This window comes from Acinetobacter sp. YH12064 (assembly GCF_013419735.1).
GTDB lineage: Bacteria > Pseudomonadota > Gammaproteobacteria > Pseudomonadales > Moraxellaceae > Acinetobacter > Acinetobacter amyesii.
The window spans coordinates 1-57671 of the sequence record NZ_VOZP01000017.1 but is presented as its reverse complement, the minus strand read 5'-3'; the positions used below and the strand labels follow the sequence as shown (position 1 = coordinate 57671).

50 protein-coding genes, 1 other RNA gene and 2 pseudogenes (1 of these 53 running past the window's edge) are annotated in these 57671 nt (G+C 40.8%); 19 read left to right on the top strand and 34 right to left on the bottom strand.

The genetic code is table 11. The annotated features are described in order from the left end of the window. Positions 1–375 carry the 3' portion of an ATP-binding protein gene (locus FTU13_RS15100; protein WP_180126735.1) on the top strand. 987 nt of this gene lie to the left of the window's left edge, so 375 of the gene's 1362 nt are visible here — the last part of the coding sequence; its start codon lies beyond the left edge, outside the window; the stop codon is at positions 373–375. Positions 376–419: 44 nt separating this feature from the next. Here FTU13_RS15100 and FTU13_RS17555 read toward each other — a convergent pair. The 13 genes and pseudogenes from FTU13_RS17555 to ssrA all read right to left on the bottom strand — a co-directional run. Beyond that, positions 420–701 (bottom strand): annotated as a pseudogene (locus FTU13_RS17555) (Arm DNA-binding domain-containing protein); the annotation flags it as partial. Between the two features lie 380 nt (positions 702–1081). Then, on the bottom strand, positions 1082–1465 hold the full coding sequence (locus FTU13_RS15090) for a hypothetical protein (protein ID WP_180126737.1): 384 nt from the start codon (positions 1463–1465) through the stop codon (positions 1082–1084). 39 nt (positions 1466–1504) lie between these two features. Next, on the bottom strand, positions 1505–3343 hold the full coding sequence (locus tag FTU13_RS15085; RefSeq protein WP_168526696.1) for a DUF262 domain-containing protein: 1839 nt from the start codon (positions 3341–3343) through the stop codon (positions 1505–1507). Between the two features lie 55 nt (positions 3344–3398). After that, a complete protein-coding gene (locus FTU13_RS15080) occupies positions 3399–8297 on the bottom strand; it encodes a type ISP restriction/modification enzyme (RefSeq protein WP_180126738.1) in 4899 nt (1632 codons plus the stop codon). A 689-nt stretch (positions 8298–8986) separates the two neighbouring features. Next, positions 8987–10198 carry a hypothetical protein gene (locus FTU13_RS15075; RefSeq protein ID WP_180126740.1) on the bottom strand — a complete coding sequence of 404 codons (1212 nt, stop codon included), beginning with the start codon at positions 10196–10198 and terminating at the stop codon, positions 8987–8989. Between the two features lie 140 nt (positions 10199–10338). Next, positions 10339–10608, bottom strand: coding sequence for a hypothetical protein (locus tag FTU13_RS15070; protein ID WP_180126742.1), 270 nt, complete (start codon positions 10606–10608; stop codon positions 10339–10341). Continuing rightward, on the bottom strand, positions 10592–10828 hold the full coding sequence (locus tag FTU13_RS15065; RefSeq protein WP_180126779.1) for a hypothetical protein: 237 nt from the start codon (positions 10826–10828) through the stop codon (positions 10592–10594). Before FTU13_RS15065 ends, FTU13_RS15070 begins: the two co-directional genes overlap by 17 nt. Positions 10829–10847: 19 nt before the next feature. Beyond that, a complete protein-coding gene (locus tag FTU13_RS15060; protein ID WP_180126744.1) occupies positions 10848–11021 on the bottom strand; it encodes a hypothetical protein in 174 nt (57 codons plus the stop codon). A 13-nt stretch (positions 11022–11034) separates the two neighbouring features. After that, positions 11035–11235: an AlpA family transcriptional regulator gene (locus FTU13_RS15055; RefSeq protein ID WP_180126746.1), complete on the bottom strand. Its 201-nt coding sequence runs from the start codon at positions 11233–11235 to the stop codon at positions 11035–11037. 146 nt (positions 11236–11381) lie between these two features. Beyond that, positions 11382–12191 (bottom strand): hypothetical protein, encoded by an 810-nt coding sequence (locus FTU13_RS15050; RefSeq protein ID WP_180126748.1) that lies wholly within the window; start codon positions 12189–12191, stop codon positions 11382–11384. Beyond that, positions 12188–12916: a site-specific integrase gene (locus FTU13_RS17550; protein ID WP_257226698.1), complete on the bottom strand. Its 729-nt coding sequence runs from the start codon at positions 12914–12916 to the stop codon at positions 12188–12190. Before FTU13_RS17550 ends, FTU13_RS15050 begins: the two co-directional genes overlap by 4 nt. 8 nt (positions 12917–12924) lie before the next feature. Further along, positions 12925–13575, bottom strand: coding sequence for an integrase arm-type DNA-binding domain-containing protein (locus FTU13_RS17545; protein WP_373423846.1), 651 nt, complete (start codon positions 13573–13575; stop codon positions 12925–12927). A 185-nt stretch (positions 13576–13760) separates the two neighbouring features. After that, positions 13761–14120: a transfer-messenger RNA gene (ssrA, locus tag FTU13_RS15040) on the bottom strand. Positions 14121–14248: 128 nt separating this feature from the next. Here ssrA and glpK point away from each other — a divergent pair. Then, the gene (gene glpK, locus FTU13_RS15035) at positions 14249–15733 is read left to right on the top strand and encodes a glycerol kinase GlpK (protein ID WP_180126750.1); all 1485 of its coding nucleotides are present in this window, start codon (positions 14249–14251) and stop codon (positions 15731–15733) included. 70 nt (positions 15734–15803) lie between these two features. Here glpK and FTU13_RS15030 read toward each other — a convergent pair whose 3' ends face one another. From FTU13_RS15030 to FTU13_RS15020, 3 genes are all read right to left on the bottom strand, one after another. Then, the gene (locus FTU13_RS15030) at positions 15804–17330 is read right to left on the bottom strand and encodes a DHA2 family efflux MFS transporter permease subunit (RefSeq protein WP_180126752.1); all 1527 of its coding nucleotides are present in this window, start codon (positions 17328–17330) and stop codon (positions 15804–15806) included. 6 nt (positions 17331–17336) lie between these two features. Next, complete coding sequence (locus FTU13_RS15025) at positions 17337–18488, bottom strand: efflux RND transporter periplasmic adaptor subunit (protein ID WP_180126754.1); 1152 nt, start codon at positions 18486–18488, stop codon at positions 17337–17339. Between the two features lie 262 nt (positions 18489–18750). Then, positions 18751–19248 (bottom strand): thioesterase family protein, encoded by a 498-nt coding sequence (locus FTU13_RS15020; RefSeq protein ID WP_180126756.1) that lies wholly within the window; start codon positions 19246–19248, stop codon positions 18751–18753. 107 nt (positions 19249–19355) lie between these two features. On the opposite strand from FTU13_RS15020, the gene hemB reads away from it, so the two are divergent. Together hemB and thiO are read left to right on the top strand one after the other, a co-directional pair. Then, on the top strand, positions 19356–20369 hold the full coding sequence (gene hemB / locus FTU13_RS15015; protein ID WP_180010032.1) for a porphobilinogen synthase: 1014 nt from the start codon (positions 19356–19358) through the stop codon (positions 20367–20369). Positions 20370–20506: 137 nt separating this feature from the next. Then, positions 20507–21631: a glycine oxidase ThiO gene (thiO, locus tag FTU13_RS15010; RefSeq protein ID WP_180126758.1), complete on the top strand. Its 1125-nt coding sequence runs from the start codon at positions 20507–20509 to the stop codon at positions 21629–21631. A gap of 21 nt (positions 21632–21652) precedes the next feature. On the opposite strand, the gene FTU13_RS15005 is transcribed toward thiO, so the two are convergent. The 3 genes from FTU13_RS15005 to FTU13_RS14995 form a co-directional block, all read right to left on the bottom strand. Next, positions 21653–22588: a TIGR01777 family oxidoreductase gene (locus FTU13_RS15005; RefSeq protein WP_180126760.1), complete on the bottom strand. Its 936-nt coding sequence runs from the start codon at positions 22586–22588 to the stop codon at positions 21653–21655. 70 nt (positions 22589–22658) lie between these two features. Continuing rightward, entirely contained in the window at positions 22659–23108 is a 450-nt protein-coding gene (locus FTU13_RS15000) for an ABZJ_00895 family protein (RefSeq protein ID WP_078193094.1), read from the bottom strand. 401 nt (positions 23109–23509) lie between these two features. After that, positions 23510–24454, bottom strand: coding sequence for a GGDEF domain-containing protein (locus FTU13_RS14995; protein ID WP_078193095.1), 945 nt, complete (start codon positions 24452–24454; stop codon positions 23510–23512). 683 nt (positions 24455–25137) lie between these two features. On the opposite strand from FTU13_RS14995, the gene FTU13_RS14990 reads away from it, so the two are divergent. Beyond that, positions 25138–26388: an exonuclease SbcCD subunit D gene (locus FTU13_RS14990; RefSeq protein WP_180126762.1), complete on the top strand. Its 1251-nt coding sequence runs from the start codon at positions 25138–25140 to the stop codon at positions 26386–26388. Between the two features lie 9 nt (positions 26389–26397). After that, positions 26398–29994 (top strand): AAA family ATPase, encoded by a 3597-nt coding sequence (locus FTU13_RS14985; RefSeq protein WP_180126763.1) that lies wholly within the window; start codon positions 26398–26400, stop codon positions 29992–29994. A gap of 48 nt (positions 29995–30042) precedes the next feature. On the opposite strand, the gene FTU13_RS14980 is transcribed toward FTU13_RS14985, so the two are convergent. Further along, positions 30043–30843, bottom strand: a complete 801-nt coding sequence (locus FTU13_RS14980) for a thioesterase family protein (protein WP_078193098.1) — start codon at positions 30841–30843, stop codon at positions 30043–30045. A gap of 193 nt (positions 30844–31036) precedes the next feature. After that, positions 31037–31723, bottom strand: a complete 687-nt coding sequence (locus FTU13_RS14975; protein ID WP_180126765.1) for a YggS family pyridoxal phosphate-dependent enzyme — start codon at positions 31721–31723, stop codon at positions 31037–31039. A 125-nt stretch (positions 31724–31848) separates the two neighbouring features. On the opposite strand from FTU13_RS14975, the gene FTU13_RS14970 reads away from it, so the two are divergent. Both FTU13_RS14970 and FTU13_RS14965 read left to right on the top strand, forming a co-directional pair. Then, positions 31849–32886, top strand: a complete 1038-nt coding sequence (locus FTU13_RS14970; protein ID WP_078190026.1) for a type IV pilus twitching motility protein PilT — start codon at positions 31849–31851, stop codon at positions 32884–32886. 27 nt (positions 32887–32913) lie between these two features. Beyond that, positions 32914–34035 carry a PilT/PilU family type 4a pilus ATPase gene (locus FTU13_RS14965; protein ID WP_180077385.1) on the top strand — a complete coding sequence of 374 codons (1122 nt, stop codon included), beginning with the start codon at positions 32914–32916 and terminating at the stop codon, positions 34033–34035. Between the two features lie 79 nt (positions 34036–34114). Here FTU13_RS14965 and fur read toward each other — a convergent pair whose 3' ends face one another. Next, the gene (gene fur / locus FTU13_RS14960) at positions 34115–34552 is read right to left on the bottom strand and encodes a ferric iron uptake transcriptional regulator (RefSeq protein WP_078193101.1); all 438 of its coding nucleotides are present in this window, start codon (positions 34550–34552) and stop codon (positions 34115–34117) included. A 112-nt stretch (positions 34553–34664) separates the two neighbouring features. Here fur and FTU13_RS14955 point away from each other — a divergent pair, with 112 nt between their 5' ends. Next, a complete protein-coding gene (locus FTU13_RS14955; RefSeq protein ID WP_078193102.1) occupies positions 34665–35063 on the top strand; it encodes an outer membrane protein assembly factor BamE in 399 nt (132 codons plus the stop codon). Positions 35064–35106: 43 nt separating this feature from the next. On the opposite strand, the gene FTU13_RS14950 is transcribed toward FTU13_RS14955, so the two are convergent. The 9 genes from FTU13_RS14950 to FTU13_RS14910 form a co-directional block, all read right to left on the bottom strand. Next, positions 35107–35433: an RnfH family protein gene (locus FTU13_RS14950; protein WP_111885267.1), complete on the bottom strand. Its 327-nt coding sequence runs from the start codon at positions 35431–35433 to the stop codon at positions 35107–35109. Next, the gene (locus FTU13_RS14945; protein ID WP_180126767.1) at positions 35433–36515 is read right to left on the bottom strand and encodes a hypothetical protein; all 1083 of its coding nucleotides are present in this window, start codon (positions 36513–36515) and stop codon (positions 35433–35435) included. Before FTU13_RS14945 ends, FTU13_RS14950 begins: the two co-directional genes overlap by 1 nt. Positions 36516–36657: 142 nt before the next feature. Then, positions 36658–37113 carry a bacteriohemerythrin gene (locus tag FTU13_RS14940; RefSeq protein WP_078190032.1) on the bottom strand — a complete coding sequence of 152 codons (456 nt, stop codon included), beginning with the start codon at positions 37111–37113 and terminating at the stop codon, positions 36658–36660. A gap of 263 nt (positions 37114–37376) precedes the next feature. Further along, positions 37377–38225 (bottom strand): class II glutamine amidotransferase, encoded by an 849-nt coding sequence (locus FTU13_RS14935; RefSeq protein WP_180126769.1) that lies wholly within the window; start codon positions 38223–38225, stop codon positions 37377–37379. A 209-nt stretch (positions 38226–38434) separates the two neighbouring features. Next, positions 38435–39343, bottom strand: a complete 909-nt coding sequence (gene argB / locus FTU13_RS14930; RefSeq protein ID WP_078190033.1) for an acetylglutamate kinase — start codon at positions 39341–39343, stop codon at positions 38435–38437. Between the two features lie 10 nt (positions 39344–39353). Continuing rightward, complete coding sequence (locus FTU13_RS14925; protein ID WP_180126771.1) at positions 39354–40778, bottom strand: phosphomannomutase/phosphoglucomutase; 1425 nt, start codon at positions 40776–40778, stop codon at positions 39354–39356. Between the two features lie 561 nt (positions 40779–41339). Then, entirely contained in the window at positions 41340–41792 is a 453-nt protein-coding gene (gene dut / locus FTU13_RS14920) for a dUTP diphosphatase (protein ID WP_078193106.1), read from the bottom strand. A 65-nt stretch (positions 41793–41857) separates the two neighbouring features. Continuing rightward, positions 41858–43897 carry a UvrD-helicase domain-containing protein gene (locus FTU13_RS14915; protein WP_078193107.1) on the bottom strand — a complete coding sequence of 680 codons (2040 nt, stop codon included), beginning with the start codon at positions 43895–43897 and terminating at the stop codon, positions 41858–41860. A 137-nt stretch (positions 43898–44034) separates the two neighbouring features. After that, positions 44035–44667, bottom strand: a complete 633-nt coding sequence (locus FTU13_RS14910; protein ID WP_078193108.1) for an OmpA family protein — start codon at positions 44665–44667, stop codon at positions 44035–44037. A gap of 247 nt (positions 44668–44914) precedes the next feature. Between FTU13_RS14910 and FTU13_RS14905 the strand changes: the two genes are divergently transcribed. From FTU13_RS14905 to FTU13_RS14880, 6 genes are all read left to right on the top strand, one after another. After that, positions 44915–45838 carry an acyltransferase gene (locus tag FTU13_RS14905; protein ID WP_180126773.1) on the top strand — a complete coding sequence of 308 codons (924 nt, stop codon included), beginning with the start codon at positions 44915–44917 and terminating at the stop codon, positions 45836–45838. A gap of 15 nt (positions 45839–45853) precedes the next feature. Further along, positions 45854–46918, top strand: coding sequence for a preprotein translocase subunit SecA (locus FTU13_RS14900; protein ID WP_372491125.1), 1065 nt, complete (start codon positions 45854–45856; stop codon positions 46916–46918). Positions 46919–47043: 125 nt separating this feature from the next. Further along, positions 47044–47763, top strand: a complete 720-nt coding sequence (minC, locus tag FTU13_RS14895) for a septum site-determining protein MinC (RefSeq protein ID WP_078193110.1) — start codon at positions 47044–47046, stop codon at positions 47761–47763. A gap of 65 nt (positions 47764–47828) precedes the next feature. Next, a complete protein-coding gene (gene minD / locus FTU13_RS14890; RefSeq protein WP_067670152.1) occupies positions 47829–48641 on the top strand; it encodes a septum site-determining protein MinD in 813 nt (270 codons plus the stop codon). A gap of 2 nt (positions 48642–48643) precedes the next feature. After that, complete coding sequence (gene minE / locus FTU13_RS14885) at positions 48644–48916, top strand: cell division topological specificity factor MinE (protein ID WP_078190039.1); 273 nt, start codon at positions 48644–48646, stop codon at positions 48914–48916. A gap of 289 nt (positions 48917–49205) precedes the next feature. Beyond that, positions 49206–49493 carry a PA4642 family protein gene (locus FTU13_RS14880; RefSeq protein ID WP_067766167.1) on the top strand — a complete coding sequence of 96 codons (288 nt, stop codon included), beginning with the start codon at positions 49206–49208 and terminating at the stop codon, positions 49491–49493. 84 nt (positions 49494–49577) lie between these two features. Here FTU13_RS14880 and FTU13_RS14875 read toward each other — a convergent pair whose 3' ends face one another. Next, on the bottom strand, positions 49578–50480 hold the full coding sequence (locus tag FTU13_RS14875; protein ID WP_180126775.1) for an AEC family transporter: 903 nt from the start codon (positions 50478–50480) through the stop codon (positions 49578–49580). A gap of 104 nt (positions 50481–50584) precedes the next feature. Here FTU13_RS14875 and FTU13_RS14870 point away from each other — a divergent pair, with 104 nt between their 5' ends. Beyond that, on the top strand, positions 50585–51481 hold the full coding sequence (locus FTU13_RS14870) for a LysR family transcriptional regulator (RefSeq protein ID WP_180126782.1): 897 nt from the start codon (positions 50585–50587) through the stop codon (positions 51479–51481). A 41-nt stretch (positions 51482–51522) separates the two neighbouring features. Here FTU13_RS14870 and FTU13_RS14865 read toward each other — a convergent pair whose 3' ends face one another. Then, positions 51523–54636 (bottom strand): DNA translocase FtsK, encoded by a 3114-nt coding sequence (locus FTU13_RS14865; RefSeq protein WP_180092450.1) that lies wholly within the window; start codon positions 54634–54636, stop codon positions 51523–51525. A gap of 252 nt (positions 54637–54888) precedes the next feature. Between FTU13_RS14865 and trxB the strand changes: the two genes are divergently transcribed. The 3 genes from trxB to FTU13_RS14850 all read left to right on the top strand — a co-directional run bounded on the left by trxB (position 54889) and on the right by FTU13_RS14850 (position 57522). Then, a complete protein-coding gene (gene trxB, locus FTU13_RS14860) occupies positions 54889–55842 on the top strand; it encodes a thioredoxin-disulfide reductase (RefSeq protein ID WP_111885274.1) in 954 nt (317 codons plus the stop codon). Between the two features lie 111 nt (positions 55843–55953). After that, the gene (aat, locus tag FTU13_RS14855; protein WP_180089343.1) at positions 55954–56685 is read left to right on the top strand and encodes a leucyl/phenylalanyl-tRNA--protein transferase; all 732 of its coding nucleotides are present in this window, start codon (positions 55954–55956) and stop codon (positions 56683–56685) included. 21 nt (positions 56686–56706) lie between these two features. After that, entirely contained in the window at positions 56707–57522 is an 816-nt protein-coding gene (locus tag FTU13_RS14850) for an arginyltransferase (RefSeq protein ID WP_111885276.1), read from the top strand. A gap of 42 nt (positions 57523–57564) precedes the next feature. On the opposite strand, the pseudogene FTU13_RS14845 reads toward FTU13_RS14850, so the two are convergent. Then, positions 57565–57671, bottom strand: a pseudogene (locus FTU13_RS14845) (IS5/IS1182 family transposase); the annotation flags it as partial.

Below are 57671 nucleotides of genomic sequence, written 5' to 3'. Positions count from 1 at the left end.
CTGATTTATCCTGAAGCAACAGCTAAAATTCAGGTCGATTGGCACAGTCTTGGTGATTTGATATTACCTGAATTTGTCTTGTATTCTGTTCTTAAAAATCTGCTTGAAAATGCACTATTACATGCAAATGCTGATGTGATTAACGTGAGTATGCAGAAAAACACTTTACACATTCAAGATAACGGTCCACATTTAAATGCCGAAGATATTCGTTACTTAGGGCAACGTTTTTGGCGTAAATCGTCTCAGCAGAAAGGTCATGGACTGGGCTTATCTTTGGTCAAAATAATGCTGCAACAATATGCTTATGCCATCCAATTTGAACCGAATTTTCCTAAGGGATTAAAGATTACACTGTTATCTCAAGAGTGTTGAATAAAGCAGATTATCATTTTTAGATCATGACCATTTATTCTTTGATTCTCAACGACCACTTTAAAAAAAAGCTTGATATATTTGTAATAGACTGACTTGTAATACCTTTATTTCAGTTCAAGGGCAAGCTCTCTTGCTTTCTTTAAACTCATGTCTGGATATAGACCAAGTGATTCTGACTTACGCTCACCATGAACGTTATAACGTACATTCCAGTATTTTTGCCCTGCTGGCGTCACAAGAAGTGAAAGACCATTCTCATCTGACAGACGGTAACGCTTATCTTGTGGCTGTGCTTTTCTGCATTCTGTATCTGTGAGTTTCATGTGTATTTACCCGTTATCAATCCTAAAATTATTGGGTAAATTTTCCCAAAAATTACCCACTCAAGGCAAAAATTGGGTCACACAGCTTAGGACAAGGTCGGACAATACAGCCAATAAAAAAGCCTTTAAACATTGAGTTTAAAGGCTTTTTTAGGAATTTGGTGGGATGGCGTCTACCGAATTAAAAACTTAATATGTTGATTTATATACATTTTAAAGTTTTGTAAAAATCAACCATACATAACACCATACAAGATGCCAATTACTTAATATATCATTAACTTAAAAGCCTATTTATCGAGTTCAATTCTAACAATTGAAATTGAACTCGTCTAGGTTATGTATATCGTGTGGAAGCTATTGAGCAATAATTCGAGAGTCTAACGATTCCAGTCTCCAAATGTATTTCCTTCATCATCCATATAGATTCCATCTCCAAGATAAATAGCGCCATGCTCATCAGGGGCACAATCGCCAAAAATTTCTAACAGTTCAGCATTGACCGAATTCATTACAATATTCCGTGAGAACTCCTTTTCATCCGAGTTAAAACGGTGATAATCGGCTACCGAATACCCTAGTCCCTCTAATTCATCATCGGTCATTACACCTAATTTACTCTTCAAGCGACCTATTGAATGAATCCATTTTCTATCATCTTTAACAAAAACTTCCCCACCGTATGCTTCAGGGTCTTCAAAAGGCTCATAGCCATTTTCAACTGCTCGTTGCTTGCTCACCTCAAGCCATTCAGGAATATTCATAACCATTCCAACATTAAAACCTCTTTAAATTCTTATATCTTAAGCCCAAATATGAGTGGCCATTTTAAATAAAATTTTCTGTCTGGTTTCCAAAGCATCACGGTCAAATACATTGATACCTTCCAACTCATTTAGATCAAATTTCGCTCTAAATGCTTTAAAGTCTAGATTTGATTTATAAAAATCTTCTCGTAAAGTTTCATTCCATAAAAGCGTACCTGAGTATGTCTTCAACTTCTCTTCATAAGTTTCATTATTGCTCGAGATATTATCCTTACCTTTTAACAATAAGATACCACCTAGACGATTTCGCTCATTCACGAATAAGTCTTCTTGGTTATCAAATAACGCTAGGCTTTCTGCATTCCTTGAAAGTATATGTTCTATATGAAAACCGTTAACTGAGCCCGTGTTTGAAACTAAAGGTTGGTATGAATGTCTCATCTCCACATTCAGATTCTTTGCTAAAAAACCTTCAACCCTAGCAAAAAAATATCTCTTGAATCTAGCATTTAAATTATCACCAGTATTTTTAAACAACGAATAATCAAAAGGATTCTCAGGTTGAACCTGTCTCTTTTTCTCTATTTGAGACTTGAGTTCGTTATCAAATACAGAACGTATGATAGACAAATCCTGCTCACGTATTTCACTTGAAATGCGGTAAAGAGATTCTTGAAAAGCATTACTTTCATAGCAATTCTGAAGTTGTAAAAGAGCAAAGAACCGATCTATCTCTTTAGCTATACTGTTTAACTTCTCATCTTCATTCGGATCATCAATGCTACAAACTGACAATCCTAACAAAAGGCTACCATCTAAATCATTTAAAGAGTTAAAAGTAAAATAAGAATTTGAATCATTTGATAATTTATTTAAAAGATTGGCATAAACTTTGGAATAGTAAGTAAAGTCTGCATCTAAAAAATCCACAACCCCCTTAGGATTGTGATCTAAGCATAATTTACTTTGAAAACTCGATGAGAAAATGATTCTATGGTAGTCACCATCAAACTTTTGCCCCTCGGCTCTCGTGTCAGCAAATTTAGACTTCAAATAGAATCTGAAGAATCTATCCGCCTCATCCTCGCTAAACTTGTTAATTTTTTTGAGGCTAGTTTCCCAAAGCTCATTATAATTTTTACTTTCTAAGAGTAATTTATCAATCTGACCTAATAATTTCCCTTTAAGAATCTCATAAGGCTTAAGTTTTACCCCCCTATCATTGATAACCTCAAAAACCATAGGAACATCTGTCTGCTCCACTGAAAGATTGATTAGCACTAATCGTCTTAAAAAGTAAAATACAAAAGTTTCCAACTTATGGTGGTTATCACCAATATATGTGTCAAACCATTCAGATATAACTTTGTAGTTTTTTACCATATTGACTGCAGTAAGACCCGAGTCTATTGGTGCTGTATCTGCATCACCCGAGTAAAGTGCATCTAGAGTCTTTAGATGCCCCTTATGATTCATCCAAAAGGTATTTTCAAAACCAACTTGTCCACAAATTTTTGCATCCACCCATTTACTTAATTTACTTTTGTTATCCACCAATCTACGGTACATATTAATAATAATTAAAGTAATGGTTGTAAGCCGTTGCTGACCATCGACAACATACACTTCACCATCAATAGTGTTGGTGACATAAGTATTAAGGTAGTACCAAGGATATTTAGTATCTATCACCTTTGGTTCGGGTGGTAAATCCGAATTAGCCGAATAAACTTCGTTAAATTTATAAAATACATCATCCAGTAGTCTATTTACTGGCTCAGCACTCCATTTATAATCTCTTTGATAAAAATCAATGTTGTACTGCGTATTTGAAAATAAAGTGTCAATATTTTGTTTGTCTGGAGAAACATCCATTAATTAAATACCCTCAAAAAATAAAAATGGCAGATAGATATCTGCCATATAAAAATCAAATATCCAACTTCGGCAACGACTTCACAATTTTCATCGTCTCAAGGCTGACCGTAATCACTCGTAAGAACAGCTCAAGCGGGTATGCAGCATTGTTCATCGTTTCAATTGCCCAATCGTTTGCATCGTTGACAATGCCGCTGTCTTTGTGCGTAGAAACGCCCTGACGTTCCATCACCCACTCAAGTGCTGGCTTACCATTCACTACGTAATCATACGCCTCTACAGGGATGTCCTTGATGGTGATGCGCTTGTTGTAAACAACCGTACCCTTCTCACCTTTCTTCGCAAACTTCATCTTTTCGACATAGAAGTCTTCTACGGTCAATTGGCTGTACGCCGTGCTACCCGTATCCAATGTTGCTTTGTACGGTTCAACAGTTTCATAGTTCAAGTGCCAATGTGCAAGCTCACGACCTGCTTTAGAGAATGCCCAAAAGTCTTCTGCTTTCTTCACGCAAGGAATACGTGGTAGCTCCTTGGTGAGATTGTCCGCATAGCGGGTGCGGTATTCTTCGCTATGGAGCAAACCGTAGGTGTAATAGAAGATGTCTTCTTTCGTAATTTGTTCGCTAGGATAAGCTGTTTGGAAGTGCTGTAAGCCTTCGTCACTGATGCCATCTTTACGCTCGTACTTGGTTTCAGTCACGGTTAAATCGAGTGATTCATCAAACAAGTCACCTGAATCCACACTTTTGGTTTGGGTACTTTCTTCATAAACGTAGAGTGGGAAACCTTGACCTTTCTCTATAGTATCTAAGCAAAAAACTTTATCCATTATCAAGACAGAAAACCCTTTACTTGCACCAACACCGCTAACACTAATAACGAGATTAGAACTATTAGGAGTAGGGAAGAAATATGGCATTTTTAATTGCATTTCATTCAAATGTTTGTCGAAATACAAATAATTTTGAAAAAATGGACGATAAACGCTTGCTCTAGTTTTATTTGAATCAAAAGTCAAACTTATACCTTTAGCATAGGTTTGTTTTAAGCCCCTAGTCCAACTAATTGAACTCAAATTAGACTCCAATTCTTCTACTTTTAAATTGCTTTCAAGTTGAAAATTATAATAATTAATTGTTTTTTCAATATTATTATTTAACTTTTCAGAAGATGCATTGAAACACCATGCATCTCTATTAGTGGCAACCCCTAAAGAATAATCATTGAAAATATCCTTATTGATTTTATCCTTTTTATTTCCCATAGAAATGTATAAATCAAAGCTATCGTCACGTTGATTTAACCAATCTCCATGTTCATCAGGCTTAATTTCTACCCAACCATTAGCATTACTAATACCTTGCAAACTCTTAAAGTTGGCAATTTTCTCCAGCTTTTCCTCACGACTTAAATAATCACCAATATCATGGAAATAAATCTGACCCTGTTTGTCAGAGTTGGGGTTTTTCACAAGGATTGAAATAGCAATCGGTGCACGACTACCACTTCCGAATATTTTACCACCCTCTTGACGAGATCTTTCACCCGATGTTCGTTGGTTTCCGCGTAAATGAAAGATATAGAGACTGCTAAACTCTTCAACCAAGCATTTACGTAAACCATCCGTAGTATTGGCATCTATGAATCCAGCATTTGTTACAAAACCAATAATACCTTGTGTTGATACACGATCACTTGCCCAACGTATGGCGCGAATATAAGAGTCGTAAAGCCCTTTAGCTAAAACTGCATTTGATTTTTCAGCATAAGTTTTCGTAATTCTATTATCCAGACTTGGGTATGCTGTATTTTGATTATCATCATCAGCCGATTTCGCTCCAATTGAATAAGGTGGATTCCCAATAATTACCTGAATATCAAGCGACTTCTGACGTTTACGGCGTGCACTATTATCCACCAGTACTTGATCAACCAAATCTTCTTTCTCGTACATTTGGAAAGTATCAGTTAAACAAATACCCTCAAAAGGCGTGTATTCATCAATAATCTCGTGATGGTAAACCGCTTCAATGTTGATTGCCGCAATGTAATAAGCGAGCAATACAAGCTCATTAGCATGAATTTCATTCTTGTATTTATAGGTCAATTTCTTCGGTGGAATTAAACCACTTTGTAGTAAACGAGAAATGAACGTCCCTGTCCCAGTGAATGGGTCAAGTACGTGCACACCCTCGTCGGCAAAGCTCTTGCCGAATTCTTGTTGAAGAACATCATTAACGCTGTGAATGATGAAGTCCACCACTTCAACAGGCGTGTAGACGATACCAAGGCGTTCGGTCATGCGAGGGAAAGCATTACGGAAGAACTTGTCATAAAGCTCAACGATGATCTTCTGTTTGCCTTCTGCGCTCTCAATGCCCGACGCTCGCATTTTTACGCTGTCATAGAAGCGTTGTAATGCTTCGGTTTCACTGTCGAGTTGATGCTGATCTAAAACATCTAAAACCTTCTGCATGGCAACTGCCATTGGGTTATGCGCCGCAAAGCTATACTCGTCAAACAAGGCATCAAAGACAGGTTTGGTGATCAAATGCTGTGCCAACATTTCAATGATTTCAGCATCCGATACCGCGTTGTTCAGGTCGTCGCGAATCTCATGTGCAAATTCTTCAAAGACGGCGCGCTCTTTGTCGCATTCAGGACGCTCTAGAATGTCTGTAATAAGCTTAATATGGGTTTGTGCAATCTTGGCAATATCATTTGCCCAATCTTCCCAGTGATGACGATTACCAACCTTCTGAACGACTTTAGCAACGATAGCACGCTCAATCTCGCCCGATTCAAAACTGAAGGACTGTTGAACATCTTCAGCTTCATCTTTTTTCTTCTTGGTCGGTGTACCGATGGTTGCGCCACCTTTGCCTGCACCTTTCTTTTTCGCTTTTGCTGATACCTTATCCGTAATCGCAATGACTTCCATCTTAGAACGATCAATGCCTGTTAAGTCCATCTTGTTGATCATGGCATCAAAGCGGTCATCGTGCGAACGTAGTGCATTCAGCACTTGCCAAACGACTTTATAAGTTTGGTTATCATCAAGGGCTTTATTGGCATCTACATTCGGAGGAATAACGACAGGTAAAATTACATAACCGCGTTTTTTTCCTTCAGCAAGGCGCATCACACGCCCAACAGATTGCACCACGTCGACTTGTGAATTACGTGGTGTCAGGAATAACACCGCATCAAGTGCAGGCACATCTACACCTTCAGACAAGCAACGTACGTTACTTAAAACACGACAAATTGGACGTTCTACGCCGTTTTCATCGACTTGTGGTTCAGGTGTTGCTTTTAGCCAATTCAGCTTTTGCTCTTTAAGGTCTGCACCCATACCGCCGTCGACATGCTGTGCTTCGCAAATTAAGCGGTGTGAAATTTCGTTACCTTCTTTGGCTTCGGCTTCTTGATAGGCTTCAACTACAGTTTGAAAGATATTAGCAATACGTGTTGAACTGACCTGATGCTTACGCGCTTTCTCGGTTTGGTCGATGACCTGACAGAAAGCAAGGGCGCGTTGCATCGGGGTGATGTCTTCTTCAACATCCGCATGAATGCCTTGTTTAGACAAAGCTTTCCAACAGCCGACAATGCGTGCCGCATCATCGACAACGATTTCACTGTTCTCAGTAATAGTGCTTCCGATTTTTTTGATAATCGTGTCCGAATCCACTGTCAGTACAATGACCTTGTAATCAACCAAGAGACCACGCTTCACCGCTTCTGAAAAGTTGATGGTATAGAGCGTTTCGCCAAACAGCTTTTCATCATCCATTGAAAACAATGTGAAATCGGTTGCATTGTTTTTAACATCATCTGAGAAAATACGTGGTGTTGCTGTCATGTAAAGACGTTTTTTACCCAGAATAAAGCCAGCATCGTGAATTTTTACGAAGTTTGAATCATCTTCGCTGTCGTGTGTAGAACCTGTTGTGCGGTGTGCTTCATCACAAATGATGAGGTCAAACTCGTGCATTTGATGCTCGTTTTGAGCATCACTCACAGTATTAATCGAATGGTAAGTTGAGAACACAACAGTCATGTGCTCGTCGTCATGATGCTTCTCTACATTTTCTGCTAATTTCTTCGCATCTGTTGTCGCTGGATATTGCAGTTCATGTTCAAGAGTTGTGACTGCATCAATGACAGATGCTTTTTTCTTTTTGCCGACTTCTGTATCTGAACATACAGCATAGCTATGCAACGGCGTTGTTGATTCTTGTGTCCATTCAGTCAATGTTTGGGACAACAAGGATAAACTTGGTACAAGGAACAATACGCGCTTGCCTTTGCCCGCACATTCTTCAGCAATTTTAAGACTTGTAAAGGTTTTACCTGTACCACATGCCATAATGAGCTTACCGCGCTCTAACTTTTGGTCATATAAACCTGCTTTCACATTAACAAGTGCAGCTTTTTGATGGTCACGAAGCTCTTTTTTCGGCTTGAATATAACTTCTTTCTTTTCCGCGAATTGCGACCAATCAATCGCGCTCTGTGCCAGAGTCTCAAGGTCAATCTTAGTGACAGATGGGTCTTGGTTTTCTAGGGTCGCCAGTGCATTGTCAGACCAAGCATGCGTCGTACTGACAATGATACGGCGTGCAAAGTAGGTTTTAGATGCCGCCGATAGGAAACTGTCGATTTCTTTTTTAGAAACTGTACGGTCTGCATCATACAGCTTGCATTGAATAGCGTGGAACTCGCCGTCTTTGGTCGTTGCGACAAGGTCAATGCCTGTATCTTTGCCCGACAATCCTTGTTCTTTTGCCCATTCGGTATAGGTTTGTACCGCCGCGAATAGATCGGCATAGAAGGGTTCATGCTCGAAATACTTAATACAAAGCAATTCGAAGTAAGTTCCTTTTTCTCGTTCTGTTTTCGCTGTTGTTCTATAAGTGTTAATTAAGTCAAAAAAAGCCGACATGACAAAGTCCAAGAGTGCCTCGATATATACCGCTATATTAGGCAAAAAAATCACAAAACTAAAACTTTAATTTAGGTCTCTCAGATGCGCTTTATTATGTGAAGTTTGCATCAAAATTTATTAATGATGAATCGGCTAGCTAAAACCAAAATCGAGCTTACAGTACCAATGAGTGCATTCTACGGCAGATAATTATAAGTAAGTGTAGTTAATGCTAAAATTAGGTTAAGCTAGGTAGAAGTAAATATTAAGCTTTCACTTAAATGAAATATAAGAACTTTTCAAAAAAATTGCCGATTGATGAATGGTAGGCATACCGCATTTCGCTTATTTTCTAGGACATCACTCCATTTAATCACTGGCATGATTGAAGTTTTGCATAGCTGTAGCAGTGCAAAGTCGAAAGGTGCTGTGTAATCTTGATTGTGGGTGAGCATGGGCGAAAATTGGTGGAGCGGTAGCGTAGGCAATTTGAGCCATGGGCGGTTTGTTTGTTGGTCTGATTATTCTTTTTCGTTCAGATTCGCTATCGCTCATCCTCTCGTTAATAATCATTACTCAGTATATTAATAGACATATATGTTATTACTGTTATTAGGCCAACTTGTGTTCCAAAAATCTCTCTAAGTCATACAACATATGACTTAGAGTAAAATTGATCTTTAAAAAAACACCCCGAAATTTGCGAATTAAAACTTTCTCGCAAGGTCTTTCACGGCGTTTCGTTTCGCTTCATTCAGCCACGCGTAACTCTCGATCGCATCGGGTAAATTTCGCTTATGTCTGCTGATACTCAGCTTGTCCTCTTGCTCTTTTCCGAATGGTTTCACTTGGGTGTAATACTGGTCTTTTTCGGTGAGCATTGCTCGTTTGCTCAATTTAGTGAATTGCATTTTCTTGAATCCGCAAGTAATGATTTTGCGCAAGTTGCTTATGTGAAGGTCAATGGTATTATCCGTAAAAGCTAACTTTGTCAGCGTTACTTCAATTCGCGCTCTGTGCTGGTCTTTCGATAAAGATTGACCGCCCTTGTCGGTTCGTTTGAAGTATGCTCTCACGCAGAATACATCACTCCGATGATCGCCCATGCCGATGTTGTAGCCATTTTCTACAAGCTCATAAAGCGCATGTGGGGCGGTCGGTATATCTCGCCGTGTCCATTTTGTTTTATAGGTTCGTAATAACCTAGCGTCTACTGGGTACTGCATGGCTTTGTGCAACTTGATGACTATAGCCGAACCATCATCTCCGTAAAAATCAAGAGATAATTCGATCGCATCAATAGTCATTGTTTCACATTTTGCACCGTACTCTTTGACCAGTAAATCAGTAATTTTCTTTAGATCGCTTTTATTCCGAATGTCATGCAGTCGAATTGTGAATGATGCATCATGCTGGGTGATGTCGTTGTCCTTATGTGCAATGTAGTGACGTATACCTGTACGCTTTGTGATTAACTCTTTAATGCGGCTACGTGCATTATGTTCTTTGTAGAACTTGCACATAGTCGGGTCTACTGTAAACCTCAAGTCTAGCCAATCAATCACAGCTTTAATCTTTCGCACTGATGAAAACAGTTCAACATTGATAGGATAGTAAAGTTCAGCATCTTTTATGTTGTCAGCTAGGCGCTCCTGTAATGAGTCTAACAATGCATGAACTTCCGCTATGGGCGTTTCCATTGTGACCGCTGTTGATTCGATTACCTTTGACTTTTTGGTTCGCTTCGTCTTTGACCATTTTGGTACACTGTCCTCGTACTCACTGAGCAAAATATCCTTATCAAAGATAACTAGCTTTTTTTCATCCTTAAATAGTTCAAGCATGAAGCTATTTAACTCCGCTGTAGCTTTATCAGTCTCACGGTACTCGCGTGGGCTTAAATATTGTGTAATTTCCATATCTTGTCTAACTGCTGTGAATAGCAATAACTGCTACAATGAACACTAGTTCGTTGGTTACTTGCTCAGTTTTGCCGATTGTGTAAATGTGGAAAAGGAGATGTTTCAGCATCTCCTTTTTTTACTGCATCACCGTTTTGTTATTTGCGTCTCTTTAATTGACTACAAATCTCATCAACAATGAACGCAATATCAATTTTTACCTCCGTTGCAGCTTCAATATGATAAAAAATCAATTCTGCTGCTCCTTGAATACCTGATGGGGTACTGAGATCTACCGTGACATCCCCTGTATCGGCATGCTCGATAACATTCGCCACCTCACATTTAATAAATTCCTTCATTGCATCAGTACCCGTGACAGTTGTGTTATCACGTAAAATTACTTCGAGTTCATTTAAAGCGTCCATGCACTTCTCCTTTAGTTTCCTGCTTATGAGCATTAATGAAGGCTTTTAAACCTGCCTCTGTGTAGAACAGCTCACCATCAATCAAGTGATAATTGATGAGAAAACCGTCCTGTTCTTGCCACTTTCGTGGATTATATTTCAAATAAGACCACCACTGTTTTGTAGTTCGCTTATTTAATTCCGCTGTTAACAACAGCGCCGCATTCCAAATGCTATACATTTCTTGCACTGCACTTTTCCTAACTAGTACTTTGAATTAAGTAACTTTCAAACGCCGTATTAATCAGAATCACTTTTTCACCATGATGTACCGCCGTAAACACAATTGAAGTATTGGATGTAAGTTCACTTGTAATTTCACATTCTGTATAGACTTCAAAGTACTCATTTAAAGTAAGGACCGTCACTTTCATTTAACTCTCCAACTTACACGATCAACTTTTGAGATTCATGCCACTTCAGAATCTCGCAATAATCAAAATAAGATTTTGATTGCATTGAACTTCCAAACTTATAGGCTCTTGGAAAGGTTGAATCTCTTTTCATTAACTTATCCAAGCCATCAGTACTTAAACCTAAAGCTTTAGCAGTATCTTTTTTGGTGAGTCGAATTGGTTGGATGTTCATAGTTACCTCAATTACAGCGTATTGCCGATGAGGCTAGTATGAGATAAAGATATATGGATGTTCCAAGATTACGGCAGATCAAGCCTCCCGTAATCTTGAATACTTTTTATTCAAAAAATATTTTTATAGTTTTCTTTGATTATTTTTTATTCTTTAGAGGAAGGTAATGGTAAATTTTCCTCCTTACACCAATCAATAATAGTCTGAAAATCGCGCTCCTGATTAAAACATCTCAACGTGCAATTTACTAAATTCACCAAGTCTTCTTGATTATTAGCCATCTTGAAAGGTAAAACATTTTTAATAAACTGAATTCCCAGTCTCCTTCCTAAATCCATTCTTTTATTACGGATGTCGATATTAGTTACCTTCGGATTCAACTGAATAATTGGCTTATTCTGTAATTTTTTAATTTGTGCAAGACTGAATTTAATATCATTAAAAGAAAAAACTATATTTTCAACTAATCCCAATACAGCGACTACAGTTGAAAGTTCAACTGGAGAAGCATCGTCTTTATATAGCTCCTCAACACCTTCTGATAAGTTAATTCTTTTGATAATTACATTTTTATCTTCAGGATGTGAATAATTTGAAATGAAATGAGCTTTTTGAAAATGATAATTTTCCTTCAACAATACGCAACCTAGATTCTTAGACTCGTGTTTAAATTGAGTAATAGATAAGCTAGACGAGCTACTGATACAATTAAATAAGTCGATATTAGTTATATCCGAAATATCTAAACGCACATAACCAACATATTGTTTTTTGATCAAGTAAGCTAAATCTTCTGCTATCGAACACTCACATAAATCAAATCCTGTATTTAATTTAACGTATAAATCCAACAAACCATTCTTAACATAGTGTAAGAGGGTAAATTCATTACATTGCTGTTTAGTCATTTTTGATATTTCATCTAAAGCGACGGCGTAATCTACATAAGACATCATGCAGCCTCCTCTTCAGACATATCATCATCTTGAACCATAGCTTCAATAAAAGATTGAAGCACTCTTAGTTGTTTTGCATTGAATTTATTTTTTTCTAAACCGATATCGTTCCATGAATATTCCGTCAATTTATCAATTTTAAAACTATCAAACTCAAATGATTTGCCATTTGCTAAAGCATCTAAATAGTCAGACCAGATTTGCATCATCTTTCTACGTTGCTCTAGATATAAAGCTTTGTTGTAGACACCTTCCACACCACCCAATTTATGCGCTAAAGCTGATTCAACCCACTCACGTCGAAAACCACGCTCACGTAATGCTGTACTCATAATATGTCGAAAACCATGTGGTGTTTGCTTACCGTTATAGCCCATTTTTTTTAAAGCATTTCCGAGCGTTGCATTTGAAATAGGTTCTTTACTAGAATTTCTCCCTCTAAATAAGTAAGGACTTGAACCACTGTATGCTTTTAACTCTTTTAACAACTCTATAACTTGTGATGAAAGTGGAATCGTATGTTCAACACGCTTCTTCATTTTATGTGCAGGAATTACCCATAGTTTTTCTTCAAAATCAAATTCAGACCATTCAGCACGGCGAATTTCATTTGGTCGAGTACCTAACATTAAGGCTAGCTGTAAACCAATTGCAGTTTGTCGTGTCGGATAATTTACGACTTTAACTAAGAGATCAGGCAATTCTTTTTCAGCAACATGAGGCATGTTTACACTTACATGCTTTTCAAGATGCTTATGAATATTAGCACTGGGTTCTGATCTACCCGACCAGTCACTTCAGCTAAATCATAAATATCACGGCATAAAGCACAAACACGTTGCCCCATCTCAACAATCGGTTTCTTTGTTTTGGGATGCAGTTTTTTTTGAACTGTCTTAAATAAATCAAGCCATTCAACTTTTTTAATTGTCCGATAATCACGACTACCCATGAGAGGATAAACATGATTTCTTAGCGCCCCCTCATTTCGCATACGAGTATCATTTGTCCAAGTTTTATTTACACAATATTCTTCAGCAAGTTTTTGAAACAAAAACTCCCCACTACTTTGTTGGATCTGATCTTGTTTTTGTTGATCTTTAGCATCCTTCGGGTCAATACCATCAGAAAGTTGGTTTCGAGCCTCCATAGCTTTTTGTCTTGCTAATTTTCCGCTAACTTGAGGGTATGATCCTAGCCCTATAAATGTCCACTTACCCGTAGCTGGTTTTTTATACCTAAACTCCCAACGCTTTTTACCATCTCTCTTAATAACAAAATATAAATTATCGCCGTCGTTAATACGTTCTTCAGCTTTATTTGTTTCTAAAGCTTTTAGAACTGTATCAGCCATTGGAAATTTTGAAATATCTTCTTTAAACACAATAAACCTTTTCCGTGTATGGTCACACATCATTAAACTCAAACATACAAAACACCATACAAATGAGCCAATGCTATGTTTACGAATAATGCAGAATGTAAAGGCATAAAAAAAGCCCTAACTGTTGATAGTTAAGGCTTTTAGTTTGATATGTCATCATGTGAACGAATGACAATTAAGAATTTTGGTGGAGATGGCGGGAGTTGAACCCGCGTCCGCCAGCACTACGCTCGAGAATACTACATGCTTAGATATCGTCTATTGATTTAGCTCTTTGTGACCCGACGAACAGGGTACAAATCGCGATCCTTTAAGATTTAGTATAAGACCCCAAGGCTTGATCTTATACGGACTTGTGTGCGTTCGCTTCAGTCGGGACCCCTAACCACAAGTATTCAGGGATGCGGACAAGCTGCCCTTAGGCAGCTAGAGCGTAAGTTTCGTCGTTTGCGACTAAAATATGCAAATTTGATTTACGAGAGAAAATGCGCTCTCGACATGCATCTATGAGTTTCATCACCAGCGTCGAAGCCAGAAACATCCCCAAAGTAGCGTCATCATAGCATAACTTCAAAAAATTGCGATGCAATTTCGAAACAATTACACATTGATCTGCGCTTAATTACATAATTGCGTTAATATTTTATTTTTCAAGACCGCAAAAGAAAAATATATGAGCTTTTTATTGGCACTCGATCAAGGAACGACTTCAAGTCGTGCGATCATTTTTAACGAACATGGACAAGTTCAAGCTACAGCTCAACGGGAAACCCATATTCAAACCCCGCATTCGGGTTGGGTGGAGCAAGATGCTCAAGAAATTTGGAGTACACAAATTGCCGTCGTGCAACAAGCACTCGCTTCTGCTCGTATCCTCGCAAAAGATATTAAAGCCATTGGACTGACCAATCAGCGTGAAACCACTGTGGTTTGGGATAAACGCACAGGTCAACCGCTTGCTCCTGCAATTGTCTGGCAAGACCGCCGTGCAACCGAGTGGTGTGGACAACTGACCCAACAAAATCTCAATGACCTCATTCACAAAAAGACCGGTTTACGTATCGATCCCTATTTTAGTGCTGGCAAATTGGTTTGGTTATTAGAGCACACTCAAGGTCTACGTGAACTCGCAGAGCAAGGTCATGTGGCTTTTGGCACGATTGACAGTTGGTTGGTGTGGAACCTGACGCAAGGTGCAGAGCATGTGATTGAAGCCAGCAATGCCTCACGAACCATGCTAATGAACTTACAGCAACAAGCTTGGGATGAAGAACTCTTAGAATTATTCGATATTCCCCTGTCGGTCCTTCCTAAAATCATCAGTTCAGATGAATATATTGCAGATACCGCTACAGGTTTACTTGGCGCAAACATTCCCATTACTGGCATCTTAGGTGACCAGCAATCTGCGCTATTTGGACAGTCATGCTTTGACGCAGGAACAGCAAAAAATACCTATGGTACCGGCTGTTTCATGCTCTTTAACACCGGCACCGAAGTTCAATATAGCCATAATAAATTACTCTCGACCCTTGCATGGCAAGCTCAAGGTCAAACCCATTATGCACTTGAAGGCAGTGTATTTATGGCTGGCGCAATCGTGCAATGGCTAAGAGACGGTTTAGGGATTATTCAAAAAAGCAGTGATGTTGAAAAACTCGCGTGCCAAGTGGAGCATACCGATGGCGTGGTTTTGGTTCCTGCCTTTACTGGGCTAGGCGCTCCGCATTGGGATAGTGATGCCCGTGCCCTCCTCTGTGGAATGTCACGTGGTACAAATAAATCCCACATAACTCGTGCCGCCTTAGAGGCCATTGCCTTTCAAGTGTCGGATGTATTGACCGCCATGCAGTCAGACCTGTCTAGTCCACTTAAAGAACTCAGGGTCGATGGCGGTGCCAGTAGCAATGATATGCTGATGCAATTTCAGGCCGATATTTTAAATGTGCCTGTACTGCGTCCTAAACTTTTAGAATCAACAGCATGGGGCGCTGCCGCAATGGCCGGACTCAAAGCGGGTGTGTTTTCAAATCTTGATGAAATTGCAGCATCATGGCAATTAGAACGTGCTTTTGAACCCAAAATGAATGCTGATCAATGTGAATTTCATTTGGCCCAGTGGCAATCTGCACTCAAACGGGCGCGCTCGGACCTTTAATTTTTTTCAATCTACACCGTATGCAATAAAAAACCACTCATTCGAGCGGTTTTTTTATACTTGATAATATTTAATGTGCATGAGCACCACCCACACCTGCTTTAGGTCGTGGACAGAGCCAAATGATGAGTGCAGCGAATATAAAGACACCCGTCAAGACTAAAAACACATGATTGGCTGAAAGCGTTAAGGCTTCTTTATTCACCAAACTGGAGATGTAACCCAATGCGGCTTCTGAACTCATTCCATGATTCACCAAGGTATTTTGTACCTCGGTAACTTGTAAATTACTGACCATTTCACTGCGTGCGACTTTGGTGTGATCATCCCAAATGGTAACAGCAATCGATGCGCCAATAGCCCCTGCCATGGTTCTTAAGAAGTTCATTAAACCCGCTGCTGATGCCATGTCTTGTGGCAGTACAGATGCTAAAGCCATATTGGACAAGGGAATAAAGAAAAATGGTACGGCAAAACCTTGTAATATTTGCGGTAAAGCCAAAGCCATCAAGTCTGCATCCGTGGTCCAAAAGGCGCGCATAAGGGTGACTCCGCCCAAGATACTTAAACCAAAACTCGCCAAAGCACGTTGATCGTATTTGGTTGCAAGCTTTGCAACAATTGGCGACATGGTCAAACTACCGACGCCCATCGTTGCAGTAAGATAACCGGCCCACGTTGCGGTATAGCCCAAGTTAATTTGTAACCACTGCGGAATCAGGACAATACTGCCAAAGAAGGCACCAAAACCAAACGCCAAAGCCAAGACCGAAATGGTAAAACTTCGGTACTTAAACAGCAGTATATTCACCACTGGATGCCGCTCAGTCAGCTCCCAAATCGTAAAAACGATCAACCCGACAAATGCCGTCAGTGCCAGCACCACGATAAATGGATTATTAAACCAATCTCGCTCATGGCCCAAGTCCAACATCAATTGCAAGGCACCGATCCACAACACCAACAGCAGTAAACCACCGCGGTCAATTTTCAATTTCTGTGTAGGTGTTTCAGCCGTTTTCAGTAAGCGCATCGCTGCGATAGCACAACCGATTCCGACAGGAATATTGATAAAGAAAATCCAATGCCAAGATAAATTATCACTGATCGTACCACCCAAAATTGGACCTAAAATGGGGCCAACCACAGTGGTCATTGCCCACATCCCCATGGCTTGCGATTGCTTTTCAGGAGGGAAAATGCGCATTAACAACGTTTGGCTCAGTGGCATAATTGGACCACCAAACAAACCTTGCCCAATTCGGCAAAACACCAACATTTCTAAACTGGTCGACAAACCACACAGTATCGAAAATACCGTAAAGCCAAACAGGCTGATCACAAAAACCCGTACAGAACCAAAGCGCCCAGCGAGCCAACCGGTTAATGGCACGCAAATCGCTTCTGCCACAGCATAGGAGGTAATGACCCATGTCCCTTGGGATGCCGATACTGCAAGGCTACCGGTGATATGCGGCACTGAAACATTGGCAATGGTCATGTCGAGCACAACCATAAAGTTCGCCAGTGCCAAAACCAAGGCAGCGAGAATCAGACGACCACCTTTTAGGTCAGTCATTTGCATTTGCTGATTCATAGGCAATTACTTCGATTTCAGGTCAATCGTCGCTTCCATAGACAGCCCCACACGTAGTGGGTGTTCTGCCAACTCTTTTGGATCTAAACGAATCCTCACAGGTAAACGCTGAACCACTTTAATCCAGTTTCCTGTGGCATTTTGTGCCGGAATCAAGGCAAATGCTGAGCCTGTGCCACCAGAAAAACCGGTCACTGTGCCATTAAATTTAACTTTGTCACCATACAGATCAGACGTCAGTTCAACTTTTTGACCCGCTTGCACCCCTGCCAATTGGCTTTCTTTAAAGTTGGCATCGACATATAACTGAGAGACTGGCACCACCATCATTAATGACGTTCCCGGTGCAATGCGTTGCCCAACTTGAATATTACGACGTGTCACCACACCATCAAAAGGTGCTTTGATTTGTGTACGTTCTAAGTCCAACTGAGCTTGTTGTAGACGTGCTTGTGCAACTAAAACATCTGGGGTTGAGTTTTCATTACTGTCTTGAATTAATGCATCATTCGCCGCTTTATTACTTTGTGCCGCTTTTTGACTAGATTTGGCTTGAGCGAGCCCTGCTTGGGCCACATCAAAACTGGCTTTAGCGGTATTCACAGCACTCTGCGCTGTGCTTAATTCTTCTTTAGAAATCGCACCTGAAGCAGCCAATTGTTGACGACGTTGTAATTCATCTTGTGCTTTATTCAGATCGGCTTGTGCCTTGGCGACTTGTGCGCTTGCACTATGAATTGCATCATCACTGACAAAGATTTGTGAGTTTAAAGAACTACTATTCGCCGCAGTTTGTTTGTATTGGCGTTTTGCTTTAAGTAATTCAGCCTGTGCCTGAGCTAAGGCAATTTCAGCATCACGAGCATCAATGCGAACAAGCACATCGCCTTTTTTCACTTGCTGCGTATCACTCACCAAAACCTCTGCCACTTGCCCCGTGACCATCGAGGTAATCGACGCTGTTTCTGCACCGACATAGGCATTATCGGTACTGACGGAATGATTTAGAAATATTGACCAAATCAAATACATCACCAAAGCAATCACGATCAATGCAGCCACTATACCAAGGCCTTTTTTTCTGCGTGCTTTTAATTCCTGATCGGTGGGCTGCTCTGTAGATGGGGTTTCTGGCAGGTTACTAACGGTATCTGTCATAGATTTGTCCTAAATCTAGCAGACTTGGTCATGGCATCATGAGCTTTGCAAAGCATGTCAACTTTGCTGTCAGATAATGGTGTCGTGAGAAAGTCTATCTTCTTCAATTTTCCGGCATTTTAAAGCTAAAAAATCATATCCTGAGAATAGAAAATGTAACTCGTCAGTCTTTTTTTCGTCGGCAACAGGATAAAATCATGCCCTGCTGCCAATGCTGGACTTTATTTTTTCATCATTTTGAATGTGTTAACTTAAAAATGGCTTAATAAGCATACGATGCAATCGCCGTTGCAATCGCTTTACCTTCATCATTGACCATGGTCATACGCATGGTGCAGCCCTTACGACCTAAACGTAAGGTTTCAGCTCGTGCAAGGAAATACTGTCCACGTCCTGGCGCTAAATAATCCACACGCATATCGACGGTCGCTAAGCGAGATACCTTTTTACTAGTTTCTACTATATCTTCAGCTGTGGCCTTTTTATACAATTCTGCCATCGCAGAGATACCACCGATACTGTCGAGTAGGGTTGCCGCGACGCCACCATGTAAAATTTGGAATGCGACATTTCCAATTAGATTACTGGCCATGTCGACACGTGCTTCGATCTGACCATCAATCACCGTCATTTTCATGGCATTGTGTACAAAAAATGGGGAGCTGTTAAATGCTTGAGCAATGTTATTTAATAAAGTATCGATTTCATTCTTCGAGTTTAGGTCAATATTACCGGTCCAACTCTTATTTACATCTGTCATAGCCTACTCGAATCGCTGTCATTGAATAAAAAAATAATACGGGGTGCGCCAAACCCTCATTATGCGTCTACAATAGTCAAAGTTTAATACTGATCAATGAGATTGTTATGACCTATACGTTCAATCGTCCAGCTTTTCCTGCCACTCGCATGCGTCGCATTCGTAAAAATGACCAGCTTCGCGCTATGGTGCGTGAAACTCAACTGACGACTGATCATCTCATTTATCCAGTATTTGTGTTGCCAGGCCAGCAACAAACTCAAGATATTCCAAGCATGCCAAACGTACAGCGTCTATCTGCTGACTTGTTACTAAAAAAGGCAGAACGTTTACTCGAATTGGGTGTTTCAAAATTAGCTTTGTTCCCAGTTACACCACAGGAAGATAAAAGTTTAACGGCTGAAGCAGCTTGGCATGAAGATGGCTTAGTCCAAAGCACCATCCGCTTATTAAAAAAAGAACTACCAGAAATGGTTCTCATCACTGATGGTGCGCTCGACCCATACACCACACATGGTCAAGACGGTATTATTGATGATACCGGCTATGTACTGAATGATGAAACCGTTGAATGCTTAATTAAACAAGCACTCAGCCATGCTGAAGCGGGTGCAGATGTGGTTGCACCAAGTGACATGATGGATGGTCGTATCGGTGCAATTCGCCAAGCCCTTGAAGCCAATGGCCATATCTATACCAACATCATGGCTTATTCTGCAAAATATGCGTCTAGCTTTTACGGGCCATTCCGTGATGCGGTAGGTTCTTCAAGCAACCTCAAAGGTGGCAATAAATACAATTACCAAATGGACATCGGTAACCGTGCTGAAGCTTTACATGAAATCGCACTCGATATTCAAGAAGGCGCCGACATGGTGATTGTAAAACCGGGTATGCCGTATTTAGATATCGTCCGTGAAGTCAAAGATAATTTCGGTGTTCCAACATTTGTCTATCAAGTGAGTGGCGAATACGCCATGTTGGCAGGTGCCATTCAAAATGGTTGGCTGTCTGAAAACGTGATTATCGAATCGCTTATGAGCTGCCGTCGTGCAGGTGCAGATGGGATCTGGACTTACTTTGCTGAAGATGCAGCACTCATGTTGAAAGACATGAAATAACCTGCAAAGCCTTCCTGAAATGGTAACGTTCAGGAAGGCTTTTTTATATCTGTAAAATTTAAAAAACAGTCTTGGAAGAAAAACTTCGGCGTTGCTGAAGTTAAGATCAAACTCATACATTCATCGGTTAAAAGAACATGAATATTGCCATTATTGGGGCGGGTATTAGTGGTTTACTCAGCGCATTGGAACTCGTTGAACGCGGTTGTACGGTGACGATTTTCGACCAACAACGCACAGGTTCTGCCGCATCTTGGGCTGGTGGTGGCATCCTCTCCCCGATGTATCCTTGGCGATATCCCAATGAAGTCAATGCGCTCGCACGTTATGGCAAGCAGAGCTACCAAAAATGGAATGAAAAATTAAAACCTATGACTGGGATTGATTTTGAAATTCATGAAACTGGCATGTTGATTTTTGATGAAGATGATTTTGAAATTGGCTTAGATTATGCCCGTTTGCACCAAGACCCAATGCAACAGGCGGAATATTTACAATCCGAGCAAATTGAGCAGATTAATCCTCACATTTCAGCACGCTTTGCACATGGCATTTATTTTTCGCAATTAGCCAACATCCGTAATCCGCGACTTTTGCAGTCATTAACGGCTTATTTACAGCAGCATCCCAAAGTGATCATTCATGAACATTGCCCTATCCACCAATTAAACCGTTCGGACAATCGTATCCAGTCCATCACCACCGCAGATGGCAAACAACATACAGCTGATCAATTCGTTATTGCCACGGGCGCTTGGTCAGCCGCATGGAGTGAACAACTAGACATTGAGATACCCGTACAACCCGTGCAGGGACAAATGCTTCTCTTTAAAACTCCGCAGAACTGGTTGCCGACCATGTGCATGAATAAAGTCATGTACTTGATTCCACGCCAAGACGGTCATGTGGTTTGCGGCTCAAGTATGCGCCAATGTGGCTTTGATACTCAGACAACAAATACAACCTTGCAGCATATTCAAAAATCCTGCTTTGACATGGTACCAGAGCTTGCCAACTTTCCGATTGTGAAATCTTGGGCTGGCCTGCGCCCATCTTCCCCTGAAGGGATTCCGTATATTGGGCAGATGCCAAATTTCGACAATCTATGGGCAAACTTTGGGCATTTTAGAAATGGTTTATGCATGGGACCTGCTTCAGCTCAGTTATTGGCTGAACTGATGACTGGGGAAACACCTTCATTCAATGCAGACCACTATAGTCCGACTCGCCTGTTTCAAGATGCATTATTAAGTGTCGAATAATGGTCAATCCGTCAAATTCAACTAAGCCAATAAATCCTGCAAGGCTTCTTTTAACGTCGGAAATTTAAACTCAAAGCCTTGCTGTAATAATGCGGCTGGCTGAACCAATTGACCATTTAAAATTAATTGCGATTGCTCACCCAATAAAATTTTAAAGACAGTTGCAGGCACATTGAGCCACGGCTTTTTGGCTAATTGACGTGCTGCAATCTGCGCAAATTGAGCCTGCGTCGTTTTTTCCGGCGCAACCAAATTGAAAATATGCGGATCAATTGGCGTAGATTCAAGCAACCCATATTTTTTCTCTGCTTGTTTCATTAAAAACAGCATACTTCGGATCACATCTTGTATATGTATCCACACAAAAGGCTGCCGACCGGAACCTATTTTGTTGACCAAATTGAGCTGAATCGGTCGCAGCATTTGCGGTAAGATTCCGCCACCTTCAGCCAAGACCACACCTAGTCGTGTGATAATGGTATTTTGTTCAGGAAATTGGCGTGTGACTTGCTCCCAACTTTGGCATAGCTCTGACATAAAAATGGCTTGTGGTGCAGTATTTTCATCGCACACTTTTGTCCATTGTTCTTCAATATCAATACCATAATAGCCAACAGCTGAACCTGAAATAATGCATTTCGGAAAAATTTTACGTTTTCTTAAATATTGATACAGCGCTTCTGTGGTTTTGACTCGACTTTCTAATAATTGCTGTTTACGCGTTTCTGTCCAGCGACCTTTGCCGATACTTTCACCTGCAAGATTAATCACATAATCAATTCTGTCATGAGGAATTTGATCGAGCTGCTGTACCCAAGTTAAATGAGGTGATTTAGAAATACGCCCAGCCTTACGACTAAGCCCAATCACTTTATAATCCGCAGCTAAAAGTGCCTTGATGAGATGTGTGCCAATAAAACCGCTGCCACCTGTCATCAGTACTGTGGGCTGATGCATAATTTGTTCTTATCTATCTATATGAAATAATACTATTATCTATAGAACAAGATCACCAAACGATCAAGCTTTATGCACCAAACTTTTGAGCAGCCATCCGCTGTGCTTGCGGACCATAAAACCAATAGGTGATTAAATACAAAGGGATAGCCATCAGTAACAACATGATCACCATTAAACTCATAAACTGAGGATGTTGAACATAGAGCATTAAATTTTGCCAAATTTCAGGATCTTTTCTTGAAAAAATTGCGATACCCAAAAGTACAAAAGCTAAATTATATAACCAAAAAATCAGGCTAAAACCTAAGGTAAATTTTTTACGCTCTGCCTGTGTCGGTGCTCTCTGATTTTTATTTAAAAACCGAAATAACACCACGATCATGGCAATCAGGTAGGGTACGACCGTTAAAATACCACCTACACCCTGTGGCAATAATGCAGCGATCACACCGCAAATACAGGTCATGATTAAACAAATGAAAAAAAACAATAAAAAATAACGTGTTAAAGACACCATGACCCTAACCCAAGAAGAAGTTGACACCTAGTATAAAAAAAAATGCATTTTTTTTCATTTTCATGTCAACCAATCTGTAAACGGCTACGTTATATAGGGTACAAGGTCTGTAGCAACCGATGATTTGGACGGCATCCACAATGTTTCGGTGACCTTTTTAAAAGCAATAAGCTTCATTTTGAATTTAAGTATGAACAGCAGCCATGACTTAAATTTGAAATCGATTTTTTGACCGACGATTTCATCATCACTCGAATCGTCGGTCTTTTATTTTGTGCCTCATGCATTTAGCATCGAATTTTATTCTTATATTCTACACCCAAAAAAAAATCAGCCGATAAAATATCGACTGACTGAAAATTTTATGCAAGTTTAAAATAAGTCACAACTGCAAATCTATGTTATGCAGCACAGTAGCGATTACGCCCCTGTCTTTTGGCTACATAAAGGTTTTTATCAACTTGATCCAGAAATTGCATTGGATTATCCAGATCTGAAGGAATAATGGTTTTTACCCCCATGCTGAGTGTGACGAGTTCCGACACTGCAGAGGCTTTATGCGGTAATCGTGCAGCACGCACGGCATCCATAATTCTATCGGCCATCACTGCTGCTGCGGCTTCATTGGTCTCTGGTAAAATCCAAGCAAATTCCTCGCCACCAAAACGCGCAACTAAATCACGAGGTCGTGTACAACAAGATTCCAAACTTTTAGCAATTTGACGCAGACAGGTATCCCCAATCACATGACCATTCAAGTCATTGTATTGTTTAAAATAATCTAAATCGATCAAAATTAAACTCAGCGGCTTTTGCGTGCGGATTGCGTTTAACCATTCACGCTGGTAAAAGTCATCAAACAAACGTCGATTTGCAATACCTGTTAAGCCATCTTTATATGAATATTCTTCGAGCTGACGTTGCAATTTTTGTAGTTGTTCCTCTTGTTTTTTCCGCTCGGAAATATCAAACATAAAGCCGACAAGACAATCTACATCACCATTTGGTTTACGCACGACATGAACAACATCACGTATCCAAAGATATGAACCATCTTCTTTAAGTGCACGATAATCTGCTTCATGATCTATACCAGCCATCGACTGTGAAACACAATAATTCAGTACATAATTACGGTCTTCCTCGTGCATACGTGATGCCCAATCATCTACCGTTTTCCAACTACTTTGTTTCCAACCGAGTAACTTTTCAATTTGCGGTCCAATATAACTAAATGTTTTACTGTCCCAATCAATACACCAAGGAATGGCTAATGTAGACTCTAATAAAGTCTTATACACCATACTATTTGCAAGTTTTTCTTCGTCAAAAGGATTATTTGGCATGTTGCATCTCCTGCTACCCCAAATGCAGGTAATACACCTGCTGTACAATAATTCACCTATATACAGGATTAGAACAACATTTTATATTCCTAGTTCTTGGTATTTTTTAACCTAATTTCAGATCTCTACTATTTGAAACGTGTAATCCATCAAAGAAAATACAACAACAATGAACCAGTTCTACTATTTTGAAATTCAAAGTTCTGATACCAAGCTTTAAGTTATCTATTATTCTGCCGTTTTTGGTTGGTCGTTTACACGAGTTAAGTATTCCCTAATCAGTAACCCCAGACTTCATGGTGACCTCTTAGAATGCTCTGTACAGACTCCACCGATGCATTGCATTACCAATACATTTACTCGTAGTTTTGAAGTTAAAGATTTCAACCAAATCACTAAGAAAATTCTGGTACAAGATGGCCAAATTGCTATAGAAAAATTTGTGATATTTGGATAATACTGGTAAGGCTATTTCATAAATCCAGCCCATAATACTTTTTGCCTCCTGCAAGTAGATGCACATGCACATGCACATTAATGCAGTTATGGCATAGTTTAGATTGGATACTTTGTAACTGTCGATAACGACTTAGTTGGACTGATGAATGATTAATCTCCCTCGTAAACATAACCATCTGTGATACTTTATAGCCCAATCAATTTTTTGATTTTTTGGTGCTTGCATGACTGTTCGTTTTTTTCATACTTCAGATTGGCATTTAGGACAATTTTTTCATAATCATGAGCGTGACTACGAGCACACCCAATTTTTAAATTGGTTACTTGAGCAAATCCAAGAAAAACAACCGAATGCATTACTGATTGCAGGCGATATTTTTGATGTGGTGAATCCAGCATCCAGTGCACAAAAACAACTGTATCAATTTTTAACCGATGCCCATGCTATTGCCCCACATATGCAAACCTTGATGATTGCAGGTAACCACGATTCGGGTTATCGCATTGAACAGGTTGAGCCTTTTTTAGCGAAGTTTAATGCCAAAGCAGTGGGGATTATTTCAAAACAAAACCAGCAATTTGACCTCGATCGTTTACTTGTCCCGATTTATGATGCTAATAAAAACATCATTGCATGGTGTTTAACTTTACCTTATTTACGCAGTGCTGAAATCACAGGTTTAAATGAGCAAACCACCAACAGTCAAAATGCCATTGCTTATTTACATCAGCAGTTGATTGCGGCAGCAAAAGCTCGTAAACAGCCTGATCAGGCTTTGATTCTGATGTCACATGCACATATGCAAGGCGGTGAAACGTCTGATTCGGAACGCCCGATTGTGGTCGGTAATGAAGAAGCTTTATCAACAGCGTTGTTTGATGATGTGATTGATTATGTGGCACTTGGACACTTGCATAAACCGCAAAAAGTGGGACAAACGCATATTCGTTATAGCGGCTCACCGATTCCCCTGTCATTTAGTGAAATCAATTATAAGCATCAAGTGCTTGATATCAGTATTGACCCGACTCAAAGCGATGAATCACGCTTTCAAATAGAGTCCTTAGCGATTCCGCGCAGCGTGCAATTGCATCGCATCAAAGGCACAATTCCAGAAGTTTTGGCACAATTATCCGCTTTGTCGAGCGGTGAAATTGAAGATATTGATCAGCGTGAATATGTCGAAATTGAATATCATACCGACACTCCGCCTGCACCGAATTTACGACAGCAATTTGAAGAAGCGCTAGCGCCAAACCGTTATCGTTTGGTGCGCATTAGCCGCCGTTATTTAAATTCAGATCAAAATAATCCGCAGCAAGCCGCAATCAACCTTGATCCGCCTACGCCTGAAAAATTATTCCAAAACCTTTGGGAAAAACAGGGCTACGGTGCTGATGACACCGTAATGAAAGATTTTTTAAGTTTGGTCGATGAAGCACAAAAATCACTTGAAGATGATGCGAACACTTAAGGAATTGCCATGAAAATTTTATCTATACGCATTAAAAACTTGGCATCTTTAGCGGGTGAGCATTTTATTGATTTTGAATCTGAACCCTTAGCAAGTGCAGGCTTAGTGGCAATTATTGGTAAAACAGGTGCTGGTAAATCGACTATTTTAGATGCCATGTGTTTGGCGCTGTTTAACCGTGTGCCGCGCTTAAAAGACAGCGATGGCAAACTCATCGATGTAGATGGTTCAGAGCTGCCGACCAACTCACCGCAAACAGTCTTGCGCCGTGGTACAGGCCAAGGCTTTGCCGAGCTCAGTTTTATTGCTCAAGACCAAAAAGTCTATTCAGCTCGCTGGGAAATTAAACGTGCCCGTGAAAACCCAAATGGTAAATTGCAAAGCGTACAGCGCTCACTGAAATGCTTAACAGATGGCACTGTTGTTGCGGATAAAACCAAAGCGGTTGAGAGCCAAATTTTACGCATTACTCAACTCAGTTTTGAACAGTTCACCCGTGCCGTTTTACTGGCTCAGTCAGAAGTGACCACTTTTTTAAAAGCGCGTGATAATGAACGTGGCGAGCTATTGGAGTATCTAACCAATTCCAGTATTTTCGGGAAAATTGGTCAATTGGCCTTTGAAAAAACCAAGCAAATTGCCAATCAGCGTAAGGCTTTGGAAGTTCGACTCGGTGATATTGAAATTTTATCGGATGAAGATCTTGCCTTATACACGGCGAATTTTCAAAGTCATACAGAGTCTTACCAAAAATTCGAAAGTGAAAAGCAGCAATTGCTCAAACAGCAGCAATGGTTTCAACACAAAGATAAACTGATTGCGGATATTCAGCAACGTGAGCAATATTTGGCTGTTCAACAGCAGCAACTCGATGCACTGCAGCCGCAGAAGCAGCAATTGCAGCAACTGGAAAAATTCGCCTCAATCCGTCCAAGCATCATTCAACGCAAGAATTTAAGTACTGAAATAGCAACGCTGCAGCCTCAATTGGCTCAAGCACAGCAGCAGTTCAGCGCAATTGAAATTAAGTTTAATCATGAAAAAACTCAATTTAAACAACTTGATCTACAGCAAAAACAGCAGCACCAATTTGAAGTTGATCATCAAGATCAAATTGATTTAGTACGTGCGCGAATTGCCGACCGCCGAGTGCTAGGCGATCAGCTAATTGCTGTAAAAGATGAACTCAAAAAACTGCAAGATCAGCATGCCCCGCTGCTTCAAGCCGAACAGCAATTGTTACAAGTACAGCAGCAGTTAGAACAAAATATAGCGCAGCAAAATACCCTACTCTCGCAAACAGCACATTTTCAAATTTTGGATGAAGCACTGTCTGCACATCTCAGCCCTTTACAGCGTTTTATTCAAAGTTATGTGCAATTTGAGCAGCAATATGGTGATGTCGCTCAAGCCACGCAACAAGTGGCACAAAAACAACAGCAACTTGACCAGCTCATTCAGCAATTTGGGCAAGACCAAGCACTTAACTCGAAAATTACGGGCTTGCGTACAGCGCGTGAAGACTTATTAAATCGCATCAATCAATTAGATATCACCAAGAGTCATTGGCAGCATTACCACGCCATTCATGTTGAACATCAGCAAAAATTGCAAGACCAGCACCAACTGCAAAGTGATCTCACACAGAATCAGCAGAAATGCAGCATGGCTGAAACCGAATTTCATGCACAAAAAGCAGCTCGAGAGAATTTGCAAACTGTACTGCAGCAGCAGCGATTACTGCATGCAGAAAATATTGAACAGCTCAGAGCAAATCTGGTTGCAGGTGAAGCATGTTTGGTCTGCGGCAGCACCGAGCACCCTTATACATATAACCAAGATGTGCTTTCCCATGAACTATTGAAACTGCAAGTACAGCAGGAACAGCAAGCACTAGCGCAGGAAAAAATAACGTTTGATCTGTGGCAGCAACTGCAAAAAAAATGCACACAGCAGTCCACTGCCTTTGAAGCCAATGCACAGCAACTCACCGCAATCAGCACGCAACAGAGCAATGCCCAAACCCAGCTTGAGCAATCACTTAATGCACTGAATATTCCATACGATTTGCACTCAGATTTGAGCTTGCTTGAAACGGCTATAACGCATCATATTGCACAAACACAGCAATCTTTGCAGCAAACAGAAGCTGATTTAAAAACCCATGAACAGGCGCAGCAAAACAGCCATACTTTGACTCAATACATTCAGCACACGACAAAGCAGCTGACAGAAATACAGCATGCGGAACAAAATATTCAACCTATTTTGTCTTTATTGGATGACACTGAAAAATACGCATGGCAGCAGTCAACCCGCACCGCTGCTGAAGAAATTTATATTCAATTACAGCAACGTCTTAACACCTTAAAACAACGTAATGAACTAAATGCTCAGCTGAATCAAATAACACAGCAGCTGGAACAGGCAAAACAGCGCAGTAAATTCAGTCTAGAGAATATTGCTGCAACTGAAAAACGCATTTCGACACTGTTAGAAGAAGGTAAACAAAATAGCGATCTTGCAATCCAAGCTATTTTTACCATGACTCAAGTAACTGTTGAAAAACCGCATGAATGGTTATTACAGTTTGAGCAAAACCGACAACAGCTGCAGACTCAGTTTAATACGGTACGTCAACAATTTGAGCAGCGACGCCAAGCCTTTGATACGGCACAAGCAACACTGCAAAAATATCAGGCACAGCAACTACAGTTGCAAACTCAACAAAATGCAGCCGCGTTGAGTATTCAACAGTGGTTAGCGCTGCATATTGATTTTAATGACGCCTTGTTACAGCAGCTCAGTGAAATTACACATGAGCAAGAGCTGCAACTGAAACAGCAAATTAGCTCGGCTGAACGTGCATATAGCGATGCTCAGTCTGCTAAGAAAACATTGGATGAGCAACTACAGCAGCACTTAATGCTGCAGCCTGAAATCGAATTTGAAGCACTACTCTCACAATTACAAAGTTTGGTTGAACAAATAACCCAAGTGATGGAACAGCGTGATGAAGTGAAACTCAAACTCGAAGTACATCAACGCAATGTAGCAAAACAGCAGCAATTTACCGATCAGATTCAACAGATCCAATCTGAGGAACATCGTTGGAATAAGATTTCGAGCTTAATGGGCGATGCAACGGGCAAGAAATTCCGTGATTTGGCACAGCAATATAACCTCGATATTTTAATTGAATATGCCAATCAGCAATTGGCGATGCTTTCACAGCGCTATACCTTAAAGCGCCTTGAAAACTCATTAAGCCTAGCCATTGTCGATCATGATATGGATGGTGAAACCCGCTCGGTCTCTTCGCTTTCAGGCGGTGAGTCTTTCTTAACCGCGCTCGCTTTATCCTTAGCCATTGCGAGCATGGCATCAGGTACAACAAAAATTGAAAGCCTATTTATTGACGAAGGATTTGGTACGCTAGACGCTTCAAGTCTGCACATGGTGATGAATGCTCTGGATCAGCTACAAAACCAAGGGCGTAAAGTCGTGCTAATTTCTCACATTCAAGAAATGCACGAACGAATCCCTGTGCAAATTCAAGTCAATCCTGTCGGAGCAGGTGCAAGCACCATCCAAATCGTATCTTAAAAAAAGCCTGCTTAAAGCAGGCTTTATAATTTTTGATTCTCTAGATCATTACGTCCCGAGTGGACGTAGCGTTAAAATCTGTTCACTACGCCCAAATGGGCCATGGACATCATGCAATACAGAACTACTCAAACCAACACCATCCGCTCCATACTGCTGCACGGTTTCCAGACCTAACCACTGTCCCTGTGGTAAACGGTGCAAATGGATTTGTAGATCCAGATTTGGAAAGCCCCAGCCAAATGGCCAATCCTGACGCGGAACAATACCATTGGCGGTATCAACCATGCCCATTAAACGGACAAAATCAGCAGTCGGCTCACCTTCAACCATGTCATGCTGTGTTCTCAGCCACACAATGCCTTGACCTGCACGGCGCCCATGGCTTCTTGCTTCAATCGACTGAATATATCCCCCCGGCCACTGACGGATACCGTCCCAAATCGGCGCAGTTTCTGGCCCAGTCACATCAGCATCCTCCAAACCTTTCACGGACTGGCTATTTTGCGTCATCATGCGCCAAGTGCGTGCCACAATGCAGGTTTTGCCCTGAGCCCGCATTTCAGATTCAATCAGTTCAATGGTTTTTCCCGGACGAATCACTTGCGTGATTATTTCAAACTCGCCAGCAGGAATTAAGCCCAAAATATCGAGGCTAATGCGCCCGATACGCATATCATGACGTGGTGAAAAACGGTCTAATTCAGCACAAATAATGCCTGTAGCTGGTGCCATGTGTTGCTCATGTGCATTCCATGCACCTTGTGCTAAATTGGTCGAATGGTAATGTGCCGTGACACAGCCTTGCGCATCTACGTCGCGTTGAATCAACTGATAATATGCCGTCATGAACTTCCCTATTTGTCCAAGTGTGAATTACTTCAATATCAAAAACATCCTGATTATTTTGTACTCAACTTTAATGGAAAGTTCAAATTAAAAGGCTCACTTTGAACCCATAGGTTTCATCTATTGTGAAAATTTATCTGCTGTGCTTACACTTTATAAGCCTAGTTTTTGAAAGCAGGCTGAATCTTCTGTCCTATTTTGAATAATCACGTGCGCCAAACAATGCTGTCCCCACGCGAACCATCGTTGAACCCGCAGCAATCGCATCAGTCATATCGCCTGACATCCCCATACTTAATGTATCCCAATCTTCAGGTTTCGTATGCTGTGCTTTGACATGCTCAAAGAGCACTTTGGCATCAACAAAAGCTTGTGGATTGTTTGGAGCAGGAATTACCATCAGTCCACGTAAGCGTAAATTCGGTAGCGTAGAAATCTGTGCGACCAAATCTGCTACTTCATTCGGCTGACAGCCATCCTTCGTATCTTGCGCGTCAATATTGACTTGTAGGCAAATATTCAAAGGCGCTTGAGTCGCTTCTCGCTGGCTTGATAAACGCTCCGCAATAATCAAACGGTCTACCCCATGCACCCAAGCAAAGTTTGAAGCCAAATGTTTGGTTTTATTGCGCTGTACATGACCAATGAAATGCCAATCAATCTCTAAATCTGCCAAAGCCTCTATTTTTTCAAGCGCTTCTTGCAGATAATTTTCACCAAATGAGCGTTGCCCCGTTGTATACATTTCTCTTAGCATTTCAGCAGGATGCGTCTTAGATACAGCCAACAATTCAACCGACTGCTGTGGTCGACCCGCAAGTTGGCAAGCCTGCTCAATTTGCTGCAAGACTTGATTTCGTGCTTCTTGAAGTTTATTCATTGACGGGGTTCTCATTTCGTTCATCTTTTTTTGCATTGCCCTGCAACTAAGTGTTGGTTAAGCTGTGGGAAAGCCTTATTATTCTATCAAAATAATTAAGATTTAATTTTTATCTCGGGGATTTTATGGACATTACAGAACTATTGGCCTTTGCTGCCAAAAATAACGCTTCGGATTTACATTTATCTTCTGGTATGCCACCAATGATTCGTGTGGATGGTGAAGTTCGTCGTATCAACCTTCCTGCTCTTGAACACAAAGAAGTGCACAAATTGGTTTACGACATCATGAACGATAAACAGCGTCGTGATTACGAAGAAAAATTAGAAACCGACTTTTCATTTGAAGTACCTGGTGTGGCTCGTTTCCGTGTGAACGCATTTAACCAAAACCGTGGTGCTGGTGCCGTTTTCCGTACCATTCCTTCAAAAGTACTAACCATTGAAGATCTTGGTATGGGCCAAATCTTCAAAGATATTTGTGAATATCCACGTGGCATCGTATTGGTGACTGGTCCAACGGGTTCGGGTAAATCTACCACGCTTGCTGCGATGGTTGATTACATTAACGACAACCGTTATGACCATATTTTAACGGTCGAAGACCCGATCGAATTTGTACACGAATCAAAAAAATGCTTGGTCAACCAACGTGAAGTACACCGTGATACGCACGGCTTTAACGAAGCACTTCGTTCCGCACTGCGTGAAGACCCGGATATTATCTTAGTCGGTGAGATGCGTGACCTTGAAACCATTCGTTTGGCGCTGACAGCTGCTGAAACCGGTCACTTGGTCTTCGGTACACTACATACAACCTCTGCCGCAAAAACCATTGACCGTGTGATTGACGTATTCCCTGCTGAAGAAAAAGATATGGTTCGTGCCATGTTATCCGAATCACTTCAAGCCGTAATTTCACAAACCCTACTCAAGAAAAATGGTGGCGGTCGTGTGGCTGCGCATGAAATCATGATCGGTATTCCTGCGATCCGTAACTTGATTCGTGAAAACAAAGTCGCGCAAATGTATTCTGCGATTCAAACCGGTGCCAACTACGGTATGACCACACTCGATCAAAGCTTAAAAAACCTTGTCGCAAAAGGCATTATTAGTACGCAAACTGCACGGACTGCAGCGAAACAACCCGAATCTTTCTTGTAATTTTTTTATTTTTCTGGGGCGATCGTTATGGATTTTAACGGCTTACTTGATTATATGGTGGAGAAAAAAGCATCGGATTTGTTTATTACAGCCGATGTTGAACCCTCGATTAAGATCAATGGGCAAATTTTGCCAATTGGCTCGACTAAGCTACCGGGCCCGACTGTCGGTCAAATCTTACATTCTATTATGTCTGACAAACAGCGTAAGGAATTTGCCGAAACGCGCGAATGTAACTTTGCCATTAGTAATACCAGTAAATCTGCTCGTTTTCGTGTCAGCGCCTTTCAACAACGTGACCAGCCAGGTATGGTGCTGCGTCGTATCGAAACCGTTATTCCAACGATGGATGAGTTGAAATTACCGCCGATTTTAAAAGAATTAGCGATGACCAAGCGTGGCATTATCATTTTCGTAGGTGCAACGGGTACAGGTAAATCAACCTCTTTGGCATCTTTGATTGGCTATCGTAATGAAAATAGCAAAGGTCATATCATTACAATTGAAGACCCGATTGAATTTGTACACCAACACCGAGGCTGTATCATTACCCAACGTGAAGTGGGTATTGATACCGACTCTTTCGAAGTTGCCTTAAAGAATACGCTACGTCAGGCACCTGACGTGATTCTGATTGGTGAGATTCGTTCACGTGAAACCATGGACTATGCGATTGCCTTTGCTGAAACCGGTCACTTGGTTTTTGCTACTCTGCATGCCAACAACGCCAACCAGGCCATCGACCGTATCATTCACTTCTTTGAAGCGGATCGTCATAGTCAACTGTTCATGGACTTGTCTTTGAACTTAAAAGCAATGGTTGCGCAGCAATTGATTCCAACCATTGATGGTAATTCACGTCGTGCTGCCATTGAGATTTTGATCAACTCACCTTTAATTTCAGACTTAATCCGTAAGGGTGAAGTGCATGAAATTAAAGACCTGATGAAGCGTTCTCGTGAACTAGGTATGCAAACCTTTGACCAAGCCTTATATGACCTTTATAAAGCCAAGCAAATTAGCTATAAAGATGCGCTCAAACATGCCGATTCACCGAATGACCTGCGTCTACAAATTAAATTGTCTGAAGAAGGCGGCGAGCATTTACTGCGTGCAAATTCAAATATTACCTTTGATGGTCAACATTAATTTTGCTTAAACGCTTTCGGAAATAAAAAACAGACTTCACATGAAGTCTGTTTTTTTATTCATTCTCATCCGTATCGGATTATTTTTTACGATATGCTTCTTGGCATTCAGGCGCATCACAATAGCCATAAAGATTTAATGAGTGACCTGTAAGTTGGAAACCAAATTTTTCTGCCACTTGATGTTGCTCATGCTCAATCACATCATTAGTAAATTCCACCACTTTATTGCAGTTTTGACACACAATATGGTCATGGTGATCTTCTTGCATAATCTCAAAAACAGAATGATTGTTTTCGAAATGATGGCGTTGAATAATACCTGCAGCTTCAAACTGTGTTAACACGCGATACACAGTTGCTAAACCCACATCTTCACCCTGTTCAAGTAAAGTCTTATAAATATCTTCTGCGCTTAAGTGATGTTGTCTTGAATTTTCAAGCAATTCCAATATTTTAATTCGTGGAAGTGTAACTTTAAGTCCAGCTTTACGTAAATCTTGATTTGAAATAGGCATGAAAAAAGGTCTCTCAACAAAATTAAAGTTGGAATATGCAACAAAGTGTAGATGCAGTATGATCTATCCTTGGATCAAATGCATCATAATTAATTTGGGATAGTTTAGCAAAATGCAAAAAATCATGCTGACGTTATTCGTCACTTCATTGCTCGTAGGCTGTTCAACCTTGGGCGTTTATAAAGTTGATATTCCACAAGGTACACCTTTAACTCAAGCACAAGCGGCTAAAATTCAAGTGGGAATGAGCCACCAACAAGTTCGCTTTTTGCTAGGTAGTCCAACTGTTGCCGATCCAATGAATCCGTTACGTTGGGACTACATTTATAAGTATACCCCAGGAACATATGCTAAAAAAGCCAAGATTCCTGCTGCACATGGTCAACACTTAAAAATCTTCTTTGACCAAAACGGTATCGTTCAAAAAATTGAAGGCTTAGAAACCATTCCAGAGTCTCAACCGGGCTTACCAGGTTCTAAAGAAGCGATTTTAACTGCGCCACCACTATAGTCGCTTTAAGATAAAAATAAACCCCTAAATTTAGGGGTTTTTTTTATAAGTACAATTGCTTGAAACGATTGCCTCGACAATAACGGCCGACGGGATTTTTCTTGGCGCGATTACGACGAATATCTTTCGGATTAATGGTTAATGCACGATAGATTTCGACACGATCACCTGCTTCAAGTAACTGAGATGAATCGCTTACACGCGCCCCGAAGATTCCTAGTGTTAATTCTTCGGGTAAATCCACTTGTTTTCGAATGCCACTTTGCACAATAGCATCTTCAACCGTCATACCGGGATTAAAGCTCAGCGGAATTAATATCTGCTGTTCCACGCTCGCATAAGCGACCCATACTTGTAACTGAGCTGTCATTAGAATAACTGCCCAATCACAGCCACCAATGCCAATATTATTGACAAGGGCACTACGATACGTACGGCAATACGCCAAATATTATAAAAGGTTTCATGACTGAAGTTCATTGACTTACGTAGATGACTAATCTTCATAATCCAACCTGCGAAAATCGCATAAATCAGACAAATAATTAAGCCCCAAATCAACAAGGCAATATTAAATACTGGAACAACAGTGCTCAGTGCCCATACAAAAACCGCAACCAATAAAATCGCCCATTGCAACACTACAGCCAATTGGCGTTGTTGTAATTGTTCACGTGCCATTTGAATCAGTAATGCAGAAGCTGCAACTAAACCCACAACCAGTGCTAAAGCAGGTACTTGTGTTTTTGCTGTGAAAAAGGCAAAAGCAACCACTGCCAAAAGTTGAGCGATCCAAATTGGAAATACCGTTTTGCTTGCAATCTCTTGTTGCTTCACGGCTGGTAAACTTGACTGCCAGTACAAGCCCATCCCCAAACCACTTGCTACGAGCGCCAAGACGGTTGCATTGCCCCACTCACTAAATTCGAGTGTAGTCATTTTCCATTCTGGCAATGCCGTTCCCATAACATTCGCTAAGACTACTGCAGCAATCACACCAATGGCGGTCAAAATCACTAAAAATTGGCGTGGTACAAACGACAATGCAAATGCAATGACCGCAAGGACAGCCAAAATAATGCTATAGGCAAAGCCATTAGCTGTAAAAATTGCCACATATTGCGACGCGGCTGAAAGCATGGCACCTGCTAAAAATGGAATAAATACTACGGCAAGCCAACCGACTATACGCCATTTGGGTGAAGCATCCGCATCACGTGTTAGCGAAGACAGTGCTTGAACTGCTGTAATTTTTGAACGTTTTGCTAAAGCAATTTCCAAATAACATAGCGGTAAAGCTAAAATAAGCATTGTACCTAGCCACAACAGCCAGAAATCTAGCTGACGTTCAATTTGAATACCTGTTACCGGTGCTAAAGTTGCAATAATGATAAAAGATAAACAGAACGCCATCAGTGGCGATAACCATTTCGACATCGCATTGTCCTGCATGACAAATTCCTTTGAAAATTCTAGCGCTATTTTGCCTTGCTGTGCCTTGAAAATCAAAAACAAAAAGCAAATCACCTTAAAGGTGATTTGCTGCGCAAATGATATTATTAGAATTTAATTGTTTTTATTTCATTTTTTGAGGTTATGAAAAGAAACGTGCAAACCAATTTTTGCCTTTTTTCTTTTCTTTTTCTTTGATGATACCCATCATATTTTCTTTAACAGCACCGACATAATCAGCATCATCGTGCTGAATATGGTTAATCAGCCATTTTGAAAGCACTTCATGTAATTCATTTTCAATCGCATGCCCCATTTCAAAACGGTCACGGTAAGATTCAATTTTTTTAATAAATAAATCATGTACGCGTTTATGTGGCACACGATATTTATAACCCGCTTCTTCTTGTAAAGATTCTTCGAAGGTAAAATGTGATTGCGTGTAATCAATAATGTTTTCCAGAATTTGTTTTACACGATCACGATCTGTATTTGCGTCAATGCCATCAATTTCATTGATGTAGTCAAGAATCCGTTTGTGTTGATCGTCAATCACATCGATACCAGTATTGTATTCTGGAACCCATTTCATTTTCATTACGACCACCTATAAATATGAAGGACTTATCACGTAAATTTCATCATATAATTAAAGAACTTAAATAAAAATGAAGTAAAAAGGTTGGTTTTAATTGAAATACTGCCATTTATATTGTAATCAATTGTTTTTATTATGTTAATTTATTTAATCCCGAGTATAAAGCTAAGATATTTTTTAATCAATTCAATATCTTAGAAAACACCCTTAATTCAATAAAGTGTAAGATATTCATTTTTATAATGAATATCTTTCATTCAAAATTAATACTGATCTGCACGTGTGACGCGTTTTAAAGATGGGTCCAGCCGCTCACGTTCTAAACGTTCAACAACCGTCTTTGCAGCACGTATCGGACGGCCATGTTGAAATAAAATCATTTCACCCGGCTCAAATGCTGTCCAAACTTCGTTTTGCGTTAGGGGTTCAGTGGTAATCACGGCAACACGGTCTTCAGGCGTGGTGACTTCACTAAAATCGACTTCAACATCAATATCAATCAACTGTGCAGGTTGAAATGGGAACTCTCGAACCAGCCAATGCAGCTTGGTAATCGCATAACTAAATAGCGCCTGCCCATTCGACAAACAAAAATTAAAGGTGCCATGTTCTGCAATTTTCGGAGAAATTTCTAATAACAGATCAAACACCTGATCGAGTGTTGGTTCGGTATAACCAAAACGTTTCACCATTTGCTCGAGCAAATAGCAAAAGGCCAATTCACTGTCGGTATTGCCGACGGGAGTGAAGCGCCCCGTGAGCCCGGGCTGAAAGCCATGCAGGTCGCCATTATGCGCAAAAATCCACTGTCTGCCCCACAATTCACGACTAAATGGATGTGAGTTTTCAAGATTAATTTTGCCTTGTGTCGCTTTACGAATGTGTGCAATCACATTGCGAGATTTAATCGGGTAGTTTCGGATCAGCTCAGCAATCGGAGACTCTACAGCAGATTGATTGTCGACAAATAAACGACATGCTTTATCTTCAAAAAAAGCGATACCAAAGCCATCACAATGATCTGAGGTAATTCCTGCTCGCTGCGAAAATCCCCGAAACGAAAAAGTAATATCGGTAGGAGTCGCACAATTCATTCCGAGCAGCTGGCACATATCGATCATTTCTGCAGTAAATCTATGATTTCTCTATTGTGCATGACAGTTTTAGTTGTTGTAAATCTAAAATCGGCGCCATTATAAGAGTTTTTATAATCCAACAAGGCAAATACATTATTTGATCTTTACAAATCTCACTTACCCAACTGATAAATAAGAAAAAAGCCTCAAAAGAGGCTTTTTTATATCAAAAAATGCTAAGTATCTTAAGCTTTTTTCACATTGGTTCGATTGGTGATTAATGTACCCACACCATGATCTGTAAAGATTTCAAGTAATGTTGCATGAGGTACACGACCATCAACAATATGCGCGCTGATTACGCCGCCTTTGACTGCATCTAATGCACAGCCAACTTTCGGAATCATGCCGCCATAGATCACGCCAGTTTCAATCAAACGATCGACTTCTTGGGTGGTTAACCCAGTCAGCAGATTTTTATTTTCGTCTAAAACACCCGTGATATTGGTCAATAAAATTAGCTTTTCCGCACCCAATGCTTCCGCCACTTTACCTGCAACCAAGTCAGCATTGATGTTATAGGTATTGCCGTCTTCGTCTACACCTAATGGTGCAATCACAGGAATAAAATCGCTTTGGGTAAACATTTCAAGTACGTCAGTTTTCACACCAACCACTTCGCCAACTAGACCTAAATCAATCTGTTTTACTGAACCATCTTCGGCAGTTTTTTCCATCAATAATTTTTGCGCACGGATCAAATTACCATCTTTACCCGTTAAACCAATTGCACGGCCACCGTGTTTATTGATTAAGTTCACAATCGATTTGTTCACGCTGCCGCCCAAGACCATCTCGACAACTTCCATCGTTGCAGGATCAGTCACGCGCATACCGTCGATACGATCAGACTCACGGCCTAATTGTTTGAGGAATGAATCCACTTGTGGACCACCGCCATGTACCACAATCGGATTTAGACCAACCGTTTTCAGCAGCACGATATCACGTGCAAATGAGCTCTCAAGCTCAGGATCGGTCATGGCATTACCACCATACTTCACTACCAGCGTCTTACCCGCAAAACGTTGAATATACGGCAAAGCTTCCGTCAGGATTTGTGCTTTGTCGATGCCAGTATGTTGATGTGGCATTTGCCTCTCCTTATTGAGCATCTGGAATGTCATGAGCAATGTCTGGATAGTGCTCAACTAACATGGAAACAAACAGATCTCGTATTTCTTTTAAGCGTGCTGATGAGTTGGCATCAAAGCGTAAAGTGAAATACTCACCTGTATTCGATGCTCGAATGATGCCAAATCCATCATCAAAATCAAGGCGTATTCCATCAATTTTACTGATTTGTGCCAGAATTCGCGTAGAATTGGCTTCAACCTGCTTTAAAACTTCCGCTGGATCATGCTGATGCGTACTGACATATAAATCTTCGGTACTAAAGCGCTCTGGATATTTCGCCAAAGCTTCTGACAATGTCAGTCCCTGAGCTTGAATATATTCTAAGACTCTTAGTGCAGCATATAGACCATCGTCATAACCGCCGCCGCGGCCGTCATTAAAAACATAATGCCCTGCGTACTCTCCGCCAAAAACCGCTTTGCCTTTAGATTGGGAAATATATTTTCGCAAGAAACTACTGCCCGTTCGAATCATGACAGGCTGTGCTTCTAGATCACACACAGTATCGCGAATCATCGTTGAACATTTCACATCAAATACCACCTCTGCATGTGGTTTTTGAGTCAAACAAATTTCAGCAAATAAACACAATAATCGATCTGCAGAAACAACTTTGCCAGTCTCATCAATCAGCACTAAACGATCACCATCACCATCTAAAGCAATACCAATATCAGCCTTTTGCAACTGTATGGCTTGGCGAAGGTGAGTTAAATGTTTGAGCTGTGATGGATCTGGAGCATGATCAGGGAAATGTCCATCAGCTTGGCAACGTAATGCCAAAACTTCACAGCCTAATTTATTTAATAATAAGGCTGCACAATGCCCAGCTGAACCATGCATGCCATCGATCACAACTTTAAGCGGTTGCTGTAAATGAATGTCATCTAAAATAAATTTCTGATAGGCCAAACAATATTCAGGCTTGATTTCGTGTGGCTCAAGTTCAGTCATCAAATGCACACGTTCCGATGAAAAACAATTTCGTGCTTCGACTGCAACGTGTTGAATCATCTCTGGACAAGGTGGCTCACCTTTGATAATCCACTTGATACCATTATCTGATTTTGGATTATGGCTCGCCGTCACCATAATGCCATTGCCTTGAAATTGTCCCGCAATAAAATACAACATCGGGCTTGAGCAGCAGCCAATAATTTCCGCTTCAAGGCCAGCCTCATGGCAGACTTTTTGAATTATTTTTGCATAGGTTGGACTGGTTAAACGCGCATCATAGCCAATGGCAAGTCTCTTTTGCCCTACATCTAAATATTGTTTGACTAAGCCACAAGCAATTGACTGAACTAAATCAGCATTTAAGAGCGATATTTTCCCGCGAATGTCATATGCACGAAAAATATGTTGCGGAAAGTGACTAAACAGTGAACCCATACTATGTTCTTCTAATTACATCTTTATTAATTAAAAAATCTAAAATTCTATTGAGAATTTAAGCTTTTAATTAAAGGATAAAATCCTGAAAAAAAGTGTAGCTTTTTTATAACAAAATTAGTTAACAATCAATTAATAATATTTAAATACTGATCTAAAAATTACACTCACATTTATCCAATAATTTATTTTTAAAATTAAATCAATACCTTACATTAATAAAAATATCAATTTATCATTTAGTCTTAAATATTTTACTTTTCAAATATTTTTGATTATTTATTCAAATGTGTATAAATATAGTAAATCGATCAAATTTAAACCAATACACAAAATTCTAATTATTCTTTACCCTCACCCCTAAAATATAAACCAAGTAAACTCATCAGAATTAAAAATCCTAATAATATCCAAAATACTCTAAATATAGATTTGAATTTGAATAAATTAAAATTTAAATAAAATGATATAAATAAAAACCATCACGAGGATGGTTTTTTATTCGCTACTTGATTGTAGGCATTTACTTGTCAACACACTGGAGCAAAAGTCTTGCGCTGATTAGTTTTTACCTGTATGACCAAAACCGCCAGCTCCTCGTTCAGTGGCTTCAAACTCATCCACAATATCAAACTGAGCTTGTACAACTGGCACTAAAACATATTGTGCTAAACGCTCACCCGGCTCTAGGCTAAATGCCGTTTGGCTACGGTTCCAAACAGATACCATCAATTCACCTTGATAGTCAGAATCAATTAAACCGACCAAGTTACCCAACACGATTCCGTGTTTATGACCTAAGCCTGAACGTGGCAGAATTAAACCTGCATACTGCGTATCTTCGATATAAATCGATAGGCCTGTTTTTACCAGAACAGTTTGACCCGGTTCAATCACGGTGGTTTCTTCTACACATGCACGTAGATCAAGACCTGCTGAACCTGCTGTTGCATAAGTTGGCATTGGCCATTCCGTACCTAAACGTGTGTCGAGAACTTTAACTTGAACTTTCATGGTTCATTCCTGTTTCAATAAAACGAATTTCAAAAAAATAAATAAAATATTCTACGCATTAAGCTTTAACGCTTAATCAGCGCGCGTAAATTTTCTAAATAATGCTGTGCTTGCTGTTTAGGATCGATATCCCCAGCCAGCTTTTTCTTGCGCCCTAACCACTCCAATTCATCTTGTGGCAGTTCGTCCAAGAAACGGCTTGGTGTCATTTGTCGCATTTGACCACCGGCTTTACGTTGCTCTGCTAGAGTCATGGTTAAGCCTTGACGTGCACGAGTAATCCCTACGTACATCAGTCGACGTTCTTCCTCAACCGTGTCGGCAGCAATGGAGTTTTTATGCGGTAGAATTTCTTCTTCCAGACCAATCAAATAAACGAATGGAAATTCCAGACCTTTCGACGCATGAAGTGTTAACAAATTGACTTTATCTGTGTCTTCTTCTTCTTGTTGCTGTTCTAACATATCGAGCAGCACCATTTTACGAATCACACTTTCAATGTTCTTTTCATCTACATCTTCAGCGCGGTTTATCAAACTTTGAATACTGCTATATAGCACTTCAATATTATCCAGTTTGGTTTTTTCCTGCGCAGGTGTAGCAGCAGACTCTTTAACATAGTCGATATAACCTGCTTCAATCATCATGCGACGAATAATGGGAACAGGCTCATCATCTTCTAATAATTCACGGGTAAAGGTCGAAATAAAGTCTGCAAATTCAGCCAATTGGGTTGTAGCTTTTTTCGGAATCGCCATGCTCAAGCGCTGATCCCCTGCTGCACTGAGCAAAGACAAATTACTTTCCTGCGCAAATAGACCAAGCTTTTCCAAAGTCACAGGACCAATCGCACGTTTTGGTGTATTGATAATTCGTAAGAATGCGCTGTCATCTTCAGGGTTAATGATCAGACGCAAGTAGCTCATCAAGTCCTTAATTTCAGCACGAGCGAAGAAAGACTGACCACCCGATAATTTATACGGGATCTGCATTTGGCGTAGCTGTGTCTCTAGAGCACGCGCTTGGAAATTACCACGGTATAAAATGGCGTAGTCTTTCCAATTTTTACCGTTCATCAGCTTGTGCGTAATCAAGTCTTTTACGACGCGTTCTGATTCATCATCGTCATTACGACAAGTAATCACGCGGATCACTTCACCATGGCCTTTATCTGACCAAAGCTTTTTATCGAAAATATGTGGGTTATTGCCAATAACTGTATTGGCAGCTTTTAAAATACGACTGGTCGAACGATAGTTTTGCTCAAGCTTAATCACTTTCAGATTACGGAAATCTTCCTTCAATAAAGCCATATTCTCAGGCTTCGCACCACGCCATGCATAAATCGATTGGTCATCATCACCTACCGCGGTGAACTGTCCCATGACACCCACGAGTAATTTCACCAAAATATATTGCGCGGTGTTGGTATCTTGATATTCGTCGACCAATAAATAGCGGATTCGATTCTGCCAACGATCACGCACTTCTGCATTTTCTTGTAATAAGCGCGTCGGCATGACAATCAAATCATCAAAATCAACGGCATTGTACGCACGTAAATTACGCTCATACAGTTGATACAAATGCGCAAATTGAACGTCTTCTGCTGTTTCACAGGTGGTATGCGCTTGCTCAGGTGGAATCAGATCGTTTTTCCAATCTGAAATCATTTTCATGGCTTTGGCAATCAGCTCTTTACTTTCTGCACCGGATAAATTGTCGCGATGCATTAAGTCCATCAAAATGCGTTTGCAGTCATCTGCATCTAAAATTGAAAAGTTATTTTTCAGTGGTGTATTTTTTAATTCCAAACGGAGCATGTTTAGCCCGAAGTTATGGAATGTAGAAACCGACAGCCCTTTTGCCTCTTCACGGCTCATCAGCTTCGTCACACGCTCTTTCATTTCACGCGCAGCTTTGTTGGTAAAGGTCATCGCGGTGATACGGTGCGCAGGAATACCACAATGCTTCACCAAATAGGCAATTTTACGGGTAATCACCGATGTTTTGCCTGAACCTGCCCCTGCAAGTACTAACAAGGGTCCTTGAGTGTATTTCATTGCTTCAAGTTGCTTGTCGTTCAACTGACTTGCCAGTGACATAGTCTTTCCTCTTATTAATTCGAGGATGATTATAGTCATCTGAAACGATCTTGCCTAATGCAAAATGTATTTTATCGGTCATTAAAAATGCCATAAAAAAAGCCACCCGAGGGTGGCCTTTCGTTTCGAACTAAAACTTATTTAGTTTCGTAAACTGAGATTTCTACGCGACGGTTTTGTTCACGACCTGCAGCAGTTGAGTTATCCGCTACTGGAGAAGTTGAACCGTAACCACGTGCAGTAATACGAGTTGAAGAAATACCTTGAGACGCTAGGTAGTTTTTCACTGAATTTGCACGGTTTTGAGAAAGTGGGTTGTTGATCGCATCAGTACCAGTGTTGTCTGTGTGACCATGTACAACGATTGCAAGTTTGTTTGCAGTACCGTCTTCACGCAATACTTTAGCAACGTCATTCAACGCAGATTGGAACTGAGATTGAATAGTTGAAGAGTTAGTTGCGAAAGTTACTGATGGCATAACAAGGTTGATCGAACCATCTGGATTACGACCTACGTCAACACCAGTACCAGCCAATTCTTGTTTAAGACGTTTTTCTTTCTTATCAAGAAGAAGACCTGCACCACCACCAACTACAGCACCAATTGCAGCTGCTTGACCCATTTTGTCTTTATCAGCATTAGAATAAGCAATACCAGCGCCTAAAAGAGCACCTAGACCAGTACCGATTGCTGCTTTGTCATATTCCATGTTTTGACAACCAGTAAGTGCCATTGCCCCAACTACTGCCGAAATTACTAGTGCACGCATTGCATGCCTCCTTCTTTGTGTTTTGTTGTATGGTTGAAATGATGAAGTAAAACAAATGGCTGAACCATTGATTTTTTGTTAATAATAAAACGTTTAGTTACAATTTGTAATATGAATACGAGATTTATTTGTTAATTCCATCACAATTTCTTCACAGTTCTGCAGATGCCCTTTTTTATTTAATCAACTCGAACTATATTTATTAGAATAAATCATTATTTGGACAATTTCCGCTAGGACTTTTTATATGTCATCTCAAACAAATAAGCAACCGACACTAAAAAAAATTAGCAAAGGACTTACCGTCGGTTCAGTTATGACAGGCAGTACTTTTTTCCATGGTCCTCCTGTACTAGCCCTTGGTCTAACCAAACTCTTTAAAAAATCAAAAAAGGTTGATGAAACCAACATAAAAATTACCAACAGTTGGCTCATGGTTAATAACTGGTTAATTGATCACGTTTTACCCAACACAAAATGGGATATCACCATCGATGAAGGCCTCGACTTAAATTTGCATGGTCGCTATCTCATGACCTGTAACCATCAGAGTTGGGTCGATACAACAGTTAACCAATATTTTGGTTTAACCCGTATGCCACTGACGCGTTTCTTTACCAAATGGGAACTCATTTTCATTCCATTTGTTGGACAAGCTTTTAAAATTTTAGGCTTTCCAATGATGAAACGACACAGCAAAGAACAAATCGCGAAAAATCCTGAACTTAAATATCGAGATATGGAAGAAGCGCGTAAATCTTGTGAACAGTTATTGAGCCAGCCTTTTACCCTGCTGAACTATTTGGAAGGCACTCGCTTTACCCCTGAAAAACATGCGCAGCAGCAATCACCGTATCAAAACCTTCTTAAGCCGAAAGCGGGTGGTTTAGCACTAGCACTCAATATTTTAGGGGATCAAGTTGATGCTCTCGTGGATATGACCATCGTCTATCCAAATGGTGTACCAGGTTATGGCGAATTTTGGCTCGGTGAAGTTCCGCGTATCGCCGTGGATTTACGTAAAATTGAAATTCCAACGTGGGTGCATGGCGGCAACTATGAAGATGATGCAGAATTCCGTGAAAAATTTCAGCATTGGGTAGATGAGCTGTGGACGGAGAAAGACCAACTCATTACTCGTATGAAAGCTAAATACTCAGTTACTGAATAATTAAGAAGAAGTTTTATGTCGCAGAACAGCATGCCGCAAAACAAGAAATCTAAATATCATCATGTCAATCCAAACAGTTGGTCATTCAAACTGTTTTTGATTTATGACATATTCATGGTGTTTATTATTGTTTTTAACTTGTTCTGCCTGTGCATGAACTTTTTCCTCATGAGCAATCTTGGCAGTTGGTTCTTTAACAGTATCCACCTGCCCGATGTGCTGAGTTTTTACCGTGAACATTTACATCCATGGGTGATTACTACCGAAGCGTGGTTCATTATCTTTTTGATTGTAGAATTGTTGGTGCGCTGGGCGATTGCCATCATCAACAAGCACCATCAGCGCTGGTTCTTCTTCCCGTTTATACATTGGTACGAAATTTTAGCTATTGTGCCGCATTTACGTTTCCTGCGTTTATTTCGTGCGGGCATTATTGCTTATCGACTGTATGAAATGGGCTATCAAATCGTGCCTTCTGCATGGCAGAAAAAGGCATTGTTCTACTATCGAGTCGTGATGGAAGAACTGTCAGATCGTGTGGTACTTACCGTGTTAGATGGTGTTAAGCATGAGCTCAATACCAGTACAACCCATAAAGACCTAATTAGTAATCTTGTGCAGCATCACCGTGAGATGTTCACCCAAGTCTTGGCCGAAATTTTGCAAGAAAATTTAAGTAAAGAGCTACGTACTGAACGTGAATTGATCGCCAAAAATGTCGGACAAATCGTCAGTCAGGCCATCGAAGACACTCCAGAACTCACGCAGCTATTGCGCTTAGTGCCAATCGTTGGCAGCCGCATTGAACAGCAGATTCAAAGTATCGGGCAACGTTTGGGTGAAAATATTACCCAAGGTTTAATTTCCCCATTGGCTTATCCCAATACATCGACGGCTCAAAAACCCAATCTATATTTAGACATTTCACAGCGTGTTAGCCGTATTGAAATCGAAAATAATGCCCAGCTGGATGAGTTGGTTCGCTCTGCGGTTTTTGAAAGTCTAGAGGCTATTCGTAAGCAAGTGAAAGTAAAACAGTGGCAGCAGATTATGCAGGAACAGGACCAAGCTACAGAATAAACACTTAGTCAAAAATAATTGCGAACTCCGCTAGAGTATTCATGCAAATTGTTCTAGGATTTGCTCTATTTACAACATAACTACTTCGGCACAAAAGTAATAGTTAGAAGTCTCAAGGATTCAATATGGCTGATATACGGATAAAAGGCAAAATGGTCAATGCGATTCGCATTCACCTCGATACCAATGATCATGATGCGATCCGCCAGCAACTTACTCCAATGTTCCAAAAGGCTTTTCCACCCGGAACATTAGCCGTGATTGAAAGTACGGTTGATCAAGAACTAATTGCACTGATTCAACTACTTATTAGTATTGAAATTCAACCGATTGGTGTCACTGAAGGTCCGCTATCGGACCAAGCACGTGCTATCCAATTTCCCGTAGTTCCTGCGGATCGCAAACTACAACAAGTTAAACCGACACGCGAACAAGTGGTTGAAGAACCCGCACCTGCAGAAGAAAAAACCGAAGATAAAATTGCTGCAGTCGAAGTACCGACCATTCGTCATGCTACGTCGTATCACAATGAAATCTTACGTACAGGTCAATGTTTAGTCCAAGACCATGGCGATATCATTATTAATGCTGGGATTAATAGTGGTTCAGAAGTAATTGCTTCAGGAAATATACATATTTATGGTAGTGCTCGTGGTAGAGTCATTGCCGGAGCTGGTGGGAACACGGCTGCACGTATTTTCTGCCATTCATTAGAAGCTGAATTGGTTTCAATAGCAGGGACTTACTGTGTCGCTGATGATATTCCACCTCATGTGGTCAAACAGCCAGTACATATTTATTTGAATGACCAGCAAGAGCTAGTATTTGAAGCTTTGCAATTTTAATGTATAAATAATCACCAAACCCCTAATTAAAAAAGGGGATTTAAACCATAACAGGAGTGGATTCGGTGGCGAAAATTGTTGTCGTAACATCAGGTAAAGGTGGCGTAGGTAAAACAACTACAAGCGCATCTTTTGCAACAGGTTTAGCCCTTCGCGGCCACAAAACTGTTGTGATCGACTTTGATGTGGGTTTACGTAACCTTGACTTGATCATGGGCTGTGAACGCCGCGTTGTATATGACTTTGTAAACGTTTTGAATAACGAAGCTCGATTACAACAAGCGCTTATTCGCGATAAAGATATTGAAAATCTCTACATTCTGCCAGCATCTCAAACACGTGATAAAGACGCGTTAACAGATGAAGGTGTAGCTCGTGTAATGGACGAACTTTCTCAAGAGTTTGATTACATTATTTGTGACTCACCTGCGGGTATCGAACGTGGTGCAATTTTAGCAATGTATCATGCTGATGAAGCGATCATTGTGACGAACCCAGAAATTTCTTCGGTACGTGACTCTGACCGTATTATTGGTATGCTCGACAGCAAAACCAAAAAAGTCGAACAAAACGAAGGTCGTATCCGTAAGCATCTATGTATTACACGTTTCAATCCAGAACGTGCGGATAAACAAGAGATGTTGACGATTGATGACATTTCAAAAGATATTTTACGCGTACCGACTTTAGGTGTTATTCCTGAATGTAAAAGCGTTCTACAAGCATCGAACGAAGGTAAACCAGTGATTCTGTTTACAGAAGAAGCGGCTGGCCAAGCGTATGATGACCTTGTTGCACGTTTCCTTGGTGAAGAGCGCCCTTACCGTCACATTACGGTAAAACCTAAGGGTTGGTTAGCACGTCTATTTGGAGCGTAATCATGGCAGGATTCTGGAGCAAACTTTTTAGCAGCGACGAGAAACCGTCAAGCGCACAAACGGCAAAAGACCGTTTAAAAGTCATCGTGGCATCTGAAAATGGTTTAGGTAAACGCCTTAGCCAAGACAAGATTGACATGATGAAAAAAGAAATCATGCAAGTGGTAAACCGCTATGTTCGTGGTGTAGATGAGCAACATATTCAAATGTCTGTTCGTTCTGAAGCGAATATTGAAATGCTTGAAATGAATATCAATTTGCCTGAAGAACGTTAATCTGAATTCTGATTAGCCAAGTAAATTGAATCAAGGCAAAATGTGAGGCTGGATCAGTAAAGCGCTGCTTTACCCAGCCGCAAGATGAGAAGCTTTGCTTCGAGTGGGCTGGATTAGTTTTATTCCTGTGTTAGATCAAAAGCTTTGCTTCGAGTAAACGGGATAAAAAAAATAACTTTAGATCCAACCATAAAATGAGTCGCTTAACTTAGAGATGGCGAATAAAACCATTTTACTTGCGTACTCATTTTTGCCTTTTTTGTATTTTTAAACCAGCAAGGAGATTGCGATGGCATTATCTCAGCCAGCAACGTTCAACGAAGAATGGTCAGATGAGCGTGTATTTGCCTACCTTACTCAGCTTCCTCCTGAAGGAGTGAATGGCGACTTTCACGTGCTTTACCATGCTTTCAAACATATGCGTCCAAATGACTATGAGCGTCTTTTGACTCAATTCGTTGCCGATGGTCGTGATGTGAACGCAACTAATCCTGAAGGTCAGCGTATTCATGACGTGATTGCTCAATATCCACGTCAAAGCGCAGGTTTCCTCGAAGTATTGGCAAAATTTGCTTAATTTCGAGTACCGAAAAAAAAAGCCTGCATGATGCGGGCTTTTTTTTATCTTATTTAAAATCAGCGTTATTGTATTTCAGCATGATCAATGCACGATCAACATGAGCAATGGAAACATTAAGCCAAAACCAATAGTTTGTAGACTAATAATGGCCGCCATCAGTTGTGAATCGCCTTGATAATAGCGTGTCAAAATATAAGACGAAGATGCAGTTGGCAAAGCAAAAAAGACCACTAAAATCATCCGCTCAAAATCAGTCAAACCCATCCAAGTACTCAATAGATAAGCAATACATGGCATTAACATGAGACGCCCTATCGTATTTAAACTTAAACGACGTAGATCGGCGCGCATTTGCTGAAACTGTAATGCTGCCCCAACAGAAAGTAGTCCGAGCGGTAAACTCATGGCTGCCAATATTTTTAATAATTCAGGTAAGCCATGAAACAGACTCAAGCCTGATAAATTAAACAATACCCCTGCCACACAGCCTAAAATTAAGGGATTTTTTGCGATGGACTGACAGATCTGCCTCAATTGCTTCACACTTAAATTTGAGAAGGCCAATACTGAAATAATATTGACTAAGGGCACTGCAACGGCAATTAACATGGCAAACATCTGCATGCCTGTGGAGCCAAATAAAGCGCCCATAAGGGATAAACCAATATAGGTATTAAAACGGATATGACTTTGGATATACACGCCAAAACGCTGCACGGGGATATGCATAAACTGCTTGATCCCCCACAACACAATGCTGATCAAACTGGTGCCCGCAAGCAGTACTGTCAACATTCGTGAAACGGTGTTCATATCCAATTGCACGGCTGATACATTCAAAAAAAGCAGCACAGGAAATAAAACGTAGTAATTAAGTTTTTCTGAATTTGCCCAAAATTCATCCTGAACAAACTGTGTGTATTTAAGCACATAGCCCATCGCGATTAATGCAACGAGGGGAAACAATGCGACGACGATATTCATGCTGTACGCCTTGAAATAAAGTAGCTATTTCATCTTTAACCATTTATGTAGCACAATATAATCCTCATCTAGACTCATAACAAAATGAGTAATTACTCATGGCAATGACATTTTCTCAGCTTGAAATTTTTATTAAAGTCGCAGAACAACAAAGCTTTACTCTCGCTGCTCGACAGCTGGGAATTACTCAGTCAGCTGTCTCTCATGCCCTAAAGTGTTTAGAACAACATTGGAATGTCAGCTTATTTAGCCGTGAACAAGGCGAAATTAGCCTGACTCATATTGGTCAGCAGTTATTACTGCATGCTAAAGAAGTCATCAATACCGCACAAATCATGCAACAAGAAGTGCATGCCGCACATGGTATTCAACAAGGAACGCTGAGAATTGGCTCTTTTGGTTCTTCTAGTTCGATTCATCTGCTTCCAGAGCTATTAAAGGCATATAGAGAGCGCTATCCACACATTGAAATCTATGTCGAAGAAGGTACTGATGCAGAAGTGTCTCGTTGGATTTCTGAACGTCAGATTGATGTTGGTTTTGCCGTACTCCCTAAGCCGCAACTGTTCACCTTCCCCTTAATTCAAGATATTTTCATTGCCTTGATTCCAGATAGTTATTCAGTTTCCAAACACAGCCATTTAAATATCCAAGACCTACAAAACTACCCCTTTATTATGACCCGTGCAGGCAGCCAGTCCCATGTGGAAAAACTGCTTAAACAACACCACATACAACCTAAAATTACCTATCAAATGTCGCAACTGTTAACCATTTTAAATATGGTGAATTTACAGGAAGGGATTGCTATTGTTGCAGATATGGCGATGCCTACTGAGCTGTTGGCATTGCATCCACATGTGGTCAAACGTCCACTCTTTCCAAATACCCAACGGCAAATTGGACTCGCCGTAAAAAATCAAAAACTCATGAGCCCTGCCTGCAAAGCCTTTATCGAACTGGCCCAGTGCATGTTCTACCAAGATGAGTTCTCAATCTAAAAATAAAAAAACCTGCCGAAGCAGGTTTTTTGTTTTAGAACTTAGACCAAGATATCTCGTTTACCATTTGGCCCCATACTACTTACGATACCATTTTCTTCCATTTGGTCGATGATACGTGCAGCACGGTTATAACCGAGGCTAAATTTACGTTGCAGCGAAGAAGTAGAAGCTTTACGAGTTTCCAAAACGAAACTAACACATTGATCATACAGCGCATCACGGTCTGATCCACCATCACCATCTTCAAAACCGCGAGATGTCGGCTCTTCATCATAAGGCGTGAGGATTTCATCGACATAATTCGGTTCACCGCGCTCACGCCATGCATCACAAATACGGTTCACTTCATCGTCTGAAATAAACGCGCCATGTACTCGTTCAGGCTCAATTTTACCCGGTCCGAGGAACAACATATCACCATGACCCAGTAAGTCTTCCGCACCACCAGCATCTAAGATAGTACGTGAATCCAGTTTACTGTTAACTCGTAGCGCAGCACGCGTTGGAATATTGGCTTTGATCAAACCTGTGACCACATCTACGGTTGGACGCTGCGTCGCCAACAGCAAATGAATCCCTGCTGCACGTGATTTTTGTGCAAGACGGGTAATCATTTCTTCAGCTTTTTTACCCACTTGCATGATCATGTCAGCAAATTCGTCGGCAACAATTACGATCAACGGCATAGGCTGTAAACGTGGCGCACGACTTTGCGTTGCTGAGTCATCTGGCTTCCAAGTTGGATCGATGAGATCTTCCCCGTTGGCCATTGCTTCTTCAATTTTGCGGTTAAAGTCAGTCAGCTTACGCACTTTCATCAAAGACATCAGCTTATAACGACGCTCCATTTCATTCACACACCAGTTCAATGCACTCACCGCATCTTTCATGTCGGTTACAACAGGCGTTAATAAATGTGGAATATCGTTATAGTTGGCAAGTTCCAACTGTTTCGGGTCAATCATGATGAGTCGCAGTTGCTCAGGTGTATATTTCAACAACATCGACAACAACATGGCATTAACTGCGACTGACTTACCAGAACCCGTGGTACCTGCCACCAACATATGCGGTGCTTTCGCCAAATCTGCCAAGACAGGATTACCCGAAATATCTTTACCCATCGCCATACTAAGTAAGGCATTTGGATCACGGTATGCCGGCGTTTCTAACAGCTCAATAAGACGAACCATTTCACGTGAACTATTTGGGACTTCAATCCCGATATACGGTTTACCCGGAATCACTTCCACCACACGTACAGAAGCCATAGACATCGAACGCGCCAAGTCACGTGAAATATTGGTGACTTTCGACGCTTTGACACCGGGTGCCAAATCAAGTTCAAAACGTGTCACGACAGGGCCCGGCTGTGCCTCTACAACTTTAGCTTTGACATTAAACTCTTGCAGCTTAATTTCTAACAGTTCAGACAAACGAGACAATTGCTCTGCAGTGAAATTAACTTTCTTATTCGGATCTACAGGATCTAATATTTCCAATCCCGGCAAAGTCGGTAAATCCAAACGTTTTTGTGCCACTTGCATCGCACGAGACATTGGACGACCAGAGGCATCGGTTAAAGGCGCATCAAAGTCAAAATCATCTTCGAGATCTAAATCGATGTCTTCAGGTTTACCCGCTGTTTCTTGCCACACTTCACGGAAAGCATCTTTATTCGAGCTGATTAAGGCTTTTTCATCATCAGATACAAAAGTCTGCGGCTGTGTATTGATTTCAGCACGAACCAAAGGCGTAGATTGCGCATAACTACTGGTTGTACGAACTGGCTGTGCCTGTTCTATCGCTCGCTCTGCTTCTTCAACCAGCAAATCATCGAGATCATTAAATTCAGCTTCAGCACTGATATTTTTCGGTGTGGTGAGCGTTGTCGTTTGTGCAGCTGCCACACCTAATCCTACAACAGTTGCAGCAGTACCTGTTGCAAAATCATTTGAATGCGTTGCTAGACTTTCATTTTGCGATGTATTAAATGGGCTATGCACATCCGTCGCTGTTTTACCATTCGGGACAGCCGCTAACAGCTCATCGAAGATTTCATCATCATCCCAATCCACTGATTTTTTAGCAGGTTGCACCGCTTCTGTCGGAGAAGTCGAATGCACATCCGCTGCTTTGTTGAAATATTCAGTTTGATTGGCAGGCTGCTCTTCTTCTGCAGCTTTCAGTAAAGCATCAATATCTTGTTTGTGCCGTTGGTCATCATTTGAATGCAAGGCACGCCAAACCTCTCCCGTCGCAACAACACGTTGTTGATCTTGCTCAAGCTGACGCACTTTCGCCAAAGTATGTTCAAAATCTTCATCGGATGGTGTAGCAGTCTCCGGCGAATTTACCGTAGATAAATGCTGTGCATTGCCTTCTTTGTCTGCACATTCTTTATCAGCAATATCATCAAATAAACGCTCAGCAACACGATCACGTACTACTGGGTCAACCTCTACAGCATGATGCTCATGGGCGGGTGTAACTGGTGCAACCACTTTTGATGCATGCGCAGCAGCACTCTCTTTTTTAGTCGTTGGTACTGTACGGTCAAATGCGGTGTCGCCTTCAGGCACATTGCGATAGAACAAATCTTGCAGATAAGCCGGTGTGGACTTCATGGTTGCCCATGTCTTATTCCACTTGATGCCAAAGGCCAAAGTGAACAACATGATCCAAAATGCAATAAGAAATATTGCTGCACCATAGACCGTTAAAATTTGTTCAAGACTTTGACCCAGTTCATAACCAATAATCCCGCCCGATGCATTTTCTAAAGTATCTTCGGGAACATTCCAAAATAGGAAAAGTAAACTTGAAGTTGCCAGTAAAATAAAGAACTGAGCGGCATAGCGAAATGGACGGTTTAGAAAACTACGTGGCCACCAGACTTGAATTGCTTCGAGAAATAAATAGACAGGTATCAGCAGACTTGCCCAACCTAAAAATCCATAGAGTAAGTCAGCTATCCATGCGCCTGCGACGCCGCTGGCATTTGAAACTTGCTGAGTATCACTGGATAAATGCATCCATCCCGGATCAAATGGCGTATATGTGACTGTTGCAAGGAACAGATATATCCCAAATGAAACAAGGAATAATGTCATTATTAAGCGCTGTGCATATGCACCCGACACCGCTGTCATATACGTTCCTGTAACCAATTCTTCATGAATGTTTTTGTCATTACCCACAACAAAATGGGCTGAATCTAAACCTGTTATTATGCACCTGTTCAATAAAAAAGATGCAAGATAATTTAAGTATAGTTGTTAACTTTATTGTATATAGCTCAAAACGATTTCGATGATCAATAATATCGACTTTAATCTCACACAATCGTTTCAAACTTTGACGTATAATTCCATAAATTATCATATAAAAAAAGGATTCTACGGATGAGCGCTCGTCACTCACGTCTAATTATTTTAGGTTCTGGTCCTGCAGGTTATAGCGCTGCGGTATACGCTGCCCGTGCGAACCTGAAACCGACACTCATCGCAGGTATTCAATTAGGCGGTCAATTGACTACAACGACAGAAGTAGACAACTGGCCAGGTGGTGCAGAAGGTTTAACAGGCCCTGCCCTAATGGAACAAATGCAAGCGCATGCTGAACGTTTTGGCACAGAAATAGTGTATGACCATATCAACGAAGTTGACCTCAATGTTCGTCCATTCGTACTTAAAGGCGATATGGAAGAGTTCACTTGTGATGCATTGATTATTTGTACAGGTGCAACTGCGCAATACTTAGGTCTTGAATCTGAAGCTGCATTTATGGGTCAAGGTGTAAGTGCTTGCGCAACTTGTGATGGTTTCTTCTACAAAAACCAAAAAGTAATGGTTGTCGGGGGCGGTAATACTGCTGTGGAAGAAGCGCTTTATCTTTCAAACATTGCTTCTCATGTCACTCTTGTACACCGTCGCGACACTTTACGATCAGAGAAAATTCTGCAAGATCATCTTTTTGCAAAAGAAAAAGAAGGTAAAATCAGCATCATCTGGAATCACCAAGTGGATGAAGTGATTGGTGATACGACGGGTGTGACTTCTGTACGTATTAAATCTACGCAAGATGATTCAACTCAAAACGTTGATGTCACTGGTATGTTCGTGGCGATTGGTCACAAACCAAATAGCGGTATTTTTGAAGGTCAATTGAACTTACGTGATGGCTACATCCAAGTTCAAAGTGGCACCGCAGGCAACGCAACACAAACGTCTATTCCCGGTGTATTTGCTGCGGGTGATATTGCCGATAGTATCTACCGTCAAGCGATTACTTCTGCAGGTTCAGGCTGTATGGCTGCACTCGATGCTGAAAAATACCTTGATGCACTCGGCGAATAATCTTTTGCTTCATTCATTTGCTTAGCTAAATAATTTTAAAAAATTAGCCGACCTGATGGTCGGCTTTTTTATGTATGATAAATATCCGTGTACCTCAATAAGAAGCTTGGCATGCCGATACTCCCTCCTTCTGAATTTACTTTCCCCGATCCTGTTGAATGCGATCCCGAAGGTGAAGGCTTAATTTGCATCGGTGCTGACCTCTCCCCTTCCACACTGTTTGAAGCCTATAGTCACGGTCTTTTCCCATGGTTCAGTGAAGGTGATCCGATTTGTTGGTGGTGTCCTGAACCCCGCTGCATTATTCGACCGCAGGACTATCATCCGAGCAAATCGTTATTACGCAGCATGAAAAAAATGGACTATAAGATCACCATTAATCATGCGTTTGAAACTGTGATTCGCTCATGTTCACTGCCGCGTAGTTATGCCAATGAAACATGGATTTCAGAAGATATTATTCAGGGATATTCTGCGCTGTTTGACGCAGGCTATGCTTATAGCATTGAAGTTTGGGAAAACGAGATCGTTGTCGGTGGCCTCTATGGCGTTAATATTGGCCATGGCTGCTTTGGCGAGTCTATGTTTAGTACACGAACAGATGTCTCTAAAATGGCGTTTTACACCTTAATGCTCATCGGGCAAGAGAATCAGCTCCCATGGATCGATTGCCAATTGGTCAACGATCACCTCTTAAGCTTAGGTGCGAGTACACTTTCTCGCCAACAATACCTTAATTCGTTACAAGATGTTGTGAAACAACCCTCTATCGATTGGAAAAAGTATCAGGACAGTGTATTTTCAAGTAAAACAATAGCGCAATGGGCAAGTCTCAGCGCATGACAATAAAAGAGGGATATTACGATGAACTCCTATCAACCGAAGTCCCTGTTGAACGAATTACAGTACTACATCACGCCTCCGCATGATTGTAGCTACTTAGAAAATAAATCTGCCCGGATGGTCTTTCTTGATCCTGTCCATCGTATTGATGTGGTCACGTTATCTGAACTTTCCCGCATGGGTTTTCGTCGTAGTGGGGATTTTGTCTACCGCCCTGAATGTCATCTTTGTCGTCAATGTCTATCCTCTCGCGTTCCTGTTCATGAATTTCAAATGAACAGCGTGCAAAAAAAAGCGTGGAAACGGAATCAAGATTTAACGGTGAAAATTTGCCGTCCTCAAGATGCCGATGCAATGCATTATGCCTTGTATGAACGCTACATCAATGAACGACATGCTGATGGTGATATGTACCCACCTAGCCAAGATCAATTTGAAAAATTTTTAATTAATAGCTGCACTGACAGTTTCTTTTTAGAGCTATGGTTGGATGAGCAACTAATCAGTGTATCTACCTGTGATCCACTTGATGATGGTATTTCAGCGGTATATACCTTTTTTGATCCTGATGAAAGCCGTCGCTCACTAGGTACTTTTGCCATTCTGAAACAAATTGAGCATGCACAAAAGCTTGGACTGCAATATGTCTACTTGGGCTATTGGGTGCCCGATTCGCAAAAAATGAATTATAAATCTCAGTACATTCCACTGGAACTTCTGCTTGATGGACAATGGCGTCGACTCAACCGACCACTGACCCAAGAAGAAATTAGCCAACTGGGGGATTCCCTGATGACCACCTTACCTTCCGGCTGGAACAATCCTATTATTAAATAAAAGGGATCAAACAAAAGATATTCAATAGATTTCTTTCATAAGTCATTTTTCACTCAGCTCCAAGTTATAAATTCCAGCAATTAGATTGAATCTTAATGCTAGTCTTTTGCCTCGATTGCGATATCGCTCAGCAAGAATTTTGAAGGTTT

Coding starts and splice junctions, on each gene's coding strand:
- FTU13_RS15090 (WP_180126737.1), bottom strand. CDS start 1,465: ATGAATATTCCTGAATGGCTTGAGGTGAGCAAGCAACGAGCAGTTGAA.
- FTU13_RS15085 (WP_168526696.1), bottom strand. CDS start 3,343: ATGGATGTTTCTCCAGACAAACAAAATATTGACACTTTATTTTCAAAT.
- FTU13_RS15080 (WP_180126738.1), bottom strand. CDS start 8,297: ATGTCGGCTTTTTTTGACTTAATTAACACTTATAGAACAACAGCGAAA.
- FTU13_RS15075 (WP_180126740.1), bottom strand. CDS start 10,198: ATGGAAATTACACAATATTTAAGCCCACGCGAGTACCGTGAGACTGAT.
- FTU13_RS15070 (WP_180126742.1), bottom strand. CDS start 10,608: ATGGACGCTTTAAATGAACTCGAAGTAATTTTACGTGATAACACAACT.
- FTU13_RS15065 (WP_180126779.1), bottom strand. CDS start 10,828: ATGTATAGCATTTGGAATGCGGCGCTGTTGTTAACAGCGGAATTAAAT.
- FTU13_RS15060 (WP_180126744.1), bottom strand. CDS start 11,021: ATGAAAGTGACGGTCCTTACTTTAAATGAGTACTTTGAAGTCTATACA.
- FTU13_RS15055 (WP_180126746.1), bottom strand. CDS start 11,235: ATGAACATCCAACCAATTCGACTCACCAAAAAAGATACTGCTAAAGCT.
- FTU13_RS15050 (WP_180126748.1), bottom strand. CDS start 12,191: ATGATGTCTTATGTAGATTACGCCGTCGCTTTAGATGAAATATCAAAA.
- FTU13_RS17550 (WP_257226698.1), bottom strand. CDS start 12,916: ATGCCTCATGTTGCTGAAAAAGAATTGCCTGATCTCTTAGTTAAAGTC.
- glpK (WP_180126750.1), top strand. CDS start 14,249: ATGAGCTTTTTATTGGCACTCGATCAAGGAACGACTTCAAGTCGTGCG.
- FTU13_RS15030 (WP_180126752.1), bottom strand. CDS start 17,330: ATGAATCAGCAAATGCAAATGACTGACCTAAAAGGTGGTCGTCTGATT.
- FTU13_RS15025 (WP_180126754.1), bottom strand. CDS start 18,488: ATGACAGATACCGTTAGTAACCTGCCAGAAACCCCATCTACAGAGCAG.
- FTU13_RS15020 (WP_180126756.1), bottom strand. CDS start 19,248: ATGACAGATGTAAATAAGAGTTGGACCGGTAATATTGACCTAAACTCG.
- hemB (WP_180010032.1), top strand. CDS start 19,356: ATGACCTATACGTTCAATCGTCCAGCTTTTCCTGCCACTCGCATGCGT.
- thiO (WP_180126758.1), top strand. CDS start 20,507: ATGAATATTGCCATTATTGGGGCGGGTATTAGTGGTTTACTCAGCGCA.
- FTU13_RS15005 (WP_180126760.1), bottom strand. CDS start 22,588: ATGCATCAGCCCACAGTACTGATGACAGGTGGCAGCGGTTTTATTGGC.
- FTU13_RS15000 (WP_078193094.1), bottom strand. CDS start 23,108: ATGGTGTCTTTAACACGTTATTTTTTATTGTTTTTTTTCATTTGTTTA.
- FTU13_RS14995 (WP_078193095.1), bottom strand. CDS start 24,454: ATGCCAAATAATCCTTTTGACGAAGAAAAACTTGCAAATAGTATGGTG.
- FTU13_RS14990 (WP_180126762.1), top strand. CDS start 25,138: ATGACTGTTCGTTTTTTTCATACTTCAGATTGGCATTTAGGACAATTT.
- FTU13_RS14985 (WP_180126763.1), top strand. CDS start 26,398: ATGAAAATTTTATCTATACGCATTAAAAACTTGGCATCTTTAGCGGGT.
- FTU13_RS14980 (WP_078193098.1), bottom strand. CDS start 30,843: ATGACGGCATATTATCAGTTGATTCAACGCGACGTAGATGCGCAAGGC.
- FTU13_RS14975 (WP_180126765.1), bottom strand. CDS start 31,723: ATGAATAAACTTCAAGAAGCACGAAATCAAGTCTTGCAGCAAATTGAG.
- FTU13_RS14970 (WP_078190026.1), top strand. CDS start 31,849: ATGGACATTACAGAACTATTGGCCTTTGCTGCCAAAAATAACGCTTCG.
- FTU13_RS14965 (WP_180077385.1), top strand. CDS start 32,914: ATGGATTTTAACGGCTTACTTGATTATATGGTGGAGAAAAAAGCATCG.
- fur (WP_078193101.1), bottom strand. CDS start 34,552: ATGCCTATTTCAAATCAAGATTTACGTAAAGCTGGACTTAAAGTTACA.
- FTU13_RS14955 (WP_078193102.1), top strand. CDS start 34,665: ATGCAAAAAATCATGCTGACGTTATTCGTCACTTCATTGCTCGTAGGC.
- FTU13_RS14950 (WP_111885267.1), bottom strand. CDS start 35,433: ATGACAGCTCAGTTACAAGTATGGGTCGCTTATGCGAGCGTGGAACAG.
- FTU13_RS14945 (WP_180126767.1), bottom strand. CDS start 36,515: ATGCAGGACAATGCGATGTCGAAATGGTTATCGCCACTGATGGCGTTC.
- FTU13_RS14940 (WP_078190032.1), bottom strand. CDS start 37,113: ATGAAAATGAAATGGGTTCCAGAATACAATACTGGTATCGATGTGATT.
- FTU13_RS14935 (WP_180126769.1), bottom strand. CDS start 38,225: ATGTGCCAGCTGCTCGGAATGAATTGTGCGACTCCTACCGATATTACT.
- argB (WP_078190033.1), bottom strand. CDS start 39,343: ATGCCACATCAACATACTGGCATCGACAAAGCACAAATCCTGACGGAA.
- FTU13_RS14925 (WP_180126771.1), bottom strand. CDS start 40,778: ATGGGTTCACTGTTTAGTCACTTTCCGCAACATATTTTTCGTGCATAT.
- dut (WP_078193106.1), bottom strand. CDS start 41,792: ATGAAAGTTCAAGTTAAAGTTCTCGACACACGTTTAGGTACGGAATGG.
- FTU13_RS14915 (WP_078193107.1), bottom strand. CDS start 43,897: ATGTCACTGGCAAGTCAGTTGAACGACAAGCAACTTGAAGCAATGAAA.
- FTU13_RS14910 (WP_078193108.1), bottom strand. CDS start 44,667: ATGCGTGCACTAGTAATTTCGGCAGTAGTTGGGGCAATGGCACTTACT.
- FTU13_RS14905 (WP_180126773.1), top strand. CDS start 44,915: ATGTCATCTCAAACAAATAAGCAACCGACACTAAAAAAAATTAGCAAA.
- FTU13_RS14900 (WP_372491125.1), top strand. CDS start 45,854: ATGTCGCAGAACAGCATGCCGCAAAACAAGAAATCTAAATATCATCAT.
- minC (WP_078193110.1), top strand. CDS start 47,044: ATGGCTGATATACGGATAAAAGGCAAAATGGTCAATGCGATTCGCATT.
- minE (WP_078190039.1), top strand. CDS start 48,644: ATGGCAGGATTCTGGAGCAAACTTTTTAGCAGCGACGAGAAACCGTCA.
- FTU13_RS14880 (WP_067766167.1), top strand. CDS start 49,206: ATGGCATTATCTCAGCCAGCAACGTTCAACGAAGAATGGTCAGATGAG.
- FTU13_RS14875 (WP_180126775.1), bottom strand. CDS start 50,480: ATGAATATCGTCGTCGCATTGTTTCCCCTCGTTGCATTAATCGCGATG.
- FTU13_RS14870 (WP_180126782.1), top strand. CDS start 50,585: ATGACATTTTCTCAGCTTGAAATTTTTATTAAAGTCGCAGAACAACAA.
- FTU13_RS14865 (WP_180092450.1), bottom strand. CDS start 54,636: ATGACAGCGGTGTCGGGTGCATATGCACAGCGCTTAATAATGACATTA.
- trxB (WP_111885274.1), top strand. CDS start 54,889: ATGAGCGCTCGTCACTCACGTCTAATTATTTTAGGTTCTGGTCCTGCA.
- aat (WP_180089343.1), top strand. CDS start 55,954: ATGCCGATACTCCCTCCTTCTGAATTTACTTTCCCCGATCCTGTTGAA.
- FTU13_RS14850 (WP_111885276.1), top strand. CDS start 56,707: ATGAACTCCTATCAACCGAAGTCCCTGTTGAACGAATTACAGTACTAC.